Here is a 57671-nt window from a genome sequence, read left to right as displayed (position 1 = left end):
GTCCAATACTTGCCTCAACATGCTGCTGTAGCACATCAAGCTGCTTCAAAATCAAAATAGCCTGTAAAGGAACTTTTCCATGACGCTCCAAACGCTGGCAACGCTCTTCGACCTCACTAATGCTCATTAACTCTTGTGCTAACTTGCTGGCCCCAACGTCACCAATACCATCCCATAAGGTTAAAAAGCGCATCCAAGCCAAGTCATCCTGCGGGTTACTCACAATACGTAATAAACTGAGCACATCCTTTACATGCGCTGATTCAAGTAACTTTACGCCCCCAATAAAACGATACGGAATTTCAGCAGCGATAAATGCCCCTTCCAAATAACGAGCACTGTAGCCAGAGCGGACTAACACCATATGGTCGTACCAATTTGCGCCCTGTTGATGTCGCTCTATTAAGTCTTGTGCAATCCAGTTGGCTTCTTCAAATTCATTACCAAACAAATGGAGTTGTGGCTTTTGTCCTTTGCCACGATGTGCCTGTAACTGTTTTTGATAATCGATTGGACTGTGGGCGAGTAACCAATTTGATAAATCTAATATTTCTTGAGTCGAGCGATAATTTAAATCTAAAGTATGAATGACCGCATCAGGAATACGTTCTTTAAAAGAATGAATGTTTTCAAAGTCGGCACCACGGAAACCGTAAATTGACTGGGCATCATCTCCCACACAAAATAATTTCACCTTACCAATCAGTGGCTGCAAAAGAGCCCACTGTAAAGGGTTGGTATCTTGCATCTCATCAACCAGTAAAGCTTGGCAAAAGCCTGCAACCCAGTTCGTCAGTGCTTCCGAGTTTTGTAAATGAACAGCGACGATCGACAAAATATCATCATAGTCTAAAAAATTACGCTCTCTTTTACGCTGTTCATAGGTTTTCATTAACTCAGCAATTTGTGATTTATATTCATATGCTTCAGGTAATTGCTTGAGTAACGCTTCAGACAGCTTAGATTGCGTATTTCGGGCATAAGAATATAAATCACACAGCTCTGCCGCTTTAGGCAAAACATTATCTTTGTCTTTGCCTCTCAATAAGCGAAACATGAGTAACTGATCATCACGATCAATAATACTAAATTGGGTTAAACCAAACGCTTGCGGATTACGACGCAATAAATACATGCAAAAGGTATGGAAAGTGGATGCGCGAAGGCCTTTGGCTTGTGTTCCAACATGCTGTTCAACCCTTGCAACAATTTCACTCGCAGCACGGCGCGTGAACGTTAAAATCTGAATTTGATTGGCTGACAAACCCTGATCAATTAAATAAGCTGCGCGAGCAACAATGGTTTTAGTCTTGCCACAGCCCGCTCCAGCCAAAACCAAACAGTTTTGTGCTGTAGTAGTTGCTGCTTTTTTTTGCTGAGCATTTAATTCATTAATTAACTTTGCAAGACTCATAACACATATCGCTAAAACACCAAGGCTTAGTTTAACAGACCCATGCCATGAGATGGACCTTCACTCACTAAAAACAAAAAAGGACACCCTAGGTGTCCTTTTGTTCGTTATTTATATTAAGAAACCGTTTTTGAGCTAGAAGGTAAATGTTTAATTGCAGAAGCAAGTCCTAAAAAGTTGATTCCCTGAAATAAAATATCTACTGCTAAAAACATTCCCAACACCCAAAAGGGTGAGTCTTTAGAAACTAAAATTAAAATACCGGTAGCGAGTGTTAGTAACCCGGAAAATAAGGTCCAGCCCCATCCAGCGATGGGTCTCAATAAAAATGCATTTATAGTACGAATTACCCCGGCAATAATCAGGGCAATTGATAATAAGCTAGTTAAAACCACAGCCGTAGTCACAGGCGTAGAAAATGCGTAATAGCCCGCCATTAAATACAGCACACCAAAAAGTGCCCACAGCCATCGGCTACCGCCCTTAAATACACTTATGGCAGCAATCAAGTGCAGCACACCACCTATCATCATTAAAATACCAAATAGGAAAACAACCGAAAACGTTGCAAATGGCAGTGAGCTAAATAACACCAAACCGAAAATAATGAGCACAAAGCCTAATATTAGATACCATTTACGATCAGCATGCAGCTGATTACGAACTAAATCATTACCTACAGTTTTCATCATGGCTACTCTTATTATCAGGTATTAGAAAGTTTATATAATGTCATTATAGTGATGCACTTCACATTTATTGTCTGTATAAGATCTGCATCGTTTATTAACAATTGATGGGGATAAAACAGTATTTATCCACAATTTTATTTCAACCATCCAATTTCTTGAGCAGTCGGTAAACCAATTACAGTTTCTTGTAAATCACTTGGCATTTTATTGGTCTGTTCAGATAATGGTGTTCGACCACCCATGATTTCTGCTCGTGTTTGTGGATAAAGAGGGACCTTTTCAGGTTGTGCGTAGCCTAATGGATAAATCGGCTGACCTGTTTTTAAATCATATTTATCTTTTGCGCCAAAGCCGTGTAATAGCTCGTGAACGATAACAACCTGATTTTGTGGGGCTTGCTCTCGTGTAGCAAACAAATTAACGCTACCAATACGGCCTTTTTCTAAAGCAGTCGAATGCACCAAAACTTTTTGATAACTTGGATCATAATAATTTAAATAAAGTTTGAGTGATGCACCACTATCTTCAGGCTGTTGTTGTCGCCATGCATAAAAACGAAACTTTAAGCTCCACCAAATGACATTCAGGATATTGGCATTTTGAGGAACTACAGGCGGCCTCTGCTGTAGTTGCTGCCCTAAACGAAGTTCAAAGTTACTAGATTGCCCACGATAATGCTGTGACCATTCACTTAGATAGCTTTTAAGCGTTTGGAAGTCAGCGTTTTGTAGCTGATGAATATAAGCTTGCGTGGTTTGTAAACCATCCGCATTTATTGGGTGCAATACCACAACAATAGGCTGATTCCAGTCTTGGTTTTGGTCACGCCACGCTTGAACTGCAACGATTAATAAAACAATCAATAGACACAAAATCCGAATGTTTTTCCACATTCTTGTTCCCCATAAAAATTAAATTTTCTTTTCTTGTTCTAGATATAAAAAATGCTAGCTGAGCTAGCATTTTTCATTTGTCTTATTTAGCCTTCAATCCATTTACCGTCTTGGTAAATCAGGCTCCATTTAGTTTGTTTACCTTCTGGTGTTTCAGATCCCACATACTGTGATTGGTTCTTACGACTAAACTTCACAATCGTTGGGTTACCTTCAGGGTCTACATCCGGAGCTTGTAAAATAAACTGGTATTTTGGATCAAGTTGGTCAGCAACACTACGAAGCTCAGCAACTTTTGGTGCACGTGTTTCACGAATTTTCGGGAACTTACTTGCAGCCAAGAACAGACCAGCCGCACCATCACGTAACACAAAATAGTCATCATGTTTGGTCGAGCGCAAATGTTCCATCTTAATTGGTTCTACGCGTGGTGGTGCAGGTTGTCCATTTTTCAAGACTTTACGGGTATTATCACAGCTTGTACAAGCGAAATACGGACCAAAACGGCCAGTTTTAAGCTGCATTTCACCATCACATTTATCACATGGAATGGTTGGGCCATCATAACCTTTGATCTTGAACTCACCTTCTTCAAGCTCATAACCATCACAGTCTGGGTTGTTACCACAAACATGTAACTTACGGCCACCATCAATGACATAACTGTCCATTGCTGTACCACATTTCGGACAACGATGTTTAGACATCAAGTCTGCGGTTTCAGCACTGTCATCATCAGATAACGCTGCTAATGACTCAACTGGTGTTAAGTTCAAAGTTCCTTTACAGCGTTCTTTAGGCGGCAAGTTATAACCTGAACAACCTAAGAATACGCCTGTAGTACCCGTACGAATCTGCATTGGTCGTGAACATTCAGGACAATGTACTGCTGGTACTTCAACTGGTTGATTACGGCGCATTCCCTGCTCACCTTGAGCATTGGTCAGACGCTTTTTAAAATCACCGTAGAATGTATCGAGTAATTCTTTCCAATTACGCTCACCCGTTGCCACACGGTCCAACTGACCTTCTAAATCTGCGGTAAAAGCATAATTCATCAGGTTATTAAAACTTTCATCAAGACGATCTGTTACGATCTCACCCATTTTCTCGGCAAAGAGACGGCGATTTTCTAACTTAACGTAGCCACGTTCTTGAATTGTAGAAATAATGGCAGCATAAGTTGACGGACGACCAATACCACGTTTTTCAAGTTCTTTTACTAAAGATGCTTCAGTAAAACGAGCTGGTGGTTTAGTAAAGTGCTGACTTGGATCTAGCTTTTCTAATTTTAAAATTTCACCCACTTTAATTGCAGGTAAAATGATATCGTCATCAGATTTGTTAGCACCACGAACTTTAGTGAAGCCATCAAATACAAGCGTACGGCCTTTTGCCTTTAACTCCACATTGCCAGCTTCAACGGTTAAAGTTGAAGATAAATATTCTGCCGGAGTCATTTGGCAAGCAACAAATTGACGCCAAATTAAATCATATAAACGCTGCGCATCACGCTCTACACCTGCAAGTTGATCACCTGTAAGTGTAACATTTGACGGACGAATTGCTTCATGGGCTTCTTGAGCACCCGCTTTGTTACCATAGCGGTTTGGCTTTGCTGGTAAATATTTCTCACCAAACTGGCTTTCAATATGAGCACGGACCATACTTACAGCGTCATCACTCAAGAATGTTGAGTCCGTACGCATATAGGTAATAAAACCAGCTTCATACAAACGCTGCGCTAACATCATGGTTTTCTTTACAGAGAAACCTAAACGTGTACTTGCAGCCTGTTGCAAAGTCGACGTGATATATGGTGCACTCGGATTCACCTTAGTCGGCTTATCTTCACGCTGTGCAACTTTATATTCAGCGCCCTTTAATACATCCAACAGAGCATCTGTTTCAGCTTTGTTCTTTAATTTAAGTGTCTTACCAGCCTGTTTCACAGCCTCAAGACGAATATCATCTTTTTTAGCCTTAGTGTCTGCAAACACTTGCCAATATTCTTCTGGAATAAAAGCACGAATTTCACGTTCACGTTCAACAACAAGCTTTACCGCTACAGACTGTACACGACCTGCTGACAAACCACGGGCAATCTTTTCCCATAGTAATGGCGAAACCATGAAGCCTACTACACGGTCCAAGAAACGACGCGCTTGCTGTGCATTAACACGGTTTAAGTCTAGGCGAGTTGGCTGTTTAAATGCTTCTTGAATGGCATTTTTAGTAATTTCGTTAAATACCACACGATGATAACGGCTATCGTCACCACCAATCACTTCGCGTAAGTGCCAAGCGATTGCTTCCCCTTCTCTATCCAAGTCCGTTGCGAGATAGATTGCATCTGCATCTTTGGCAAGTTTCTTGAGTTCAGCAACAACATTTTCTTTGCCAGGTAGAACCTCGTAGTGTGCTTTCCAGTCATGTTCCGGATCGACACCCATACGATTAATCAGCGCAGATTGGGCTTTTTGTTCTTTTTCAGCTTCAGTGAGTTTTGTCCGGGCAGCCGGCTTTTTCTCTGTTGATTTGCTGCCGCCTGTTGGCAAGTCACGTACGTGACCTACAGAAGACTTAACAATGTACTGCGAACCTAAATATTTGTTGATGGTTTTCGCTTTGGCAGGCGACTCCACAATCACTAAGGCACGTTTATGTGCAGCAGAGGCAGTAGATGCTGTGCTTTGAGATGCAGAGCGCGAGGTATTCGCCATATAAAATGTTATTCCTATACCAATAAATTTAAAAATCAGGCTTCAGCCAAGGCCAACAGATAAGCCTTCATCTCATCTAATTGCGTGGCTTTTAGGTCCGATTCCTCATCCCAATAAAGGCCTACACAGTTTGCCTGCATATCAATAGCATAAATCCCTTTTAATGCAATGGGAGAATCATTAAATTTCTCATCACCCTGCACTACTTTTAATTTTCCGTCTATAACACGAGCACGCATGAGCGTTAAACGAGCATCGGGGATCAATACACTATAATAAGCAACCATGCTGGCACGCTTTTCAGTTGCCATCGGGACATGTGTCCATTCAGGTGCGGCAATTATGCGTGGATGTAGTCCCATTTTACGGGCTTTGTCTCGCATAATACCGAGTGCCTTTTCACGCGGACTCACTCTTAAACCAAAAATGGAGCCCAGCACAAAAAGAACAATGATAACGGTAACCCAAATTCCGATATTGTCCATAGCAAAACCTATTAATCTCTTTTATTAGAGTTGCATAAGCTGACCAGAAAACGCAAGTTACATCATAAAAATAATGTCCAATTAACCGACGAGGTTAAAAACTACAACATTTCCTCATAGATATTCTTAGCAATCTAGGCACAATATTTAGGCGCTCTTTTCAGTTTCAAGAGTAGCTAACTTACCAAACTGATCCAGATGCGCATCTCCCCACGTTTTTAGAGCAAGAAGTATCTGCTCAAGCCCACGTCCTAAATCAGTCAGGCTATATTCCACTTTAGGAGGAACTTGAGGATAAACCTCCCGATGAATAATGCCATCTTGTTCTAACTCACGAAGCTGATTGGTGAGCATTCTTTGCGTAATGCTTGGAACTCGTTTACGGATTTCATTAAATCGTAAAGTTCCTTCATTTAATAAATGCCAAAGAATGACGCATTTCCATTTGCCATCAATCAAACTGATCGCGGCTTCAACTGAACAACCCGGTGAGCAGTCAAAACTTGAATGTCGAGCTTTTGCCATTTTACAGTATCCTTTTTGACACTATGAGCGTTATTTGTCTGTAGTCACTATTTTAAAGCTTACGTTATGATCAAACTCTCAACAAGAGGAATCACAATTATGAAAGCTGTCGCATATCAAAAAGCAGGTCCCATTACATCGCCAGAATCACTCGTTGATATTGAACTCGATACACCTGTTGCGAAGGGGCACGATTTACTAGTTCGCGTGCAAGCTATTTCAGTAAATCCAGTCGATACCAAAATACGTAAAAATATAAGTGCGGAATCCGGCTGGAAAGTGCTTGGCTGGGATGCTGTAGGCACGGTAGAAGCGATTGGCGATAAAGTCACTCAATTCAGAGTAGGCGATGTTGTTTGGTATGCAGGTGCTTTAAATCGCCAAGGCAGTAATAGTGAATTGCAATTGGTTGATGAACGTATTGTTGGTCATAAACCAAAAATTTTAGGAGCAACAGAGGCAGCTGCTCTCCCTTTAACTGCAATCACAGCTTGGGAAATGCTATTTGATCGTCTGCAAGTTCCAAAGACTGCACCTGCTAATACAACTATTTTAGTGATTGGTGGAGCTGGCGGTGTAGGTTCAATTACCATTCAGCTTCTTAAGCAATTAACTAATCTAACAATTATTACTACAGCTTCACGTCCCGAAACAAAAGAATGGGTAGAACAACTAGGTGCCGACTATGTATTAGATCATCGCGAGCCTTTAGCCCCACAAATCAAGCAATTAGGCTTAAATGCACCTTCATATGTGTTCTCGACCACTCAAACGGATCAACATTTATCAGATATTGTAGAGTTGATTGCACCACAAGGGCATTTTGGCTTAATTGATGACCCTGAACAGTTAGATATTAAACCGTTTAAATCAAAGTCTGTATCTGTACATTGGGAATTTATGTTTACACGTTCAATGTTTCAGACTGAAGATATGCAAAAACAAAGTGATCTATTAAATGAAGTCAGCAAGCTGGTTGATGAAGGGAAAATTAAAACAACCGTGACTGAAGTTTTAAGTCCAATTAATGCTGAAAACTTAAAACGGGTTCATCAGCAAATTGAAAGTGGAACAACAAAAGGGAAGATTGTTTTACAAGGTTTTTAAGTAAAATTCAAAATACCTCCTAATAAAAAGGCAAGTATTGAACTTGCCTTTTTATTAATAGTGAGGAGGTTTATTCGTTAAAGGGTCAAAAGGTGCAATGCCTTCTGATAAATCTGAAGATTCCACACGTTGATAAAGTAATTGCATTTGTTTTTTCAAATCAGCTATTTCCTGAGTTTGAATAGCGAGTTGTTGATTTAATTGTTCAACTAAATCATCCAAAAATGTAATTCGCACTTGCAAATCTTCAATGGGTGCGGAAAATGACGCTTGATCATCATGATATGGTGGTTTAGTCATTTAAATCCTCATTTGAGATTCTGGAAAACATTATGGCCTATATTACCCTAAGGGATGTCCAACTTGCTTTTGGCGGACCTGCCCTGCTCGATGGCGCGAACTTTAATCTAGAACGTGGCGAACGAGTCTGTTTAATTGGGCGTAATGGTGAAGGTAAGTCTACTTTACTTAAACTCATCGAGGGAAGCTTATTACCGGATTCTGGTGAAGTTTCTATCCAAAATGGTTTAACGGTTTCCATGTTAGCCCAAGACGTTCCAATGGATTCAGGTAAGGTTGCTGATATTGTAGCAGACGGCGCAGGAGAAGCGGCTGAAGTACTCAAAGCGTATCACCAAGCAACCGATGCTTGTATGCTTGGCGATATGGAAGCTTGCGACCGTATGGGTAACCTTCAGCACAAGCTAGACCAACTAGACGGTTGGGCACTTGAAAATAAGGTGAATGCTCTATTAAGTAAAATGGGTCTCGACCCAAATGCAGATTTGGCAGACTTATCTGGTGGACGTAAACGTCGTGTTTTACTCGCTCGTGCTCTTTTAACGCAGCCAGACGTATTGCTTCTAGACGAACCAACCAACCATTTAGATGTTGAAAGTATTGAGTGGCTAGAAAAATTCCTACTCGATCAAAATAATTTAACACTTCTATTTATTTCGCATGACCGCTCTTTTGTAGATAGCATTGCGACTCGAATTGTTGAACTTGACCGCGGCATCTTACGTGGCTACGAAGGTAACTATTCACGCTATTTGGAGCTTAAAGCTCAGCAAATGGAAGCCGAAGAGAAACAAAATGCTTTATTTGATAAAAAATTAGCTGAAGAAGAGGCTTGGATTCGTCAAGGCATTAAAGCACGTCGTACACGTAACGAAGGCCGTGTTCGTGCATTAAAAGCTTTACGCGAAGAATCGAAAGCACGCCGTTCACAACAAGGCAAAGTGAGCATGGCGACTCAAGAAGCAAATCGCTCTGGTAAATTAGTATTTGATATTGAGCACTTGAGCGTATCTTATGATGGCAAACCACTCATCAAAGACTTCTCTACACTTGTCATGCGTGGTGATCGTATTGGCTTAGTCGGTGATAACGGTGTCGGTAAAACGACTTTAATTAAAGCCATTCTAGGTGAAATCGAACATGGCGGTTCTGTTAAGACAGGTACTCAATTAGAAGTTGCTTATTTTGATCAATTACGTAATGCCTTAGACCTTGAAAAAACAGTCATGGCAAACGTTTCAGAAGGCTCTGACTTTGTGGATGTAAATGGTAACCGTCGTCATATCTACAGTTATTTACAAGATTTCTTGTTCTCACCTGAACGCGCACGTACACCAGTAAAAGCCCTTTCGGGTGGTGAGCGTAACCGTATTTTGCTTGCTAAATTATTGCTTAAACCATCGAACCTGATTGTGATGGACGAACCAACCAATGACTTGGATATGGTGACTCTTGAGCTACTTGAAGAGATGCTTTCTGAATATAAAGGCACTTTATTACTTATTTCGCATGACCGTGCATTTATGGACAATGTTGTCACTTCTACTTGGGTCTTTGATGGTAAAGGTGGTATTGCAGAGTACATTGGTGGTTACCAAGACTACTTACTACAACGCCCAGATGAAAAAGTGGTAGACCAGAAGTCTGATGTTAAGAAAGCTCAGGCAAAAGCTGAAGCTGAAAAAGCTGCTGCTCAAAGTAGCGTAAAAAAGGTGAAATTGAGCTATAAAGACCAACGTGAACTTGAGCAACTTCCTGCTGAAATTGAAAAGCTGGAAGTTGAACAAGCCGAGCTTTCTGACAAACTTGCAGATGGTTCATGGTTTGTGTCTGATGCAGATGCTGCGACTCAAGCAAGTCAACGCCTAGCAGAAATTGAAGAATTATTGCTTGAAAAATTAGAGCGTTGGGATGAACTTGAGCAAATGAGTAAAGGCAGTTAATCAATAAAAAAGGGCTTTAATTAAAGCCCTTTTTTGGTTTTAAAAATTCTAATAGTTTTATAAAAGGTCTGTAAATAAATAAGGAAATTAAACCAATTAAACGTTCAAATAGCTGTAACTGCAAAATCATACAAGTGAGGGCAGCCAAAACAAGACTAATGAAAATATTGATCTCGACCGAATATTTAAAACTTAGTTGATGAGTCAAAACAATAATTACAAAACCATGCAATATATAAACTGGTAGCGTTTTTTGGCCTAAATCAATCCAAGGTTGTTTAAAATTTTGAGTGAGTACAAATAAACTCAAAACACCCATAGCCGATAGCAACATAATTACACTGCGAATCCGCATTCCCTGCCGTAGATCTACATGTAGTTGAAAATATGATAAACTACCAAATAACCAGTAATAACTATAATGACTTATAGCCGCTACAGCAGTAATGATTAATAATGTGATAACAGCAAATAACTTTGCATAAGACAACTGCGGTATATACTGAAAAATGGTTTTACCATAAATCGACCCAGCTATAAAAAAAGGTAGAAATACGAAAATTCGACCCATCGAATAGCTGTAATTATTGATGGGTGAGCATCCAACCAGTAAAGCTAAAACTATTGAAAACAGAACTGGATATGCCGTCTTTTTTAAGAAAAAAGCGAGAACCGTCCAAGCCACCATGCTAAATAAATACCATAGCACCCAATAAGGCTTAGTAAACCATAACAAATGAAACGACCAATTCCATAAACTTCCGCTATAAAAGGCATCAAGCAATTGAAATAAAAACTGAAATGGCAAATATAAAGATAGAAAGTAAATTAATTTTTCTAGTATTTTCTCTTCTTTAAAAAACATGCCCGATATAAAAATAAAAGCTGGCATATGAACAAAGTAAATACTCCCTAAAATCGCTTGATTTAGAGGCTCGTTCCAGCCAATTAACCTTTCAAGGTAATGACCTAATACAACCAGAAAAATTAAGATGCCTTTTGTGGCATCGATATGGAGATTTCTCATAAATTTCTATGAAATCAGGATATTCATATCATACTGAATTATTCTTATTTTTTAATTTAAAAAGACAATGAATAATGTTTCGCTGTATATAAAATAATTATGATATACCTATCAGTATAATAATATTTAAGGATAATTCCGTGCTAGATCTCTCTCAAATTTTGGCATTCGGACTCATTTGCTTGGCGATGGTACTCACCCCGGGTCCGAACATGATTTATCTTATCTCTCGCTCCATTAGTCAAGGCAAAATAGCAGGTTTTATTTCCCTCGGTGGGGTTGCTGTTGGTTTTGTATTTTATATGCTCTGCGCTTCTTTCGGGATCACAGCGCTTGTTGTGGCAGTTCCATATGCCTATGACACGATTCGTATTGCCGGTGCCATATATTTACTCTGGCTTGCATGGAAAGCATTACGTCCAAATGCAGCGCCTATTTTCAGTGTAAAAGACTTATCTATTGACTCACCATTAAAATTATTTTTAATGGGCTTTTTGACAAATTTACTTAATCCTAAAATTGCAATTATGTATTTGTCTTTATTGCCACAGTTTATACATCCACAACAAGGCAGTATTTTAGCGCAGTCCATTCAACTCGGAACCATACAAATTTTTGTAAGTGTTTCAGTCAATGCATTGATTGTATTTTCTGCAGGTAGTATTGCGCTCTTTCTACAGCAAAAACCGCTTTGGGCGAGCATTCAACGCTGGATTATGGGGACGGTATTAGCTGGACTCGCTGTTCGTATTCTTTTAGAACACCGCCGATAACCACTTTGTTTTCCTCCCCCTGCTCTAAAACTTCAATTTACTCCTGTGTATTACGACGATAAATTCAGTTCGTGATACACTTTTGCTAGTTTTAACTTTTTAAATTCTTTATATCGTTATGAGCCAAAAGCAGCCTTATACGCCCGGTGAGTTTCAATGGTCCTTTTTATTACCTAAATATTGGGGTGTATGGATTGCGATTACTTTCCTCATGCTTTTGGCTATTTTACCATGGGCGATCCAATGGCGTTTGGCTCACGGGTTAGCAAACCTTGCTTGGAAATATTTAAAATCTCGTCGCAAAACTACTATTCGTAATTTAGAAGTTTGCTTCCCTGAATGGTCACCTGAAAAAGTACAGCAACAAGCAAAACAAGTTTTTGTAGATATGATGCTTGGTATTTTTGAGACCTTAAACGCATGGTATAAGCCTTACTGGTTTAAAAACCGCGTCACAATTGAAGGTTTAGAACACATTACTGATGCTCAAGCTCAGGGCAAAGGTGTTTTATTACTGGGAACTCATAGTACTTTGCTTGATGCCGGTGGTTATGTATGCGCTCAATATTTTGAACCTGATGTTGTTTATCGTCCTCAAAATAATCCACTACTCGATATGCTGATTTATCGCTGCCGCGGCACAATCTACAAAGCACAAATTGATCATGATGATATGCGCGGCTTAATTCGTCACCTTAAAGATGGTGATGCCATTTGGTATAGTCCCGATCAAGACTTCGGGCTTAAACAAGGCGTTATGGCACCATTTTTTGGAGTGCCAGCTGCGACAGTAACGGCTCACCGTCGTTTATTAAAAATTTCCAAAGCGGTTGCTGTTCCTTTATATTTTTATCGTCATGGCGATGTACATGACCCTAAATATCATATCTTGATTGAACCTGCAGTCGACAATATGCCAAGCGAAGATGAAGTCGATGATGCAACCCGCGTGAATAAGATTATTGAGAATCAGCTTCGCATCGCACCAACTCAATATATGTGGTTTCATCGTCGATTTAAGACACGTCCTAAGGGATATGAAGAGATCTATTAAATAATCTTCAGTAACGGCCGCACCGTAGTAATAAACATCTAAATAAACACCAGCATGTACTATCGTGCGAAGGCGACAAGGATGTCGCCCGTTGGACTACCTTGCGCTGATTCCTAAAACAGTGCTTTGGGAATCGCTCAGGATGTGTCGTTAGTCCAACAAATGGTTTTGTTACTTTTGCCAAAACAAAAGTAAGGAGTAAACTCCACCTATTAAATGAATAAACGGTAAAACACCGCTTTGCTACAACCTAAAGGCAAAAACAATGAAAGTGATGCAACTTCTCCCAGAACTCAATAGCGGTGGCGTAGAACGCGGCACACTGGAAATTGCACGTGCACTAGTTGCACAAGGCCACCAATCTTTAGTTGTATCAAACGGCGGACGATTAGTGTCTCAACTTGAAGCTGAAGGTTCTAAACACTTAACCCTACCTATTCATAAAAAATCTTTATCGAGCTTGTGGCAAATCCGCCCTTTACGTCGACTTATTGAAGAGCATCAGCCCGATATTGTTCATGTACGCTCACGTGTGCCAGCTTGGCTTACCCATTTTGCCTTAAAAGGAATACCAACACATAAGCGCCCTCACCTCATCAGCACAGTACATGGTTTCTACTCAGTCAATCGTTATAGTGCGATTATGACTCAGGCCGAGAAAGTAATTGCCGTTTCTGACAGCGTAGTTAAATACATCACTGACCATTATAAAAACTGCCCACCACAAGATATTGTCCGGATTTATCGAGGGATTGATCCAGCTGCTTTCCCGCATAACTACCAACCCTCAGCACAGTGGTTTAATCAAGTTTTTAATGACTTTCCTGAACTCGAAAATAAATTTTTACTATGCTTGCCTGGCCGTATTACACGTTTAAAAGGACATGAAAGCTTAATTGAATTGATGCAACAGCTTCAGTCGCAATATCCGCAACTACATGCTGTTGTTGTGGGTGGTGCCGATGCTAAAAAACAAGCCTATTTAAGTGAGTTGCAAAACACCATTCAAAGCAAAGGGCTTGCAGATAAGATCACCTTTGTAGGACATCGCTCAGATATACGCGAATGGCTCGCTTTTAGCGATATAGTACTCTCTCTATCTAATCAAGCAGAAACATTCGGTAGAACAGCATTAGAAGCACTGTCAGTCGGTACGCCAGTTATTGGCTGGAACCGTGGAGGTGTTGCAGAGATTTTATCTCATGTATATCCACAAGGTCTTGTTGAAGCAGAAAATGAAAAAGCTTTAGTAGAAACAGTAAAGCATCATATTGAACAACCGCAAACAGTCGCACCTGTGACAATGTTCAGTTTAAAAGATATGTGCGACCAGACGCTTGAGCTATATCAAAGTGTATTGAAATAACGTAATAAAAAACCCGCGATCATCGCGGGTTTTTTATTAACTAAAAGAAAGCAGTCTTATTTAAATGTTGCTTCATAAGCAGCAGCTTTTTCATAGTCATATTGTTTTTCCCACTTACTAATAACAAGTACAGCAAGCGCGTTACCAACAACGTTCAACGCAGTACGTGCCATATCCATAATACGGTCAACACCAGCAATAAACGCTAAGCCTTCCACAGGAATACCAACACTACCTAATGTCGCTAATAACACCACAAACGATACGCCAGGAACACCCGCAATACCTTTCGAAGTAATCATTAATGTTACAACCAAAATAACTTGTTGGCTGATCGACATTTCAATACCGTAAAGCTGTGCAATAAAGATTGCTGCAATACTTTGATAAAGCGTAGAACCGTCAAGGTTAAATGAATAACCAGTTGGGATTACAAAACTAGAAATCGCTTTTGGCGCACCATAAGCTTCCATTTTTTGCATAATACGCGGTAAAACTGTTTCAGAACTAGCAGTTGAATATGCCAAGATTAATTCATCTTTCAAAATCTTAAACAAAGTAAAGATATTGATGCTGAACATTTTTGCAGTTAAACCAAGTACCACTAAAGCAAAGAACAAGATTGCACCGTAAACCAATACAACCAATTTACCTAATGGAATAAGTGAAGCAAAACCAAAGTTTGCAACAGTTACAGCGATTAAACCAAATACACCCACTGGCGCATATTTCATGATGATGTGTGTCACACGGAACATTGTTTCCGATACAGCATGAAATACATTTAATAATGGGTCTTTTGTTGTAGCTGGCAATGAAGATAAGCCAATACCAAAAAGCACAGCAAAGAAAATCACTGGTAACATTTCGCCATGTGCCATTGAACTAATAATGTTCGTTGGGATAAGCGATAATATCGTCTGGATAATACCATGAGACTGTGACTGTACTTCTTCAGTTGTATGCTTATATTGAGAAATATCAGTTTGAACCAGTTGAGACATATCAATGCCTGAACCTGGATGGAAGATATTTGCTGCAACCAAGCCGACCAAAATAGCAATAGTAGTAATAATTTCGAAATAGAGAATGGTTTTAAAACCAAGACGCCCAAGACTTTTTGTACTGCCAACACCCGCAATACCTAAAATCAATGTAGAGAAAACGATTGGAATAACAATCATTTTAATCAGGCTAATAAAGATCTTACCTAACGGCGTAAGAACGTTATTTACAATACTATCTTTGATTTCAGGCTGATTATGTAAAACAGCCCCGACAACTATCCCTAGGATTAAAGCAATTAAAATTTGCCACGCAAGGCTAAATTTAAAATTCTTCATAAGACAATCCTTATGCACCGCAAAGTATCAAATATGAGAGGGAGAAGACCACTATCTTAGAGTGAAACCTCAATATGTACACTAATTTCCAAACAGAAATTTAAATGCACAAGCAAATCACAACCCGCCGATCCGGCGAAGTAAACAACAATGCCTGTTGACGATCCAACATGTCAACGATCGGCACATTCTATTGAGATTTGCCAATTAAACAAGTCCAATTTATGTCTAAATAGACCAAAGCCTATATTTATTCTTCAATAATCTATAAAAACAAAAACTTATCAAAAAAAATTTTTGTATCTATTTTCATCGAAAAAGGCTCGGATATATAAAAAACTTATGGACAACTACCTATAATTAAATAGATTTTAAAATTAAGATAATCTTAAAAATATTTCTTTAATTTACAAATAATTAAATGGTATTTATATAAAATATCAACCCGAGTTCTGCGTCCTGCAAAACTCGGGTAAATGAGGTTGTGCTTTCAGGGTATATAATTCTTTTTATTGCTTCCATTCTAACATCTTATCCATGATGTCGTTCCATATCAGCTTAGTGCATCCTTACTTGGGATTATCCATTCCCGCTTCCGTGTGCCGATGAATGTAGAATACGGGTTTTAGTTCCCCCTGCCTATTGGACCTAGACTCAAATCTTTGTACGATATTGCTTACAACCTGCTTTTATATACTTTTCTCTTTATAAGGCTCTGCAATTTCATCAGTCACTATTTTTTCTTCTTTTTCAGCTTTAGCAATACCTTCTTGTATTGCAGCTTGAGCTTCTTCTTCATCATCTTGAGTTTCTTCAACTTCTTCTTGAATCTCTTCAAATATTCGACCTGTTTGTAAAACAACGTAGACAGGAAAATGATCTGATCCAATATGAGATAAACGCTGCATTTTTACTAAACCAAAATCTGTACTATGAAAGATATGATCAAGTGACCAACGCAATAAAGAGTAATCTGCATGAAAAGTATTAATAAAGTGTCGGCCAACTCGCGGGTCGAGTAATCCACTAATACGCTGAAATAAACGTGTTGTGCGTGACCATGCGACATCATTTAGATCTCCCATCACGATACAACTCTCATCCAGATCTTTAATTTGATCTCCAACAATTAAAAGCTCTGCATCTCGTAGTGTTGAATCTTTTGCTTCAGTTGGACTAGGCGGCTTAGGATGTAAACAGTAGAGCTGAACAGGCATCCCAGAACGTAAGATTACAGTGGTATGAATAGAAGGAATTTCATTACTTAAAATGAACTTGACCTCAGTATTTCTAAGCGGTAGTCGACTATATAAATGCATGCCATACAAATTATCTAATGGTACAGGCACACGGTAAGGGTACTCCTCTTCAATTTCTTTTAGAGCATTTTCCCATGTCTTGTCACTTTCTAACGTCAACAATAAATCAGGTTTTAATGTCCGTACATGCTCAAGTAATAAATGATATTTATCATTGGGTGTAAGCACATTAGAAACAATTAGTGAAATCTGCTTTTTAGGATCTACTTGATGTTGCTTTACCTTTTTAACCTGTTTTTTCCAAAACAAGGTATAAGGCAAAACCATTTTAAGTTGATAAGCAATTGCTGCAATGAGTACTGCAAGTAAAAGCTCACGCCATATGTTCCATTCAGACGGCCAAAACAACATGCCAATTAAAGCAATAAAGCCCACAAACAGAATTTGTAAACGTGGAAAATCAGCCCCTCTAAACCACCACTCATCACGAGGGATAAGTGACCAGAAAGTCAACCAAATCACCACCACAGACACAACTTCGATATAAATCATTGAAATTACTCTTTTAAGATGATTTGTTTTTTAATGTTTTTGTCATCTTTATCAATTTTGTATGTAACATAAACAAGATATTCTACTCAATAAAATTGCTGTTTTGATTCTGTAACGCTTGCAGTTGTGAGCACTTTTGATACACTCAACTCCCCCTAACAATTTTAACGCACCGAGGCAAAATGACATGAAAGTAGGTCTGGTCGGTTGGCGCGGGATGGTCGGTTCCGTCCTTATGCAACGTATGGTTGAAGAGAATGATTTTGCTCATATTGAGCCATTCTACTTCTCTACCAGTAATGCAGGTGGTGAAGCTCCTTCATTTGGTGGTAAGACTGCCCCAGCACTTATGGAAGCTACAGACATTACCAGTCTGAAGCAAATGGATGTCATTATTACCTGCCAAGGTGGTGACTACACGTCTGAAGTTTTCCCACAGTTAAAAGCAACTGGTTGGGATGGCTACTGGATTGATGCTGCATCTACTTTACGTATGTCTGATGATGCAATCATCGTTCTTGATCCAGTTAACCTTAACGTAATTAAAGACGGTTTAGCGAAAGGTACTAAAACTTTCGTTGGTGGTAACTGTACAGTATCACTTATGTTGATGGGCGTAGGCGCACTTTTCCAAAATAATTTGGTTGAGTGGATGACTGCTATGACTTATCAAGCAGCATCAGGTGCTGGCGCACAAAACATGCGTGAGTTGTTAACAGGTATGGGTTATTTGTACAACAATACCAAGACTTTGTTAGATGATCCTAAATCTGCAATTCTTGATATTGACCGTCAAGTTGCTGAGTTACAACGTGGTGAAGGCTTCCCTTCTGCGAACTTTGGTGTGCCACTTGCTGGTTCATTGATTCCTTACATTGATAAACAGCTTGAAAGCGGTCAATCTAAAGAAGAGTGGAAAGGTCAAGTTGAAACCAACAAGATTTTAGGTAACTCTCAAATTGTTCCTATTGATGGTCACTGTGTGCGTATCGGTGCAATGCGTTGCCACTCTCAAGCATTAACCATCAAACTGAAAAAAGATGTTCCGCTTGATGAGATCGAAGATATGATTCGTAACTCAAACCAGTGGGCTAAAGTTGTACCAAATACACGTGAAGCATCAATGACTGATCTTACACCTGTAGCTGTGACTGGTACCTTAACTGTACCTGTAGGCCGTTTACGCAAACTCAATATGGGTAAAGAGTATCTCGGTGCATTCACAGTAGGCGATCAGCTACTTTGGGGTGCTGCTGAACCTTTACGTCGTATGTTACGTATTTTAGTAGAATACAAAAGCTCATAATTTGACCTGAATTATTCAGTCAAAATAAAAAGCCGATCACATTTGATCGGCTTTTCCGTAACTGGTTTGTGAAAAATTAACAATTTATTTACATTTCATTATTGTATAATTTTGAACGACTTTACGACTGATCAGGTCATGGATTGAGATGACTGCATATAACAAATTAAAAATTGCCATTTTCACCATTATGTCTTCGCCTTGTGTTTATGCGATTACATTAGATCCTATTCAAATTCAATCTGCACCTGGGGAATTACTTTATGCAGAAATGAATTTTCAGCAAGCGGATCCAAATACCCCATTACAAGTCAGTTTAGCCACTCAAGAAGATCTTAATAGTTTGGGAGTCACTCACCAACCTCCTGGTAATCTGAACTTTTATACACGCCAAAATGGCCAAGGTTCTGGCGTTATTGTGATTACCTCATCCCGCCCTATTATTGATCCCGAACTAAATATTGTCGTAAAAGTCAGTGAAGGTAATGCAACTCGTCTTCAACATATTAAAACCGTTTTAAAGCCATCGCCTATAAAAAAGGTTGCTGCTAATGAAAGTCCACTTTCACCGCAATTTATCGTAAATGAAAAAGACATCGCGTTAAACTTACCGGAAAGTACTCGATACACACCTGCTGAGACAGCAACAACCGTAGCAGAAACTCCAGCTAATGAACGTAATCTAAGTATTAGCACTGGAGCTGCTCCAACTTTAAATAGCTCTGCTCCTATGGCTTCTGTTACAGACCAATCTTCAGCTCAAGCACCACAGCAAACAATAGCAGCAATGAGTACAGAACCATCTGCTGTAGACAAACAACCAGTTGCTCCTCTCAAAACGAACAATGACAATCAAGCCACTACAGTCAAAAAAATAGCTCGATCTAAACCTGCTCAACAAAAAAATCTATTAAGTAAAAATACACAAACAAAGCAAAAAATAAGCACCTATAAAGGTCCAGCACCTACCGGTAAATATGTTGTACAACGTAATGAGTCTTTATGGTCTATTGCCAATCGTATTGCAGCACAAACTAAACAACCTGTGGCTAAAGTCATGCGAGATATCCAAGCTCAAAATCGACATGCTTTTATCCAAGGCGATGTAAACCGTTTACGTCAGGGAATTTCACTAAATTTAACAGCAGCAAATACAGCCAAAGCGCCTCATACAAAACCTAAATCAACTGAAGCTAACTTAGCAAAACCTACTTCTGGCCGAGCTAAATATCGTTTGCAACAAGCTGAAATGAGCATTGTGGCAGAGAACAGCCCAAATTCTAATCATGGAAGTGCAAAAAAGAGCACACAACAAGGTCAAAACAATACTGAGTTAGCAGTAAAAGTTATGACAACTCGAGAAAAAACCGTTACATTACAAAGGAATGTAACCAAACTAAATCAAACTTTAAGTTTAAAAGACCAACGTATTCAACTTCTGAATGCGCGTTTGGCAGAGTTACAGCAGCAATTAAAAGCACAGCAACAAACTCACAAGCAAAAACACTAAGTTAAAACCAGAGTTAGCTCGCTTTATATTGCAAAATTTTATTTTTTAAGGGGAAAGTAATGTTATATGTGATTCCGTTTATCATATTACTCGTGGTCGCCGTTGTTTTAAAAAAGCGCGAGAATGGCCAAAAACAAGAGACCACCTCCCCAAAAAGTATAAGTAAAAAATCGGGCAAAAAAGCAGGTGCCAAATCGAGTAAAAGCTCGCGTGAAAAAAGTAAAGCCAATGTAGTTGAAGAAATCACTCCTGCTCTTCCACAAAGTAGTCCTGTTCCTGAGGCTGTTCGTCAAAATATTCAACAGCTCATTCAAGAAAAACAGTTTTCAGCGGCTGAAGCTCAAGTCAATCAGGCACTAAAAAAAGACAATACCCAGCACGAATTGTATTTATTACTTCTTGAAGTTCATATTGCTCAAAAAGATGAATTCGCGATTCAACAACTTATTAGCCATATTCGCAGCTTGGCATTAAATGAAATCGCAATTAAAGCAGAAGCAAGACAAAAAGAATATGAGTCTTCAAGACAACCTGATGCTATTGATTTTCCTCAGGCTCAAACGTATGAAGAGCCAAAAAATACACCTGATACAACAGCTCAGTTTGACCAGTTAACAACAAGTTCTTCTGAAGCTTCTTTTGATGACTTGCAGAAAGACTATACACCTGTAAAACAAGAACCTGCTGTTGAAGTTGAACCTTTAGAGTTTAACTTTTCATTCGAAAAAACTGCGACCACAGAAAATAGCAGCCAACCTGTACAGGAACCAGAACAATCAACATCTCAGCAAATACCAGAAGTTTCGTCATCTCAAGAAACAAATGAACTAGCTGATTTAGAGTTTTCTTTTGACTTGGCACCTCTGCATGAAAATGAAGAAAAAACTCAAGCAGTAGAAGTAAAAGCAAATCAAGAAAATAGCGTCAATGCATTAGATTTTAACCTTGACTTAAATCCTTCAATTTCAGAAAAGAAATCTGATGAACAAGTTCCATCATTAGATGAACTTACACTCATAGAACAAGCACCATTAGAAGCGACTTCTATCGCACCTCTTGAGTTTTCGCTAGATGAACCTGCACTAGTTACAGCACCAGAAATTGAAACTCAAAACCATCTAGATGTAGTAACTAAAGAGGCTACTCAAACTCAAATAGAGGATCCACTACTAGAGGTATTTCCAGAATTAAAACAAGTAAATGAAAGTGAGCTCGACTTAAAACTGGCTGAGCAATATATCAAGTTTGGTGAGAACCAAGCAGCGCGCAATTTACTACAGGCTAATGAGCAAAAATTCAACACAGAACAACAACAACATGCGAAAAACCTACTTAATCGCATAGCTTCTTAGAACTGTTCGATTTACCATAAGCAGTCAGAGATGACTGCTTTTTTATGCCTGCAAAAATATGAAAAAAATAGCCTTATTTTACATGGGTGGTACTTTTGGCTGCGTCGGTGAGCCGTTAGCACCTATGCCTTATGACCAATTCTTACCTCAACTTGAGAAAGTGATACCTCCACACTTAACAGTTGACTGCTTTGCAGCACCCAATATTGTCGATAGCAGTGCATGTACGGCACCTGATTGGTTACGCCTAATTCAACGCATACAACAACTACAACTTGAAGGCTATCAGCATTTCGTTGTTATTCACGGTACAGACACACTCAGTTATGCGGCTGCGACCCTAGCTCGCTTTTTAGGCCAAAGCTGTCATATTGTGATTACTGGTAGCCAATACCCGTTACTCAATGTTCAAGGTGATAATACTCGTGAATTCACTGATGCAATTGAGAACTTATATCTTGCATTAGAACAAGTGATTAGCTTACCTGTAGGTGCTTATCTTGCATTCCATCATCAAGTATTCCATGCACAAACTGCATTAAAAACTCATACAACTGAACTCGATGCATTTTCAGGTTTAAGTAGTGAAGTTGAATTTACGCCTCAACAAAATGAATTGATCGTACAAGATGCTCAAATTGAACGAGCTGCTTCATTTCAGATTTTAAACTGGATGATGCAACCGATTTCAACACAGCACTTGGTACAACAGTTACGTCACTTACTTCCTGCTCCACCGCACTTTTTAGTGTTACAAGGCTTTGGTACAGGCAATATCGCAGTTAACCCTGAACTATTGGCAACCTTAGATGAACTCTATGCTCATGGATGTGTACCAATCTTGGCAACACAAGTGACATTTGGTGGCATTGACCAACGTTATGCAATTAGTGCGTGGGCCAAAACTGCAAAAATTGTCATTAATGATGCACATAGTCATGCAGATCTTTATGCAAAAGCACTTCAAATCTATTTAAAATACCCAACCCCAGAACAATGGCTCAGCCATTGGAATGAAAATTTGCATTAAATAGAGGTAAAGCTATGCAACGTTATGCGGTCGGTATTGAGTTTAGCGGAGTTCAATATCGAGGATGGCAAACACAACAGCCAGGCGTTGCCAGCGTTCAGGAAACTATTGAGCGTGTACTCAGCAAAATCGCAGATGAACCTATTGCACTTCACGGTGCGGGCCGAACAGATGCGGGAGTACATGCAACGAATATGGTGGCACACTTCGATACGAACGCCATTCGTCCAGAAATGGGATGGTTGAGAGGAGCAAATAGCCAGTTAGCTAAAGATATTTCCATTCAGTGGATAAAATTGATGGATGAAAATTTTCATGCACGCTTTAAAGCAACGGCTCGACGTTACCGCTATGTTATTTATAACGCTCCTTGTCGACCAGCCCTCTTACATAAACAGGTCACGCACATTTACCAACAGCTAGATGTGCAAAAGATGATTAAAGCTGCTAGTAAATTTGAAGGTACACATAACTTTGAAACCTTTCGCGCAGCAGCATGCCAGTCCAATAAACCTGTTCGACATGTAACGCATTGTCGTCTATTTGAACATGGCCGCTATTTAGTGTTAGATATTCAAGCAGATGGTTTTTTACACCATATGGTGCGTAATATTGTTGGATGCTTACTCGAAATTGGTCAAGGTATGTATGAAATAGACCATATCGATACAATGTTTGCAGCACAAGATCGTAAAGCGGCAGGAGTCACTGCTCCACCTGACGGTCTCTACTTTATTCAATGTTACTATCCCGAGCAGTTTGACTTACCACAACCACCACTTGGGCCACATTGGTTAAACCTACCTGAGTAGGCTTAACCCATTTTTATTAGCGGTGCTGTTTACGCTTACGGTACTCAACTGGTGTTTCATTGGTCCAACGTTTAAACGCACGATAGAACGTACTTGGTTCGGAGAAACCCGTTAAATACACAATACGCTCCACACTCTCACTGGTATTTGCCAAAAGTTTTTTAGCTAAACGACAACGGTAGTCAGAAAGTATTTGTTGGAAACTGGTATTCGCTTCACTCAACTGAGTGCGTAAACGACGTGGCGTAATATTTAATTGTGCTGCTACAGTTTCTAGCGTGGTTTCTCCACTTTCTAGTGTTGAACCAATCGCTCGACGAACCTCACCGACCAAATCATAACGTGCCAATTCTTGTAGCTTTTCAATTGCGAGCTGTTCATGGAGTTGCAATAGTTCAGGTTCCGCCTGCCAAAGCTGGAAGTCTAAAATAGCAGGGTCAAAATATAGCCTTGTTTCTTTTTGCCCTAAACTTACCGGACAGCCATAAACTCGGAAATATTCATCTTCCGAAGCACCTTCACTAAAGTTAAAATCGATGAAGATAGGATGAAACTGACCTTCGGTAATAAATTTGAAGAATCGAAGCACACCAGAAATCGCACATTCTGAAAAATGACGATTCACAAGGTTATCAGCCCCCACTTGCTCACCATTGGTTAAATAGCAACGCCCATCTTCGACAACCAGCTTTGCATCAAATGCATCACTAATTAGACGTTGATACGCTAAAGCTCTTTTAAGGCCTTCACCAAAGGTTTCACTACTAATAAATAAATGTTCAATCACCTGACCACGGTACAAAGGCAAATGCTCACCTAAATGCAAACCGATGTCTGGATCTTTACTGACTTCCTGAGCTGCAGTCCAAAAGGCATACTGTGCACTTAACGGAGTACGTGCATTTGTATCGACCTGATTTAAAGCGACTCCCGCTTTAGTTAATATTTCTTCTGTTGGCAATCCTGCACGACGAATTGCTTGATAGCCAAAACGTAATACAACTGATGCATCTGTTAGCTGACCCACGCAGTGCCCTTCCATGTAGATACTTCATTGATACTTAGGAGCTGTTGACTCTTTATGCATGAACAGTCCCTAATAACTATGATTTTAGATTAGCGTTGATTGACCAAACTGACAACAGAATTAGAGTTGTTTTGTGAAAAAAATTACATCTTTTTTTACTAGTCATAGTTTAACCAGATGCTTTAACAAGAAGATGTCTATCTTGTTTTTTTTAAATAAATTGACTATAATTTGCGCCTTTCCAATTTGATCATCAGGTAGGCTATGGCCAATAAAGAGGAACTCATTGAGTTCGAAGGCGTTGTCACCGAAACGCTTCCTAATACGATGTTCCGTGTACGTCTTGAAAACGGTCACGAAGTTATTGCACACATTTCTGGTAAAATGCGTAAACACTATATCCGTATTCTTACTGGCGACAGTGTAAAAGTCGAAATGACTCCATATGACTTAACTAAAGGTCGTATTACGTACCGTGCTCGCTAATTAGTGAATGCAAAAAAGCCACTTCATGATGTGGCTTTTTTATTGCTTTATTTATTCACTTAATCGACTAGACTTACATCCAACTGTTTGGCATTCACGCAATCTTTCTTGTAGCCAATGGTTTCTTTCCTGCGTTGTCTGTAAACGACACTGCACGTCTACACTATTTCTATTTGAATCTGTACATTCAGCATCACGTTGACGTATCCACGCAAGCTGAGACTTCTTAAGCGTATTTCTTTGCGCCGCATTCAATTTTGCTCTTAATGCCTGATAATTTTTATTTAGATCCGCATCAGCACTCGCATAGATTTTATTTGTACAGTAAATATCATCATAGGTATTACGAGTAGTGTCGCAATTATCGGCATATGCCGCTGTTACTCCAAAGCTGCATAAAAGTGCTAAAAGTATTTTTTTCATCATGTTTTCCTTAAGTTTTTTGCAAAATAATTATAAAGCCTTTCAGATATGAGTATGAATTGCTAGATAAACTCATCCTCCATTTATCATAAACTTCCTTTTTTTCTTTACAAGCTAGGCAATCCAACCTACCGTTATCTAACAATAAATATAATTTGATAGAGAGAAAAATGAATATATCGAACCTATGCCGAATAACCTTGCTCTCAGTGATGTCTATTTATTTGAACGGTTGCGCAACTCAACCACGCCAATCTGTCGACTTACAAGAATATTTAAAAGGCTTTCTGGGCAAATCATCGACCACCATTCAACAAGAACTAAACTTACGCGGTCTTGGCTTTCAAATTGCGCATGTTCCACAAAAAACATCAAATCAACTCATCTACACGATTTTACGGCCATTAAGTATTCCCATTCCTATGGTGAGTAATGTAGAGATGGGTGGTAATCCAGTTCCTATTCAATCGGGGACAATAGGGAGCAACTCTTACGATGTTAATTTTAATTGCAAAGTTATTTTTCAGCTTAAAAATGACATTGCTGAATCTATTCAATACGAAGGTAAAGCTTGCTAAACACAACCATAAAAAAACGCAGCTTGAAGCTGCGTTTTTTAGCAAAGTAGCGATTAAGCAAGAGCAGCAACGACTGCTTCACCCATCTCGGCTGTACCTACTTTAGTCATGCCTTCAGACATAATATCGGCTGTACGGAAACCTTGATCAAGTACTTGCCCTACCGCATCTTCAATTGCTTTAGCAGCAGCTTCTTCACGGAAGGTATAACGAAGCATCATTGCAACAGAAAGAATGGTTGCTAAAGGGTTTGCCACATTTTGACCCGCAATATCAGGCGCCGAACCATGACAAGGTTCATACATGCCTTTGCCATTTTCATCTAAAGAAGCTGACGGCAACATACCAATTGAGCCTGTAAGCATTGCTGCTTCGTCAGACAAGATATCGCCAAACAAGTTACCTGTAACGATTACGTCAAACTGTTTAGGTGCACGTACAAGTTGCATAGCAGCATTATCCACATACATATGTGAAAGCTGAATATTTGGATAGTTCGCTTGCTGTAAGTCAGTAACCGTTTGCTTCCAAAGCTCTGTCACTTCTAAAACGTTTGCTTTATCTACAGAACACACTTTACCGCCACGTAATCCTGCAAGTTCAAAAGCAACTTTTGCAATACGCTTAATTTCGCTCTCAGAATAAACGTCAGTGTTATAGCCCTGTTTTTCACCATTTTCGAGTTCACGAATACCTCGTGGCTGACCAAAGTAGATACCACCAGTTAATTCACGAACAATTAAAATATCTAAACCAGCAACAATCTCAGGCTTTAAGCTAGAAGCATCGGCTAATTGTGGGTATAAAATCGCTGGGCGCAAGTTAGCAAACAAGTTAAGTTCACTACGAATTTTTAAAAGACCGCGTTCAGGGCGAATAGAGCGTTCAATAGTGTCCCATTTTGGTCCACCAACGGCGCCTAATAAAATGGCATCAGCTTTTTTGGCTTGCTCACTTGTTACAGCTGGATATGGTTCTCCATAAGCATCAATCGCAGCTCCACCTAACAAGCCATGTTCCCAAGTCAAAGACAAATTAAATTTTTCATTTACTTTATTTAATACTTTTTCTGCTGCCCCAACAATTTCAGGACCAATCCCATCGCCAGCCAAAATTAAAATCTGTTTAGACATGAAGTTTTCCATTTTCAAAGACAAGACAGTGTTATGACTGCCGTGGTGTTAGTTTTTTCTGTTCGAGAAATTCACCGAGTCCTGTGGTTACATCAAATGGTCGACAAAAACGGCGAATTACACGCCCATCCTGCTCTAAGTCAACACATAATGGATCTGGTACAGAAACATTCAGCAAACTACCCGAACGATTAGATTTGTCTCGGTACATTTTAAACATATAGCGATGGTTGGCTTTGAATTGGTGAATAACATGGATGGTTTCTGCCCGATCTGGAGAAATCGGATAGTAACGAATCACCACTTCATATTGTTTGGCAGGCACAGATAAATACAAACTATTGCTTTGACTTAACACCGAACCATTTAATCTCACAATTCCTTGATGAATTGCCTGATTACTAATACGACGTGTCTGTGCATCAACAACAGTAATATCATTTAGCCGTTCAAATTCGCAACTTTTTGCGCCCGAACAATATATTGCTGCATTCTGTCCCAAATTTTCTTGTTCAGCCTGCTTAATACGAACAGTATCCACTACATTGTAAGTGCTCTGACAAGCACTTAGTGTTATTGCGCACAGGCCCAACAAAAAGCTATGAGTAACGTTCCTCTTCATTGTTCAAGCCCAATCCTCATCTAGTGCATAATTTTAAGCTGTTGTTATGCTTTAGCATGTTAGCAAGAGTTTGAACACGACGCCATGACTATGTTTAAAATGTACCAAAAGGTTAATTTATCTCTTGGAATACCCAAGGACGAACCTGTTTGGTTTTTTCTTCATAAGCGCGAATTGCGTCCGCATTTTGAAGAGTTAAGCCAATATCATCCAAGCCATTTAACAAGCAATGCTTACGAAATGGATCCACTTCGAATTTAAATGCTTCACCTGTTGGTGTACGAACTTCTTGCGCAGCCAAATCAATTGTTAATTGATATCCTTCATTCGCAGCACATTCTTTGAATAACTGATCAACAATATTCTCAGATAAAATAACTGGTAACATGCCGTTTTTAAAACAGTTATTAAAGAAAATATCAGCAAAGCTTGGCGCAATAACGGTACGGAAACCATATTCGTTTAATGCCCAAGGTGCATGCTCACGACTTGAACCACAACCAAAGTTCGTACGAGCAATTAAAACTGTTGCCCCTTGATAACGTGGTTGATTCAAAACAAAGTCCGGATTTTTTGGACGTACCGAGTTATCTTGACCTGGGTAACCTTCATCCAAATAACGAAGTTCATCAAATAAGTTGTCGCCAAACCCAGTGCGTTTAATCGATTTTAAAAACTGTTTTGGAATAATTAAATCTGTATCAACATTGGCACGATCTAATGGTGCAACGATACCTTGTTCAACTGTATAAGCTTTCATGGTTTGCTCCAGACCGAATTAAAATGAACGAACGTCAACAAAATGACCTGCAATCGCAGCCGCTGCTGCCATTGCCGGACTTACCAAGTGAGTACGGCCACCATTCCCTTGACGACCTTCAAAGTTACGGTTTGATGTCGATGCACAGTGTTCGCCGGGTTGTAACTTGTCTGCATTCATGGCTAAACACATTGAACAACCCGGTTCACGCCACTCGAAACCAGCTTCTAAGAAAATTTTATCCAAACCTTCTTTTTCTGCCTGCTGTTTCACTAAACCAGAACCCGGAACAATCATCGCTTGCTTAATGCTAGAAGCCACTTTACGGCCTTTAACCACCTCAGCAGCAGCACGGATATCTTCAATACGTGAGTTAGTGCAAGAACCAATAAATACACGGTCAAGTTGAATCTCAGCCAATGCCTGACCTGCGTTTAACCCCATATATTGATACGCACGTGTCCAGTCACTACGTTGTACATCATCTTTCGCTTGTTCTAAAGTAGGTACAGCTTTAGATACTGGAATTACCATCTCAGGTGAAGTACCCCAAGATACCTGTGGTTCAATCTCTGCGCCATTTAACTCAACAACTGCATCAAAAACAGCATCATCGTCTGAATGTAAAGTGTTCCAATAAGTAACCGCTTGTTCCCACTGCTCGCCTTTTGGTGCGTAGCTACGGCCTTTTACATATTCAATGGTTTTGTCATCAACTGCAACCATACCAACACGTGCACCCGCTTCAATCGCCATGTTACATACCGTCATACGTCCTTCAATCGACATATCTCGGAAAACTTGACCACCGAACTCAATTGCGTAACCCGTACCGCCTGCGGTACCGATTTTACCGATAATCGCCAACACCACATCTTTTGGTGTTACGCCCTTACCTAAAACGCCATCAACACGAACCAACATATTTTTTGATTTTTTCTGAATCAAACATTGTGTCGCTAAAACGTGTTCAACTTCAGATGTCCCGATACCATGTGCCAAACAACCAAAGGCACCGTGAGTTGCTGTATGCGAGTCACCGCATACCACCGTCATACCCGGTAAAGTTAAGCCTTGTTCAGGACCAACAACATGTACAATACCTTGGCGAATATCATTAATACCAAATTCAACGATATTAAATGCTTTACAGTTATCATCTAAGGTTTGAACCTGAATACGCGATGTATCATCTTCAATACCTGCAATGCCCTGATCACGCTCTTTTTTAGATGTTGGAACGTTGTGGTCTGGTGTAGCTACGTTTGCGCTTAAACGCCACGGTTGACGACCCGCAAGTTGCAAACCTTCAAATGCTTGTGGACTTGTTACTTCATGCAATAAATGACGGTCGATATAAAGTAAGCACGAACCATCATCACGCTCTGTAACTACGTGGTCATCCCACAATTTGTCATATAAAGTTTTGCCTGCCATGTCGTCTTGCTCCATTGGACTGGGTAATTCTAATCTTTCTTCGATTATAGCCAGAGTTTCACATAAATCTAATTTATCATTTTTATAAATTAGAAAACTTTTAGGAATCATTCCCGTGTTTATTTATATTGTTCAAAAATATTTAAATCGGTTTTGTTAATGATTATCATTTGCATAATCCATTTTTAATCTTATACTCTCATCTCTATACTAAAAATATCAAATATAGGTAGAGAGAATGATGATGGCTAATATTCAAAAATTCGTTTTAAAAAACCAACGTACATTAAAGAAAACCTTAAGTTACTACATTATGCATATTACGGTAGCAATGCTAGTCGCGTACTTTGTAACAGGTAACATTTGGATGGCTTTAACCTTAAGTATGTTAGAACCAACCGTACAAGCATTTGCTTTTTTCTTTCATGAAAAAGTATGGGCAGCAAAAGACCGTCGTATTTCAGCTTTAAACGAAAAAGAGACAACTGCTTAGGTTAAGATTAATACGCCAAATCACAAGTTTATAGAACGTTTGGCTGCAAGCATGATACGATTTTGGCTTGGCGACTTTAGCCTCTCTCGATTTTTCTATCCCAAGTAGAGTTGTATTATGAATCTTGCAGCCTTTGAAGCTTTTGTAAAAGTTATGGAAACAGGGTCTATCTCTGTGGCTGCAGATCAACTCTTTATTACCCAACCTGCTGTTACCAAACGTATTCATAGCCTAGAAGAATACTTTGGCGTAAAACTATTTGAGTCGGCAGGACGTGGGGTTCAAGCCACTCATGCTGCGCATTCATTATTACCAAAAGTCAAAAGCTGGTTAAATGAACTTAAAGATATTCACCACACGCTAAGTCATGAACAAACACAAATACAAGGCCGTTTAAAAATTGGCACGAGTCATCACATCGGTTTGCACCACTTACCTGCTCCACTTAAACACTTTGTTCAGCAGTTTCCACAAGTCACTTTAGACGTACATTTTGTTGACTCAGAACAAGCCCATGAACAGGTCCTTGCTGGTGATTTAGAGCTTGCATTTTTAACACTTCCACCTTCAGGTGATGAACGTCTTAACTACATTACCATCTGGAATGATCCTTTAGTTTTTGTAGCTGCGCCATTTCATCCGTTGGCACAGCAAAAGAATCTCACTTTGCAAGATTTAATCGAATATCCAAGTTTGCTGCCTGCCGCACAGACTTATACAGCCCAAATCACCTTGGCCGAGTTTGAAAAACAGGGGCTTAAACCGAAAATTACTATGAGTAATAACCCTCTAGAGTCAATTCGTATGTTGGTCTCTATTGGTTTAGGTTGGTCAGTTTTACCAAAAACTTTATTGAATCAAGATATGCAGCAGCTCGATTTAAATGTCGAGATGAACCGTCAGCTAGGTATGGTATGGCACCCTGCACGTACGCAATCTAGAGCCATGCAAGAGTTGATTAAAATGATGCAAGAATAACGGTATTAATGGCTATATTTTTTAACAAGGATATAAATCAAAGCCGCGAAAGGTAGTAGTAAAAATAGAACGCCCCAACTGAAACATATGGCAGCGAAAATAATTCCGCCAAGTGCACTCATAAACAGTAAAGCAATGATATAAATAAGTAACTCACCAAAAATAGCGGTAATGAGCTGATCTATAAATTCTTGAAAGAAACCATGCTACCTTTACTTTTAGTGCGCTTATTTTTAGTCATGCTATTTTAATTAATAAAGTTATATATTGATTAGAAATAATACTGTAAATATATACCCTTTACTCTACTATCCTTATACTTTTCGCTTAAGATTCATGATCGTGAAGAATCCATATTCAAATATAATTAAAGTCGGTTTATATATATTTATAACTTTAGCTATCTTAGTTCTAGTTACATTTATTTGGTTTAAACCGATACGTGTTATTTTCGCCCATCACCTTTCATTGTTACATTGTGATGGTCAAGTCTGTGTAGATGATCCAAAGACACAACCTCTTGCGAACACACTTTATAATCAGGCATTACAAGAAACCCAAGATAAAGTAGGTGCTTTTCATCAACAACCCACTATGGTTTTTTGCTCAACTCCACAATGTGCAAATACCTTTGGTATGGAAAAAGCAGCCGCTAAAGCGGTTGGTAATTTGGGGTTATTGGTTGCACCGCGAGGCTGGAAAGATTTCTATATCACTCATGAGCTTATTCATCATCGACAAGCAGAAGAATGGGGAAATATAGCAATGCTAACTAAACCTAAATGGCTGGTAGAAGGCATGGCTTATAGCTTAAGTGATGACCCACGACCTACTTTATCGGTTCCTTTTCAACAATGGCGAGCTCAATTCAAGCTTTGGCATCAACAAAATCCTGATTCAAATATTTGGCCTGCCACAGAGAAAGTTAAATAATTTATTAAAGCGCATCATCTCCGGCGAGCTGAATCTTACTATCAGCAATTTCATTCATAAATTGCTGATGGTCGTTTAGATTACGCTCTGCATATTCTTCTGCATAGGTTTGTAATACGTCTACAATCGTATCGCCCTCTCCAAGATATCCTATAAGTACATCTGCATTTCCCGATTTTGCATGGGCATGCGCTAAAGCCAAGCCACAATCTTCAGCATACTTATAGAAATACTCTTCATCCATATCCTTAAGATTAAAAGAGATTTTCATATCACGTAACTGACGTACATGAAAATGTTGAGTTGATATTGAGGAAAACCCAAGAAATATATCACTTGCGGCCTGCATCAGTTGCTGGCCATGTATTACACGTTCACCTTCGTGATTTACTTGTTCTACAAATAACGGACTAAGAATTGATGGATTCGCTTCTTTCATTTGTAAAATTAATGGTTCCCGATCTGCATCCTGAAATAATGCTATGGCTGATCGTGTACCAACACTTCCAATACCAACCACTTTAAAAGCCACATCTGTACATTGATAACGATCAAAAAGGACTTGGCGATCATATTTCAAAGAGTCACGGTATTGTTTAAAGAATACGTCAACATCTTTACTAAATGGTTCATCTGCATTTGGGTGCCATAATAACGGCGCATCATCTACAAAATGACGCAAGCCTGTATCTTGGTCTTGCTGTGTAAGCTTCGGCAATACAGAGTACACCGTTTTTTTCTGCGCAGAATCAAGATCCTTTTCGCTTTTCTTTCTTAGTTTTCGGCATTCAGTATTTTCTAATAAGGTAACGGCATCAATTTTTTCATACCAAACTTGTAGGGGCGAAAGTTTTGCATTTTCTAATAAGTGCTGACGATAACTATTCAGCATTATTTTAACTGCCTTTAAACCCACTTTATCTGCAAGATTAATATCGCGTGCTGCAATCACAAAACTGGTTGCTAAACGCTTTACATCCCACTCAAACGGGGCAACTAAAGTTTCATCAAAATCATTAATTCCGAATAACAGGTTACGTTCTGGACTTGCAAAACCACCAAAGTTACTTAAATGACAATCACCACAAATCTGTTGAAATAAACCTGAATTTAGTGGCTCCCACACTTGGTCAAATAGCATCAAAGAAGGCATGCCACGATAAAATGTAAATGGTGAAACGCTCATCCGTTTTGCACGAATCGGTTTGAGTTTTTCTAAACGTCCTTGGTTACTCCAATCATAGATCGTTAAAGCAGTTGTTCCTTCTGGCCTTTCGGAAAGTTTTGAAAGTTGTTCAAGCGGTACTTTTTTCCGTTGAGTCTTACCTAATTTAAAACCCTCACTTTTACTCAGTAATTTTCCTTGATAACTATGACGTGTTAAATCAATGCTTTGATTATTCCAAAGTTGTTCTGGTAATTTAATCTGTGGTGTTTTTGACATTATTACCTCCTTTTTTAAATTTATTTTTATTGAACTTATCAATATTTATTTTTGGATTAGGATTTTCATAGGATATAAAAAGAATGATTTAAACCTAATGAATGAAGAGTTGGAAAACCTTAAATACCGTATGGGTCTTCCAACTCTACAATCTTAAATCGACCAGTCCTGAATTTCCCAATTGTGCTCTTGAGCTAACTTTTCAAGGCGATCATCAGGATTTACCGCAATCGCATGTGTTGCATATTCAAGTAAAAAGCGGTCATTGATTGAATCTGAATATGCCCAAGACTCAGAGACGCTACGTCCTGCTAACCAGTCGTCAAGACGTGCAAGTTTACCTTTTTGATAACATGCCAAGCCCGCAACTTTACCAGTATATTTGCCGTCAGCCACTTCGGCATTGGTCGCTAAAATTTCAGTAATACCAAATTCACGGAAAATTGGCGCGGTAATAAAATCACTTGTTGCCGTAATACCCACAATGGTATGACCTAAGTCTTGATGTTTCTTAATCGCATCGAAACCTTTAGGGCGCATTTGTGGACGAATCACTTTTTGCATGAACAATTGGTGAAGCTCTGTTAAGTAGCTATTGTCATGCTTTGTTAAGAAACCGAAAACGAATTCATTATAAGCATATGGGTCAAGTTGGCCTGCTTTGTAATCTTCATAAAATTTATCATTCATCTGACGATGATGAACCGGATCAACCAAACCTTCGTTGACTAAAAATTCACCCCACGAGTGGTCTGAATCGGTATTTAACAAGGTATGGTCTAAATCAAACAACGCCAGTTTCATGAAAATTCTCGTTTAAACTGAAATTTAAGAAAAAAAATGTAAATCTATCTCCGCTAGTCGATAGAAATTCGTTAAGATCGTAGCAATTTAAACATTTTACTTTGATCTTTTCGAGCTGGACATAAAAAAGTGTTTGTCCCCGCGATTAAAGTCAACGATATAGATAAATATTTAGGTAGCCAAATGATCGACTCAGAAGGTTTCCGACCCAATGTCGGGATCATTTTGGCAAACGATGATGGACAGGTTTTATGGGCAAAGCGCATTGGTCACAATGCTTGGCAATTTCCACAAGGAGGCATCCAGTTTGGAGAAACACCTGAACAGGCACTTTTTCGAGAACTGAGAGAAGAAATCGGCTTATTGCCCGAACATGTCCAGATTATTGCGCAAACCAAGGGATGGCTGCGTTATCGTTTGCCACATCGGTACATTCGGTCAGACTCTGACCCCGTATGTATTGGACAGAAACAAAAATGGTTTTTACTGAAGTTAACTGCGCCTGCAAAAAATATTCAGTTAAACCTCTCTGACCCACCCGAATTCGATGAATGGCAGTGGGTTAGCTATTGGTATCCTCTTGGTCAAGTGGTGAACTTCAAGCGTGATGTTTACCGGAAAGCCATGGTGGAGTTGTGTACACAGTTGCCGTTGCAACAATTACCCTAAAAATCATTTATCTAGCAAATGATTTTTATTAAAAGTGCTGTTATAAATACATTCATAGTCTAAAAAATACTGGAGTATACATCCATGTCAAACATGCAACTCGACACTCTAAGACGCATTGTCCAAGAGATTAATGCGTCCGTGAGTTTGCATGAATCGTTAGACATTATGGTCAATCAGGTTGCTGAGGCCATGAAAGTGGATGTTTGCTCTATTTATTTACTCGATGAACGCAACCAGCGCTATGTCTTGATGGCCTCAAAAGGTTTAAATCCAGAATCTGTTGGCCATGTCTCATTGCAGTTAGGTGAAGGCTTGGTCGGTTTGGTTGGGCAACGTGAAGAAATTGTTAACCTTGACAATGCACCAAAGCATGAGCGCTTCTTGTATTTACCTGAAACGGGTGAAGAAATTTATAACTCATTCCTCGGCGTACCTGTCATGTACCGTCGTAAGGTTATGGGTGTTTTAGTCGTCCAAAATAGACTTCCTCAAGATTTTAGCGAAGCAGCCGAGTCCTTTTTAGTTACGCTATGTGCACAGCTTTCCGGGGTAATTGCACATGCTCACGCGGTTGGTAACATCGATGTATTTCGTAAACCAAGCAATGGACCTGCCTATAAAACCTTCCAAGGCGCTTCAGGTGCAGGCGGTGTTGCTTTAGGCCGCGCTATCATTTTATATCCACCTGCCGATTTGGGTGCTGTCCCTGACCGTGAAGCAGAAGATATTAGCCATGAACTTCGCCTTTTAGATCAAGCGATCTCATCAGTTCGTTCAGAAATTCGTTCTTTAGACGAAAAAATGCATGATTCACTCATGGCAGAAGAACGCGCTTTATTTAGTGTTTTCTTAAGAATGCTAGATGAAAATGCATTACCCGCAGAAATTAAAGATCTGATTCGTGATGGTCATTGGGCACAAGGTGCTGTACGTCGTGTAATTGAAAAGCACACTGCCCTATTTGCGCAAATGGAAGATGACTATCTTCGCGAACGCGTTTCCGATCTTAAAGATTTAGGCCGACGTATTTTAGCGTGTTTACAAGAAGAAGATTCTAGCCACCGTGAACTCAGTCCAGACAGTATTTTAATTGGTGAAGAAATTAGTACTGCTGCGCTCGTCGAGTTACCGGTCGATAATATCGCTGCTATTGTAACCTCAGAAGGTGCAGCTAATTCACATATGGTGATTGTGGCACGCGCATTAGGTATTCCAACTGTAGTTGGTGTAACCGAACTGCCTGTAAATACGCTTGATGACGCGGAAATGATTGTGGATGCCTATCAGGGTCGTGTTTTTGTGAACCCTCCACGTCGTTTACGCCAACGCTATAAAGAAATTCAAAAAGAAGACGAGCAAATCGCAAAAGATCTCAAACAATACGAGACCAAAGAAGCGATTACTCCTGATGGGGTTTCTGTTCAGCTTTTTGTAAACACGGGTCTCATGATTGATGTTGTTCGCGGCGTACAACGCGGCGCGCAAGGTGTAGGTCTATACCGAAGTGAAATTCCATTCATGTTACGGGAACGTTTCCCGGGTGAAGAAGAACAACGTGCAATCTACCGCCAACAGTTGAGTCACTTTGCCAATAAACCAGTGGTAATGCGAACCCTCGATATTGGTGCCGATAAAGATTTACCGTACTTCAGTATCGAAGAAGAAAACTCGGCATTAGGATGGCGCGGTATTCGTTTTACACTCGATCATCCAGAGATTTTCTCAGCACAAATCCGGGCAATGCTCAAAGCCAGTATTGGTTTAAATAACTTGCATATTCTATTGCCAATGGTGACAACAGTAAGTGAAGTCGAAGAAGTACTTTATTTACTTGAGCGAGACTGGATAGCCGTGCAAGAAGAAGAGCAAGTTAAAATTACTAAACCAAAAATCGGGATTATGGTAGAGGTACCAAGTGTACTGCTACAAATTGATGAGTTTGCTGAACTTGTCGATTTCTTCTCGGTTGGTTCAAATGACTTAACTCAATACTTACTTGCGGTAGACCGTAATAATCCGCATGTGGCTAGCGTATATTCACACTTCCATCCATCTATTTTGCGTGCGTTGACTCGACTGGTGAAGGAATGTCACAAATACCAAAAACCGGTAAGTATTTGTGGTGAGATGGCGGGTGACCCATTATCAGCAATCTTACTAATGGCAATGGGCTTTAATACCCTTTCTATGAGTTCAAGCAATATCTTGCGTGTGCGTAAAGCAATATGCCATGTACCAATGACAGATGCGCAAAAGTTACTTGATGATGTCATGAAAATGAATAACCCGCTTATTGTAAAAAGCTGGCTTGAGTATTACTTTAAAACGCATGGTTTGGCGGATATGGTTAAATCTAATCGCCTTGTCACCGTATAAATACTTAAAAAAGGAGAGTTTTAACTCTCCTTTTTAATTGAACTAGTTTTAGTTTTTTCTTTTTTCAAATCCTCATTTACCGTACTCAACAATTTTGCTTAACCCTTAAAATCGATTTTACCTATTAATATAGACAATTTAATCCATTTGAAAAATAAACAATCAAATTTTAGTATATTTAAAGAACGAAATTGAAAGATATTGCGATGTTTCAATGATTAAGGAGCTCATGCCATGCATCATTATTTGCAAAAGTCGAACCATTTTCCCTCTTGTTTTTTAGCCTTCATGCAGTAAATTGAAGGAATAATAAACAAAGGAAACTCATGTATTGTTGAATAAAAATGATGAGCTGACATAACAGTGAAAAATTTTTTAAACGGTTTATCTCACCACTTGTTTCCTCATTTCTTTATTCGATAAGCATCATTTTTTAACCCAGAAGTCCAGGAAAATGAGCTTTCGGTTCCATTAAGAGCTCAAATAAATATTACCCAGAGAGAATATAATCATGTCAAACGAATCAAAATGTCCTTTTTCAGGTCATAACTCAAAACCGCAAGTAACAGTCGGTGGTGGCACGACTAATTTGCACTGGTGGCCAAATCAATTACGCGTCGACTTACTCAATCAACATTCAGAACGCTCTAATCCATTTGGTAAAGATTTTAATTACCGTGAAGAATTTAAAAAAATTGACTACTACGCACTTAAAGCGGATATCAAAAATGTCTTAACCGATTCCCAAGATTGGTGGCCAGCCGATTGGGGAAATTACACAGGCTTATTTATTCGTTTAGCATGGCATGCTGCCGGCACCTACCGTATGGGTGATGGCCGTGGTGGTGCGGGTCGTGGTCAACAACGTTTTGCGCCTTTAAATAGCTGGCCTGACAACGCAAGTTTAGATAAAGCACGCCGTTTACTATGGCCTGTTAAACAAAAATACGGTCAAAAAATATCATGGGCTGACTTATTTATTCTTGCCGGGAATATTGCACTTGAGTCTTCTGGCTTCCGTACCTTTGGTTTTGGTGCAGGCCGTGAAGATGTTTGGGAACCAGACAACGATGTAAACTGGGGCGATGAAAAAGAATGGTTAGCTCACCGTAACTCTGAAGCTTTAGCTGGCAGTAATCTTGCGGCAACCGAGATGGGACTAATTTATGTAAACCCTGAAGGCCCAGAAGCTAGCGGTGACCCAAGATCAGCTGCGCCGTTTATTCGCGCGACTTTCGGCAACATGGCAATGGACGATGAAGAAATTGTTGCTTTGATTGCAGGCGGTCATACTTTAGGTAAAACTCACGGTGCAGCCTCTGCTGACCATGTTCATGCCGATCCAGAAGGCGCTCCAATTGAGCAAATGGGCTTTGGCTGGGCAAATAGCTATGGCACAGGTGTCGGTAAAGATGCGATCACGTCAGGTTTAGAAGTAATTTGGTCACAGACACCAACACAATGGAGCAATTACTTCTTTGAAAACCTATTCAAATACGAGTGGGTACAAGAACGTTCACCTGCTGGTGCAATTCAATGGGTAGCAGCAGATGCTGAGGCAATTATTCCTGATCCTTTCGACCCGTCAATTAAACGTAAGCCAACAATGTTGACTACAGATTTGACTTTACGTTTTGATCCTGAATTTGAAAAGATCTCTCGTCGCTTCCATAACGACCCTCAAGCCTTTGCAAATGCTTTTGCCCGCGCATGGTTCAAATTAACTCACCGTGATATGGGTCCAAAAGCACGTTATTTAGGTCCCGAAGTTCCTGCTGAAGATTTAATTTGGCAAGACCCATTACCGGCCGCTAACGCTATTCCATCTGCTGCAAGTATTGCTGATGCAAAAGCAAAAATTGTTGCATTAGGATTATCTGCCGGTGAGTTGATTTCTCTTGGTTGGGCATCAGCATCAACATTCCGTGGTGGAGACAAACGCGGTGGAGCAAACGGTGCACGCATTGCTTTAGCTCCTCAACGTGGTTGGGAAGTCAATAAAAAAGCTGTTGAGACTTTAACTAAAATTGAAGAACTCAAAGCATCAACCCAATTATCATTGGCTGACTTAATTGTGCTTGCAGGGAACATCGGTGTAGAACAAGCTGCTCAGGCGGCAGGTTTCAACGTTAGCGTACCATTCGCTCCTGGTCGTGTAGATGCATTACAAAGTCAAACTGATATTGAAACTTTCCAATTATTACTCGGCGCTGCTGATGGCTTTAGAAACTGGAAGAAAGAAGGTATCAGCACACCAGCTGAAATCTTATTGATTGATAAAGCTCAGCAACTGACTTTGACTGCACCAGAGTTAACTGCATTAATTGGTGGTTTACGTGTACTGGGCACCAATTGGGATGGTTCACAGCATGGTGTATTCACTCAGCAAGTCGGTGTACTTAGCACAGATTTCTTTACAAACTTACTCGACATGTCGAATGTATGGGCACCTGTTGATTCAACAAGTGAAGTATTTGAAGGCAAAGATCGTAAAACAGGTGCAGTTAAATTTACTGCAACACGCAATGATTTAGTCTTTGGTTCTAATTCAATCTTACGTGCATTGGCAGAGGTTTATGCTCAAGCCGACGGTAAAGAAAAATTTGTTAAAGACTTTGTTGCAGCATGGACAAAAGTCATGAATCTTGACCGTTTTGACTTAGCTTAATTTAAGTCGAAATAATAAAAAGCCAGTTCAATTTGAACTGGCTTTTTTAATATAAAAACCATAGGCTTTTAGACAGTCAATTTATGCCCTTCTCGAATACAATAAAAGGGATTAGCAAGTTTTGATGAAGCTTTAATAGCTTGAGCTAAAGCATGTTCAGGGTCTTCCCGATCTTCATCTGTTAACTGAAAAGTTCGATAGTGAATCGCAACAGAACGATGCGCTTGTAAATCCAAATGTGCATGAACTGCATCTTGAGGGTTCATGTGAACGTAGCTCATTAGTTTACGAGGTTCATAAGCTCCAATTGGAAGTAAAGCAACACGTGGTGCGCCATAACGTGCATGTATCTGTTTGAAGTGTGCTGCATAGCCAGTGTCACCAGCGAAAAAACAATGACCTGTTTTTGCTAAAACCGAAAAACCACCCCAAAGTGCTTTATTTTGATCACGTAAGCCCCGCCCCGAACCGTGCTGAGCAGGTGTATAAACAATTCTTAACTCGTGATAAGGAATTTCCTGCCACCAATCCATTTCAATTACATGGAACTCTTTAGGTAAGTAAAACCCGTTGCCAAGCCCTGTATAAATCGGCATCGCAAATTTCTTGTGCAACCATTCAAGCGTTGCCAAATCCATATGATCATAATGATTATGGCTCAGTAAGACTCCATGAATAGTGGGCAACTGTTCCAAAGCAAAACCGGCCGGGCATACACGGCGTGGCCCACGCCCATGCAACGGACTCGCATAATCACACCAAACCGGGTCGGTAATAAAGTTATATGGTCCAATTTGAATGAGTACAGTAGCGTGACCTACAAACCATACTTGCCAATCATCTAAATCCGCATGAGGACGGTTCTGTGGTAAGGCAATTGGTGTATTCACACGAGTTTCGTATTCACCTTGAATATCAACATTCCATGTATAAGATTCACGAGTGACTAACCAACGCAATAATTCTTTCGATCCTCGTGCAGGCGATCTAGGCTGCTGATTATAAAAACGGGTGTCGTTTTCATGGCCCAATTCAGGATGACAAAAAGGCGGTTTTATCCATGTATGCGTCCAACAGGACTGAGTCGGCAATTGATAAGTTAATGTCGGCTTGTCTTTCATGGGCTTATTCTATGGTTGTAGCATCAGGAGGATGATTCATTCAATTTTCTATCTTAGCGATTTAAATAAATTAAGCTATGACACTTACACTTATTTATCATATAAATATCCCTTTATTTTTGTCGCCGCCGACATACACCAATCTAAAGTGCCACAAAAAAATGTTTAGATGTGTTGAGTTTGTGATTCGTTACTTACAGTTCTTATTAAAAGCTATTGTATAACATAACAATAGTATATAATAAGTAATCTAAAGCTAAAGGATGAACTACTTTTATCTTAGTTATTCAATAAATCTTTTAAATTGCTTAATTTTATCAACTTTTATCGATGCTTGATAAACTAAAAAAATAGAGCAATATAAGAGTGATACATTTACTATAAAAATACTTTCCAAAGTTTTTCGCTAAAAAAATCAACACCTAAATCTCTGCATTAATAATAGATTTTTTCATAATATGAGAAAACTTTAAGTGATTTTTAAAAAAGAAATTAAAATTTCCTATGAAAATTTAAAAAAAACAGTTAATAATCGGCAATTAATATATTTTATAAATTAATAATTAAGAAAAATTTCATATTAATTTAATAATGATTTATAAATTTTCATTTATTTTATAAATATCTAAAGCATCTTCACGCTATATAGTTTTATGCTTTATACTTTACTTAAATCATAGTAAGACATTTTTTGGATTAGTCTTATGGAATTACGCCATCTTCGATATTTCATCACTGTTGCTGAAGAATTAAATTTTAGTAAGGCCGCTCTAAAACTCTATACTGCTCAACCCTCCCTTAGCCAACAAATTAAAGATTTAGAAGAAGATGTCGGTGTACGACTTTTAAACCGTACAAAACGTAAAGTCGAGTTAACTGAAGAAGGTGAAGTATTTTTAGAACATGCCCGTTTAACACTTGCTCAAGCAGATAAAGCTGTAGCGATGGCACGTCAAGTCTCAAAGGCCAAACAACAATTATTACGTATTGGTTTTGTCCCCATTGCAGAAATGAAAATTTTCCCGTACGTACTTCCAAATCTACGATTACAGCATCCTGACCTGACCATTGAACTATCAAGCTTAAATAATACAGAACAACTCAAAGCATTAAAAAGAGGTGAACTCGACATCACCTTCACTCGTGATAATACCGAAACCGATGAAATCCAAAGCCAATTTGTTTTAACAGAACCATTAATTTTTTTATTACCTAGAAACCATCCTTTGGCTAAATATGAACGCATTCCTGTAAAAGCTTTACACGGTATAGATTTTATTATTCCTGCCGCCGAACAATCGAATACGCTGCACAATACTATTTTAGAATTTACTAAAACTCATGGTATTGATCTGAATATCGTACAAAAGGCCGATAGTATTTTACTCAATATTAATTCGATTGGGTCAGGTCTAGGTTGTACGATTTTACCAGCCTATGTTGCACCTCTAGGTGTATCAAATACAGTAGTTCGCCCTTTGGATGTGGATTTACCTTCTTTAGATTTATTTGTCAGTTATCGTAAAAATACAGAATCTGTAGGTGTTAAAAGATTTATTGACCAGCTCAATAAAGTGTTTCATCTTGATAAGAATCTCGATTAAATACGACAAATTAAAGTTAACTTTATTTGGCAATAATAAATTAGTTAGAAAATCTAAATTAAAGTATAAAATAAATGAGCTTAAGATTTATTTTATACTTTTGATCCATTATTTAAATTGCGATAATTTTTTATATTTTAGCTTATCAAAAATATTATTTAAAAAGACAATCAAAAGTATAAACAATATATAAAACTTAATGTTAAATTAACCAAATAGTAAAAAAATAGTTTTTACGGCATAAGGAGAGTCGAGTAAATGTTGGGACTATTAAAGCATTTGGGGCGTAGCGTAAAAAACCGACCTCACTTCTTTATTGCTTTATTCGTTGGCGTTATTGCCGGAATTCTATTGACTTGGTTCACCTCATGGAAATGGTCTACTATTTTATTAGTAAGCTGGAATGGGTCGATTGGCTTATATTTATTGAATGTTTTCAAACTTATGAAAAATGCTGATCACTCTCAAATGCAGCAGCAAGCTAAAAAACAAGATGAAAGCAAATGGGTCATTATGCTGATTGTTTTACTTGCAATTTCTATGTGTCTAGTTGCTATATTAGTACAGCTGTCTCAGCTTCCTTCTGACCATTATGCAAAATTAGGACATGTTGCTTTAGCTTTACTTACCATTGTTTCAGCATGGCTTTTTATGCACACCGTTTTCGCCTTGCACTATGCACATGACTTTTACATGGCTTTATCCAGAAATGAAGAAAGTGGTGGATTAGATTTTCCAGGGACCAAAAATCCAACATATCCTGATTTCTTATATTTTAGTTATATTATTGGTACTTCAGCACAAACAGCAGATGTATCGGTTACCACTAGGCATATGCGTTTGCTAAACTTATTTCATTTCGTTTTGGCATTTGGCTTTAACACGACTATTTTAGCAATTTGTATTAACGTAGCTGCGGGTTTTATTAGCAATTAAAGCTTTTGATTAAAAAACAAAAAGCCACCTTAAAAGGTGGCTCGAAGTAGCATAGGTTTACAATAATCCGCCCATACTGCTTTGTTTTAATCCTTCACGTTGTTTAATCGTTTCAACATAACGTGTAATGGTAGGATGTGATTCAATCGTGTTCATTTTCAATTGCCATAACAACATCGCGCCCACGCTTACATCTGCTGCCGTAAACTGTTCACCACATAAGTATGGATCAGCCTCACTCAGCCCTTGAATCAAAGCTTGGTAAGCATCGTTGTAATCACCATAACTCACAAACATTTTTTGCTCAGGAGATACTTTTATTCCTAGAGCTTTATCAACGCCAGCAGCTTCCCAAGGACCTGCCATCATAAATAACCAACGATAGTACAAACCACGCTTTGGATCATTCAAGGCTGGTGCCAAGCCTTTGTCACTAAACTTGTCCGCAAGATATGCGCAAATTGCCCCTAACTCATAAATAACAACATCGCCATCTACCAATACAGGTACTTTTCCAAAAGGATTAATTTTTAAATATTCTGGTGACTTCATCTCGGTTCGGTATGCAACTTCAATACGTTCACATTCAACACCAAGCTCGACTAAAAGCCAGTCAATCACTACACCACGCGATTCTTTGTTAGTATAAAGTTTAAGGCTCATTTTTATGGCTCCTTGTTTATCGTGGTTCTAGTCTACAAATATCTTTTGTCAGTTTTTGTCAGTAGTCTGCGATTCTTGTGCCCACCACTGCTGGAAGAGTTGCTGCTTAAATGATGGATATAATTCTTGGGTTAAACTTAAGTGTTGAATACGATCCATTCTAAAATGTCGAAAGTCCTGTCTTAATTCACACCATGCGGCCAACACAATTTTGTCATTAAAGTATCCCAAGGCAAATGGCCACAAGGTTCGAACGCTACTTCGTTGTTGTTCATCATGATAATGCATTGTAATTTTGACTTGCTGCCGAATGGCTAAACGTACTTGTTCAACCTGATTTTTATCTACAGGCAGCCATGTGTTAAACGCTCTTAAGGTTGTTTGCTGTAATAAATATTGGCGATGTTCAGGCAGCACAGAATTTAATTTAGCTAAGATTGATGTAGAAGCCGATTGTAAAGATTGATCGGGTACACTCTTCAACCAATACAACGCCAGAAAAATAGCTTCAACTTCATTTTCATTGAGCGTCATTGGTGGCAATACTATGTCTTCTTTAAGCTGAAATCCTAAACCCGCTGATGCATCGATTCTCACACCTTGGGCACGTAGACTATCAATATCGCGGTAAATACTACGAACACTAATTCCCATACGCTCAGCCAAGACTTGTGCAGTCACTGGATAACGGGATTCACGAAGTTGCTGTAAAAGATTTAATAAACGAATAGAACGGCTCATTTTTCTCGTCTTATTGTTATTGGACATACAATAAGAGGGAATAAATTCCCCCTTCTTATATCATTCTAAATTACGCTACATCTGCATTAGATAACTTTGCATACTCTCTTAAAAAGTTGTGCAGCTCAGGTACATCTTTAGCAATTGTTAAAGGCTGGAACTGTTGTAGAACTTCGATCGAATGCACACCATAGCCAACACCAATACGTGGCATACCTAAACGCTGTGCCATCTCAAGATCATAACTACTATCACCAATCATTATGGCGCGCTCGACGCTTACCCCTGTTACATTCAAAATTTCCTGCAACATGAGTGGATCTGGTTTTGAACGGGTTTCATTGGCTGCTCGAGTAGCATCAAACAGATGAGTACTTTGTGTTTTTGCAATCACACGGTCTAACCCACGGCGGTTTTTACCTGTTGCTACCGCAAGTTTTAAACCTTGAGCTTTTAAGTCATGAAGTAACTCAGAAATACCTTCGAACCATGCATCATTTGTCGAGTTGGCAATATAGTGATCGCCATATGCTTTTAAAATCGATTCATGTAGCTCTGGAGTTTCCGGAAATAAAGTTTGCATCACTTCCGGTAAACCTAAACCAATAATACTTTTTGCGGCTTCATCCGTTAGCGTTAACTCATGCTGCTCTGCCGCATGCTGTAAACTTGCAACAATCTGACCGACAGAATTATATAAAGTACCATCCCAGTCAAAAATCACTAATTCGGTTTTCAGACTCATTTTGCTACTCTCAAAGCCTCTAATAACTGGGTCATGTCTTCTGGTAACGGTGCTTCAATCGTTGGATAACCCGGAATATCTAAACGCATGGCATGCAAACACAAACGGCGTGCTTCAGGCCCCGCATAAGCAGTGTTGTGACCATATTTATCGTCACCCAGCAAAGGATGTCCAATACTTAAACCATGTACACGAATTTGATGGGTACGACCTGATAAAGGCGAAGCATGAACCAGTGTGGCATTTTTAAAGCGCTCTGCAACCACCCATTCGGTTTTACTTGGCTTACCTTCTTTAGATACACGTACGCGACGCTCGCCATTTGCTAACTCATAGCGAAATAGAGGAGCATCAATGAGTTGTTTATCAAGACTTACCTGACCTTTTACAATAGCGGCATAGGTCTTACGAATTTTGTGTTCACGCAACATATCTTGTAGCAACTTTAAAGTGCTACGCTTTTTACTAATCATGACCAGACCAGATGTGTCACGGTCAATACGGTGGATCAATTCTAAATATTTTTTACCTGTCGCCGCGCGTAGTGCCTCAATCAAACCATACGCCACGCCACTACCGCCATGTACGGCAATACCTGAAGGTTTATTTACAACTAATAGGCCTTCATCTTCGTAAACCACACGGCTTAATAAACCTTGAGCTACACTGTCGCTTACAGGAACAGCAGTTTCATCTTTTTGTTCATAACGAATAGGCGCAACGCGAATCTGGTCCCCAATTGCAAGTTTGGTCTCAGCTTTAATACGTTTTTTATTCACGCGAACCTGACCTTCACGAATCAAACGATAAATTCGACTCTTTGGTACACCCTTCAAACGTGAAAACAGGAAATTATCGATTCGTTGTCCTGCTTGATGCTCATCCACCTCAAACCAAGTGACACTTTGCCATTGCTGTGTAGAATTCATACTAATATTTAAACCTGAAATTTTACGAAATTTGATTAATAAATGACCGATTAGCTTAGTTTTTTCACAAGAAATCTAAGCTTAGCCCATAGGCAGATGCTGCAAGGTTTGATATAGTCAGCGCACGGATACCACCGTAAGTGAACATCTAAAGGGAAATTTCCCTGATTGAAACCTCAATCAAAATGATGCTTTCATCACCAGCTCGGACAGGTCCTAAAGAATTATGCCGACGCCGAAGGCTTATTATATCGGCAAAATGACAAACTGTTGCGTTTAATTCAGTTTGTTCAAAAAAATATGTTACCAACTCTAGTTGGTTATGGAACGTAAACTGATACACATCAGACAAATCGATCCTTAATGTTGCCTTCAGGCTAAAGCGTTGATGCATTGGAACTGCCGAAAGCACCGATACGATGAGCATTCCGTATCAAACTTCCAATAAAGAAGTCACTTCGCGCCCAATGACAGTGAAAGTCATTAACCAATGCACCGCTCACCCGCCAGTGAAGCAAAAGGGAATTCCGATTTAAAGGTTGAAGCAGTATTGCCTACATCACAGACGAGAATCGAAGCTAAGGCTAAATGTAGCCGGTAACAGATGACTCAGACCACAAGTATTTTGAGATCTGGGAAATGATCCGTCATGTTCGATGTTCGTTCAGAACCTTTAAGTTTGTTTGGTTTGTTTGTGTGAGTCACTATTAGGTGTCACACCCATGAAACGTATGTTGATTAATGCAACTCATGCCGAAGAAGTTCGCGTTGCACTTATCACTGGTAATCGTCTTTACGATTTTGATTTAGAGAATCGTACCCGAGAACAGAAAAAATCCAATATCTATAAAGGCCATGTCACCCGCGTAGAACCTTCATTAGAAGCTGTTTTTGTTGAATACGGCGCAGGTCGTCAAGGCTTCTTATCTATGCGTGAAATTGCGAACAGCTATTTTCAGGCAGACCCACGTCAAACTTCAAACATTCGTGAACTTATTACTGAAGGCACAGAGCTTTTAGTTCAGGTTGAAAAAGAAGAACGTGGTAATAAAGGTGCAGCCCTTTCTACTTTTATTTCTCTTGCAGGCCGTTATTTGGTTCTTATGCCAAACAACCCGAAAGGTGGTGGTATTAGCCGTCAAATTTCAGGTTCAGTGCGTGAAGAGTTAAAAGAAATTTTAGCGTCTTTAAATGTACCTCGTGGTATGAGCGTTATTGTACGTACCGCTGGTATTGGCCGTACTCAAGAAGAATTACAACTCGACTTACAACACTTGCTTGACCTTTGGACACAAATTCAAAGTACAGCAAGCTCAGGTCCTTCTCCGATGCTTGTTCATCAGGAAGCTGGCGTTGTAACACGTGCGATTCGTGATTACTTACGTGATGACGTTGCTGAAATCTTAATTGATAGTGAACAGGCTTATAACGAAGCATATAACTTTGTTAAAGCAGTAATGCCACGTCAATTAGACAAATTAAAAACTTATACTTTAAACGAGCCATTATTCGCTCATTTTGGTATTGAAAGCCAAATTCAAACTGCTTACGAACGTGAAGTAAAACTTCCTTCTGGCGGTTCAATCGTAATTGACCAGACTGAAGCTTTAGTTTCAATCGACATTAACTCTGCGAAATCAACTCGCGGACATGATGTTGAAGAAACTGCACTGAATACAAACCTTGAAGCAGCAGAAGAAATTGCTCGTCAACTTCGTCTTCGTGACATTGGCGGTTTAGTTGTCATCGACTTCATCGATATGACTAAAGAACGCAATCAACGTATGGTTGAAGCAAAACTTCGTGAAGCAACCCAAAGTGATCGCGCCCGTATTCAGTTCGGTCAGTTGTCTCGTTTTGGCTTAATGGAAATGAGCCGTCAACGCTTACGTCCATCGCTTGAAGAAGCAACAGGTTATGTATGCCCTCGCTGTCATGGTACAGGCATGGTTCGTGACTTACGTTCACTTTCTCTTTCAATCATGCGTAAAGTTGAAGAGATTGCTCTTCGTGAACGTCATGGTGAAGTTCAGGTTGAAGTTCCAGTTGAAATTGCAGCCTTCTTGCTTAATGAAAAACGCCATAGTTTGGTGTATTTAGAGCAAACTTCTGGTGTACGTGTAACTGTATTACCTCACCCGCACTTAGAAACTCCACATTACGAAATTGCTTATAACCCAGATGGTTTTGCTCCATCTAGCTATGAACGTACTGAAGCAACTCGCTCTAGTGAGAAAGAGTTAGGTTATGAGTCTTCTGAATGGCATTTAGAAGAAGCAGATCATGCTCATGTAACAGCTCCTGCTTCAAAAAATGGTTCTGCTCAGAAAAAGACAAGCCATACAACTCAACCTGTAGTACAGCAACCTGCAGCTCAAAAAGCAGCAAGTCCTTGTGCATGGTTAGAAAACTTATTTGTTCAAAAACAAGCGCAAACTGTTGATCAATCTCGTTCAGCACAAAACGCTGCTGCTGCGATTGAGCAAATGGTAAATACGGGTGCTGTTAGCCGTGGTCAGTTCGGTCAAGTAGCCGTACCTGCTGTTGCAGAAGTTGCGCCAGTTCAAACAAATAACGCTTATATTTCACAGTCACCTGTGAAACAAGAAGTTCGTGAACATGTTGAAAAAGACGATAAATCTCAGCAACAACGTCAGAACAACAAAAAGCGTAAACATAAAGAGCAACGTGAGCAGCATCACCAATCTCATGAACAGCAACATCAAGTGCATGAAGAAGTGGTTCAGTTGTCACGCCAAGAGCAACGTGAGTTAAAACGTCAGCAAAAACGTCAACAACAGCAAGATCAGCAACATCAAAATAATGATGTACAACAAACTGAAAATGTTGTTCCACGTCGTGATCGCAATAATCAACAGCGTCCGAACCGTCCAAATCGCCACCGCGATCCAAGCGTATTAAATGAAAATCAAAATACGCCGGCACCAGTTGTTGTTGATGAAAAACAAGTTAAAGTTGATGTGATTGATGCACCTAAGCATGATGTCATGAACACTGCTTTAATTATTAATGTTGATCAAGGTCAAAGCGAGATTGTGGCGCTTACACCTGAACGCCAAGTTGAGCGTGTTGAGTCTGCTCCTGCTGAAGTTGCTCCAGAGTCAACACCAGCTCCTGTTGCAGAAGAGAAAGCCGTTGTTGCTGAAGCAAAAAATGAAGCTCAGCCAACTGAACAAGCTGCTCAGCCACAAATCCAACGTGCTAGCAATGACCCACGTATGCGTCGTCGTCAGCAACGTGAGGCTAAACAAGCCAAAGCTGCTGTGCCATCTATTGCGCCATCGCAAATTCCAACTTTGGCACAACACACGATCGGTAGCTTAATTCGTCATGTATATGGCGAAGACTGTACAGTATTGATTGAACAATTTGGTTTGGTACCAACGTTTAATCGTGCATTGCAAAAGTTTGCAGAACAGTATGCAAGCACTTTAGTGGTTGAAGTAACTTCTGAAACAGAAGAGAAAAAGCCTGTAACTCGTGATGCAGAACTTCCAAGCCATAAACCGGCTGAAGAAGCAGAACCAGCACCAGTACTTCCACTTACTCCATCGCAAGCACCGACTCCACGTGTTGCAAATGATCCGCGTGAACGTCGCCGTTTAGCAAAATTAGCTGCGGAGCAAGCATTTGAGCAAGTGAAACAACAACATTCTGCTCAAGAAGAAGTTGTAACTCCTGCTCCTGTAGCAGAAGAAACTGTTGCTACTGCACCAGCTGAAACACAAGCTACTGCTGAACCAGAACAGCAACCGCTTGAACTTAATCAGTCAACTGAAGTTGCACAGCTTGAAGCTGCCCCTGTAGAAGAAAAAACTACAGAAAAAGTAGCTGAAGCTCCTGTAGCAAAAGAACCTGCGCCATCAAAAGCAGCAAGCAAAGCGAAAGCAGCTCCTGAAGAAACAGCGGCTCCGACTGAAGCGGCAGCTGATGCTGAAACAGAAGACGCTAAAGCCGACAAGGATAAACCAAGTCGTCCTCGCCGTCCTCGTGGCCGTCCGCCAAAAAAAGCTAATCCTGTAGCTGAGTAAGCCATTTGCTCAATTGCAGCTAATTTAAACAAACCTAGTCATTTCGATGACTAGGTTTTTTTTGTTATTTTTAACCAATTAGGTTGATTGCACTAGAAGAAAAGTTTTAAAAGCATGGTGAACCATGAAAACTATTGGACTTTTTGCCCCACAACCTTTTTTGGATTGATCGAAAAATAAATAGGATTGATATGAGCCAGACAACACAGACCGATATCATTACGCTTGGTGATGTTGCCACAAGACTTCCTAGCTTCATTCCCAAAGTACCCCATATCCTAAATGGTCTTAGACAGGCTTATTTAAGAACATCACATACTCCAACAGGTTTGGGTATTGCTTTTGAAAAAGCTGTTAAGCGAAATCCTAAAGGCGCGGCATTATTATTTGAAGATCAAAGTTATTCTTATGAAGCTTTAAATGAATGGGCAAACCAGATTTCCCATTACTATCTCTCCTTGGGAGCACATAAGGGTGACGTCATTGCTGTAATGATTGAAAACCGCTCGGAGCTGATTGCAACAATTGTTGGTTTAGCCAAGATTGGAGTCACGATTGCACTTGTGAATACATCACAAGTCGGTAAGGTTCTTGCTCATAGCATCAATCTGGTAAAGCCAATTGCTGTTATTGCGGGTGAAGAAGTTCGTGCTGCTATTGACGAAATTCGTCAGGATTTAAATGTTCCTAAAGATCGTTTCCACTGGTTCGCAGATCAGGCAACCCGTCAAAATTCGGGTACAGCACCTCAAGGTTATATCAATCTAGCTGACCAAATTGATCAATTTCCAAAATTTAACCCATCCACTACCCATTCTGTGACTGGTAATGATGGCCTGTTTTATATTTACACCTCTGGTACAACAGGTTTACCAAAGGCAGTTATTTTCAAACACAGTCGCTGGACATTAGCGTATGGTACTTATGGCCATATCTTAAACTTAGGCCCAGATGACGTTATGTACGTCACCTTACCGCTTTACCATGCAACAGGTGTGGTGGTTTGCTGGTGTGGTGTAATTGCTGGAAGTGCAACCCTTGCAATTCGTCGTAAATATTCGACTAGCGCATTCTGGAAAGACGTTCAAAAATTTAATGCGTCTGCAATTGGATATGTCGGTGAACTTTGTCGCTACTTAATGGATGCCCCTGTTACGGAACTTGACCGTAACCATCGTGTCACAAAAATGATCGGTAACGGCATGCGCCCAAATATCTGGGACAAGTTCAAACAACGCTTCGGCGTTAAAGAAGTTCTTGAACTTTATGCATCGAGCGAAGGTAACGTTGGATTTAGCAATATTTTCAACTTCGACAACACAGTTGGCTTCTCTCCTACACCATATGCCATTGTTCAGTTCGATAAAGAGAAAAATGAGCCTATCCGCGACAAAAACGGCTGGTGTCAAAAAGTTAAAGCAGGTGAGGTTGGCCTGCTAGTTGGAAAAATTACTAGCCGCTCTCCATTTGACGGTTATACAGACCCTGAAAAGAACAAATCAGTGATCTGGAAAGATGTTTTCAAAAAAGGTGACTCTTATTTCAACACCGGTGATTTAGTTCGTGACATCGGTTTCCGACATGCACAGTTTGTGGACCGTCTAGGCGACACTTTCCGCTGGAAAGGTGAAAACGTATCGACCACTGAAGTGGAAAACATGGTATGTGAATACGAAAAAATCGCTGAAGCTGTTGTTTATGGTGTAGAAATTCCAAATACCAATGGTCGTGCTGGTATGGCAGCCATCACGCTGGCAGATGGTGAAGAGTTAAATGATGCAGATTTAACCGAAATGGTGTCTGTCTTTAAGAAGTGTTTGCCGGCTTATGCTGTACCGGTGTTTTTACGTGTACAAAAAAAGGTCGAAACAACAGGTACTTTTAAATATCAGAAGAATAAACTTAAAGAAGATGCATTTAATCCGAGCAAAACTTCTGAACGTTTACTCGCTTTATTGCCTGGTGCAAACAGTTACTGTGACATCACAACTGAAATTTTTGACAACATTCAGGCATATAAATACCGTTTTTAGTTCATTTTTTAGCTAAACAAGAGGAAATCGTGCTTTTTATAGGCAATCATGCAAATGTTTTTAAATTTCCTCTTGTGTTAGTTGAATAACTTGCTAAAATACGCGACATCAAAACGATACGGGTCGTTAGCTCAGTTGGTAGAGCAGCGGACTTTTAATCCGTTGGTCCCGCGTTCGAGTCGCGGACGACCCACCACTTATCTGTTTTGAACCCATTTGGGTCGTTAGCTCAGTTGGTAGAGCAGCGGACTTTTAATCCGTTGGTCCCGCGTTCGAGTCGCGGACGACCCACCAAATTCTAAAAAGCCTCTCACAATTTGAGAGGCTTTTTTATTGTTATCTTATTTTCTTTTTATGACTAAAAGATGACGATGCATTTGCGATTTAAAACCTCTCCCACCCAATTCATAAAAACTTCTAATCGCTTTGGAATATAACTTCGGTTCGGATATAAAATATTGAGTGGAAGTGATGGTGCACTATAAGCACTAAGCACCTCAACCAAGATTCCCTGCTCAATCTTATCTTGAACATCATAGTATGGAAGTTGAATAATTCCCAAACCCGCATTAGCTGCCGCAATATAAGCTTCAGTATTATTTACACTTAAAGCGCTATCCATCATGACGGTTCCACCCGAATATACAAATACGCCCTGCTTTTCCCCTACGGCTCCTGCGTAGTTAATCAGTTTGTGCTGTGATAGATCTTCTAATTGTTTAGGAATGCCGTACTGTTCTAAATAGTCAGCACTTGCACAGTTCACCATGACCAAATGACCAATAAATTTTGCAATTAAACTGCTGCTATCTAACTCGCCTACCCGAACAACACAGTCAATCCCCTTTTCAATTAAGTCAGTCATATCATCAGAACTATTGAGCTGCAAATGAATATCTGGATAGCGATGATAAAAATCTGACAGCTCAGGAATAATCACTTGATGCACAATCCGACTGGGCATTGAAATTTTTAATGTGCCGCGATAATGCTGTTTTTGCGTCTGGATCAGTTGTTCTAATTGTTCATAATCAAACAACAGGTTTTGGCACTCTGGCAATATTCGCTGTCCATCTTGGGTAAGACTGACTTTACGCGTAGTTCGATGAAATAAACGTACGCCATAATGAGTTTCAAGTTGTTGAATGGCACTGGTTACCGTTGAGCGAGGTAGATCGAGTCGATGTGCCACTTCACTAAAGCTTTGCCGTTTAGCGACTTCTGTAAAAATAAAAAATTGCTGCAACCGATCCATTTTAATTGTTCGTATTTTCTGAATAGTTAAACCAAACTAGCATAATTGATCAAAAATTACCGCCAATCTAGACTAAAAACACATTAAAACAAGTCATCATAGGAATAACCATCATGGCAACTCATACGCTTAAAGATAAAGTTGTACTGATTACTGGCGGTGCAAAAAACTTAGGTGGACTCATTAGCCGTAAATTTGCAGAACAAGGCGCAAAAATCGCAATTCACTACAATAGTTCAGAGACACAAGCGGATGCCGAACAAACACTCGCAGACGTAAAAGCCTTGGGTGCAGATGCAATTCTAATTCAGGCAGATCTAACAGATATCGATAACATCGAGAAGCTATTCTTAGACACTAAGCAGCATTTTGGTGGAATAGATATTGCGATTAATACAGTTGGAAAGGTCTTAAAGAAGTCATTTTTAGAAACGACAGAACAAGAGTTTGATAGCATGAGCGATATCAACTCAAAAATTGCCTATTTCTTTATTCAATCGGCGGGTCGTCATTTAAATAACGGCGGAAAAATCTGTTCAATCGTGACTTCTCTTCTTGCAGCTTACACTGGGCTCTATTCAACCTATGAGGGTTTAAAAGCTCCTGTTGAACACTACACCCGTGCTGCATCAAAAGAATTTGGTAATCGCCAGATTTCTGTGACTGCGGTTGCCCCTGGCCCAATGGATACACCATTCTTTTATGGACAGGAATCTGCCGAGGCAGTGGCTTACCACAAATCAGCTTCAGCTCTAGGTGGACTTACTAAAATTGAAGATATCGAGCCTCTAGTTCGTTTTTTGGTCACCGACGGCTGGTGGATTACAGGCCAAACCATTTTTGCAAATGGCGGTTATACCACCCGCTAACATCAAAAAAGCCGCATCTCATCGTGCGGCTTTTTCTTTAGGACTATTGGATTATAAGAACTCTTCGAGTACTGAATTTAAGAAAATATGCCCCTGCTCTGTACAAGCCAAACGAGAACTATCCTCTACTAGTAGCTTTCTAGCTCGTAGTGAAGTGAGTACCTCGTTTAAATGATCTAAGCTTAAGCCTGTACGCTGTTCATATAACTCAGCGTTCACACCATCATTTAGACGTAAAGCATTCATCATAAACTCAAAAGGTAGCTCTTCTGCCTCAATCTTTTTCATTTGCAAATGTTCTGCTGGAACTTTAGCTAAATAGTCTTTCGGCAAACGAGTCTTTTGGAAACGATAGACGCCATCTGGCTGTGTTACTTTGCCATGTGCACCTGCACCAATTGCAAGATAATCACCAAACTCCCAATAATTTAAATTATGAGCTGAAGGCTGCTCTTTACGCCAAGCTGACACTTCATAATTGATAAAGCCATTTGCTTTTAGATATGCTTCGCCTTGCTCTTGAATATCTTCTAACACTTCATCTTGAGGTAGAACAGGCTGCGTTCGGAAAAACACGGTATTTGGCTCAATAGTAAGTTGATACCAACTGATATGTGTAGCACCATGCTCTACAGCCATCTTTAAATCATAAAGTGCTTGCTCTAGTGTTTGCTCAGGCAGCCCATGCATTAAATCGACATTAACTCGCTTAAAGCCTGCTTGTCTTGCTTGCTCTATTGCATCCATAGCATTATTTGCTGAATGAATACGTCCAAGCTTTTGCAAGTGATCTGTATTAAAAGTCTGTACACCAATCGACAAACGATTAATACCCGCCTCTAAATAGCCTGCAAACGGGTCATGTTCTAGTGTTCCCGGATTAGCTTCTAAAGTAATTTCACAGTCATCTTCAAAGTTAAGTAATGACTTAAGCTGCTCAAACAGCCATGCATAACCTTTAGCAGAAATAAGTGAAGGTGTTCCCCCACCAATAAATACACTGTGAATTGAACGCCCTTGTGCCATCTCGACTTGAGTTTCAAAGTCGGCCACTAAGGCTTTTAAATAGATTTGCTCGAGTTCTGACGAAAGCGCACCATCAGGCACCGCATGCGAGTTAAAGTCACAATATGGACATTTACGCACGCACCAAGGCATGTGGATATATAAAGATAACGGAACAGAAGCAGGGTTTAATACAGCCAAGGAACAGGGTCCAATTTACACAATATTTCTATTTTAACATGACTGCATCAATGGGCTTATGAAAACATACCTTAATTGCTTTAGACTGTTTTTAAACATACTTAAATATTGATAAAAATGATGAAATTCTCTAGTCAACTTTTCCTGATCTTACCCTTAGCTATGGGAATCGGTGTTGCCATGGCTTTTCAGACCGCAATCAATGCTCAGCTTCGTGAGCAATTACACTCACCATTACAAGCGGCATTGTTATCATTTTTCATAGGCACTATTGTCTTGGCCATTATGGTGTTCTTCCAAAGTGCTGAAAAACCCTCTTTAAGTGAAATATCTAATATTCCTTGGCTTCTTTGGACGGGAGGATTCCTTGGGGTTTATGCAATTAGCATGAGCATTTATACTGCACCTAAGCTTGGTTTTTTAACCTTTACAGGGTTAGTCGTTTTTGGACAATTGGTCATTTCTATGTTACTTGATCATTTTGGCTGGTTAGGTACCGAAAAGACACCTGTTACATGGCAACGGTTTCTTGGTGGAGTAGTCATCTTTGTTGGTGTGTTACTCACCTTGCAGCGCTAGTTTCATTTTTATATTTATAAAGAGTACCTTTTGTGTCGAATGTCACGTCGTTTCGGGCTGAATTAAAACAACTCTTCCATTTAATGTTACCTATTTTAATTACGCAGTTTGCTCAAGCAGGGTTCGGGTTAATTGATACCATTATGGCTGGGCATTTATCTGCCGCAGACTTAGCCGCTATTGCGGTAGGTGTAGGTTTATGGGTTCCCATTATGCTTCTGTTTAGTGGAATCATGATTGCAACTACGCCGTTAGTTGCAGAGGCAAAAGGCGCTAGAAATACAGAACAAATTCCTGTGATTGTTCGTCAGTCATTATGGGTTGCCATCATTTTAGGTGTAATGGCTATGCTCATTTTGCAGCTTATGCCTTTTTTCTTACACGTATTCGGTGTTCCAGAAAGCTTAAGACCTAAAGCAAGTTTATTCTTGCATGCTATTGGTTTAGGTATGCCTGCTGTAACTATGTACGCAGCGCTACGTGGCTATTCAGAAGCTTTAGGCCACCCACGTCCTGTAACCGCGATTAGCTTATTGGCCTTAGTGGTTTTAATCCCGCTTAACATGATTTTTATGCATGGCTTAGGACCAATTCCAGCCTTAGGTAGTGCAGGCTGTGGCTTTGCAACCTCCATTTTA

49 protein-coding genes, 2 tRNA genes and 2 pseudogenes (1 of these 53 running past the window's edge) are annotated in these 57671 nt (G+C 39.6%); 27 read left to right on the top strand and 26 right to left on the bottom strand.

Annotated elements, in window-relative coordinates:
- The 6 genes from J582_RS14300 to J582_RS14275 all read right to left on the bottom strand — a co-directional run.
- Positions 1–1414 carry the 5' portion of an ATP-dependent helicase gene (locus J582_RS14300; protein ID WP_032048136.1) on the bottom strand. 566 nt of this gene lie to the left of the window's left edge, so the window shows 1414 of its 1980 coding nt (coding positions 1–1414); it begins with the start codon at positions 1412–1414; its stop codon lies off the left edge, out of view.
- 116 nt (positions 1415–1530) lie between these two features.
- Positions 1531–2103 (bottom strand): HdeD family acid-resistance protein, encoded by a 573-nt coding sequence (locus J582_RS14295; protein WP_006580460.1) that lies wholly within the window; start codon positions 2101–2103, stop codon positions 1531–1533.
- A 137-nt stretch (positions 2104–2240) separates the two neighbouring features.
- A complete protein-coding gene (locus J582_RS14290; protein WP_002053211.1) occupies positions 2241–2999 on the bottom strand; it encodes a hypothetical protein in 759 nt (252 codons plus the stop codon).
- Positions 3000–3085: 86 nt separating this feature from the next.
- The gene (gene topA / locus J582_RS14285) at positions 3086–5722 is read right to left on the bottom strand and encodes a type I DNA topoisomerase (RefSeq protein WP_032048135.1); all 2637 of its coding nucleotides are present in this window, start codon (positions 5720–5722) and stop codon (positions 3086–3088) included.
- A 35-nt stretch (positions 5723–5757) separates the two neighbouring features.
- Positions 5758–6207: a hypothetical protein gene (locus J582_RS14280; RefSeq protein WP_002053270.1), complete on the bottom strand. Its 450-nt coding sequence runs from the start codon at positions 6205–6207 to the stop codon at positions 5758–5760.
- Between the two features lie 147 nt (positions 6208–6354).
- Positions 6355–6732, bottom strand: a complete 378-nt coding sequence (locus tag J582_RS14275) for a winged helix-turn-helix transcriptional regulator (protein WP_002053421.1) — start codon at positions 6730–6732, stop codon at positions 6355–6357.
- Positions 6733–6831: 99 nt separating this feature from the next.
- Here J582_RS14275 and J582_RS14270 point away from each other — a divergent pair, with 99 nt between their 5' ends.
- Entirely contained in the window at positions 6832–7839 is a 1008-nt protein-coding gene (locus tag J582_RS14270; protein ID WP_032048134.1) for a zinc-binding alcohol dehydrogenase family protein, read from the top strand.
- Positions 7840–7893: 54 nt separating this feature from the next.
- Here J582_RS14270 and J582_RS14265 read toward each other — a convergent pair whose 3' ends face one another.
- Positions 7894–8139 carry a SlyX family protein gene (locus tag J582_RS14265; protein ID WP_002053395.1) on the bottom strand — a complete coding sequence of 82 codons (246 nt, stop codon included), beginning with the start codon at positions 8137–8139 and terminating at the stop codon, positions 7894–7896.
- Positions 8140–8171: 32 nt separating this feature from the next.
- Between J582_RS14265 and J582_RS14260 the strand changes: the two genes are divergently transcribed.
- Positions 8172–10082 (top strand): ATP-binding cassette domain-containing protein, encoded by a 1911-nt coding sequence (locus J582_RS14260; protein WP_032048133.1) that lies wholly within the window; start codon positions 8172–8174, stop codon positions 10080–10082.
- Positions 10083–10098: 16 nt separating this feature from the next.
- Here the strand turns inward: J582_RS14260 and J582_RS14255 are convergent, their stop codons facing one another.
- A complete protein-coding gene (locus J582_RS14255; RefSeq protein WP_032048132.1) occupies positions 10099–11109 on the bottom strand; it encodes an acyltransferase family protein in 1011 nt (336 codons plus the stop codon).
- 140 nt (positions 11110–11249) lie between these two features.
- Here J582_RS14255 and J582_RS14250 point away from each other — a divergent pair, with 140 nt between their 5' ends.
- The 3 genes from J582_RS14250 to J582_RS14240 all read left to right on the top strand — a co-directional run bounded on the left by J582_RS14250 (position 11250) and on the right by J582_RS14240 (position 14302).
- Positions 11250–11882, top strand: coding sequence for a LysE family translocator (locus J582_RS14250; RefSeq protein ID WP_004710695.1), 633 nt, complete (start codon positions 11250–11252; stop codon positions 11880–11882).
- 118 nt (positions 11883–12000) lie between these two features.
- On the top strand, positions 12001–12936 hold the full coding sequence (gene lpxL / locus J582_RS14245; protein WP_032048131.1) for an LpxL/LpxP family Kdo(2)-lipid IV(A) lauroyl/palmitoleoyl acyltransferase: 936 nt from the start codon (positions 12001–12003) through the stop codon (positions 12934–12936).
- Between the two features lie 265 nt (positions 12937–13201).
- Positions 13202–14302: a glycosyltransferase family 4 protein gene (locus tag J582_RS14240; RefSeq protein ID WP_032048130.1), complete on the top strand. Its 1101-nt coding sequence runs from the start codon at positions 13202–13204 to the stop codon at positions 14300–14302.
- A gap of 56 nt (positions 14303–14358) precedes the next feature.
- Here J582_RS14240 and gltP read toward each other — a convergent pair whose 3' ends face one another.
- On the bottom strand, positions 14359–15645 hold the full coding sequence (gene gltP, locus J582_RS14235) for a glutamate/aspartate:proton symporter GltP (RefSeq protein WP_002053256.1): 1287 nt from the start codon (positions 15643–15645) through the stop codon (positions 14359–14361).
- A gap of 689 nt (positions 15646–16334) precedes the next feature.
- Positions 16335–17456 (bottom strand): endonuclease/exonuclease/phosphatase family protein, encoded by a 1122-nt coding sequence (locus J582_RS14230; RefSeq protein WP_002053517.1) that lies wholly within the window; start codon positions 17454–17456, stop codon positions 16335–16337.
- 187 nt (positions 17457–17643) lie between these two features.
- On the opposite strand from J582_RS14230, the gene asd reads away from it, so the two are divergent.
- The 5 genes from asd (at position 17644) to truA (ending at position 23466) form a co-directional block, all read left to right on the top strand.
- Positions 17644–18762 (top strand): aspartate-semialdehyde dehydrogenase, encoded by a 1119-nt coding sequence (gene asd, locus J582_RS14225; RefSeq protein WP_002053322.1) that lies wholly within the window; start codon positions 17644–17646, stop codon positions 18760–18762.
- 148 nt (positions 18763–18910) lie between these two features.
- Positions 18911–20272 carry a FimV family protein gene (locus tag J582_RS14220; RefSeq protein ID WP_032048129.1) on the top strand — a complete coding sequence of 454 codons (1362 nt, stop codon included), beginning with the start codon at positions 18911–18913 and terminating at the stop codon, positions 20270–20272.
- 59 nt (positions 20273–20331) lie between these two features.
- Positions 20332–21624, top strand: coding sequence for a hypothetical protein (locus tag J582_RS14215; protein ID WP_032048128.1), 1293 nt, complete (start codon positions 20332–20334; stop codon positions 21622–21624).
- 58 nt (positions 21625–21682) lie between these two features.
- The gene (locus J582_RS14210) at positions 21683–22654 is read left to right on the top strand and encodes an asparaginase (protein ID WP_022575806.1); all 972 of its coding nucleotides are present in this window, start codon (positions 21683–21685) and stop codon (positions 22652–22654) included.
- Between the two features lie 14 nt (positions 22655–22668).
- Entirely contained in the window at positions 22669–23466 is a 798-nt protein-coding gene (truA, locus tag J582_RS14205; protein WP_016803637.1) for a tRNA pseudouridine(38-40) synthase TruA, read from the top strand.
- A 16-nt stretch (positions 23467–23482) separates the two neighbouring features.
- Here truA and J582_RS14200 read toward each other — a convergent pair whose 3' ends face one another.
- Positions 23483–24493, bottom strand: coding sequence for an AraC family transcriptional regulator (locus J582_RS14200; RefSeq protein WP_004710706.1), 1011 nt, complete (start codon positions 24491–24493; stop codon positions 23483–23485).
- 264 nt (positions 24494–24757) lie between these two features.
- On the opposite strand from J582_RS14200, the gene infA reads away from it, so the two are divergent.
- A complete protein-coding gene (gene infA, locus J582_RS14195) occupies positions 24758–24979 on the top strand; it encodes a translation initiation factor IF-1 (protein ID WP_001284370.1) in 222 nt (73 codons plus the stop codon).
- 51 nt (positions 24980–25030) lie between these two features.
- On the opposite strand, the gene J582_RS14190 is transcribed toward infA, so the two are convergent.
- Entirely contained in the window at positions 25031–25405 is a 375-nt protein-coding gene (locus tag J582_RS14190) for a lysozyme inhibitor LprI family protein (protein WP_080593590.1), read from the bottom strand.
- A 167-nt stretch (positions 25406–25572) separates the two neighbouring features.
- Between J582_RS14190 and J582_RS14185 the strand changes: the two genes are divergently transcribed.
- Positions 25573–25980 carry a hypothetical protein gene (locus J582_RS14185; protein WP_032048127.1) on the top strand — a complete coding sequence of 136 codons (408 nt, stop codon included), beginning with the start codon at positions 25573–25575 and terminating at the stop codon, positions 25978–25980.
- Between the two features lie 53 nt (positions 25981–26033).
- Here J582_RS14185 and leuB read toward each other — a convergent pair whose 3' ends face one another.
- The 4 genes from leuB to leuC form a co-directional block, all read right to left on the bottom strand.
- Entirely contained in the window at positions 26034–27113 is a 1080-nt protein-coding gene (gene leuB / locus J582_RS14180) for a 3-isopropylmalate dehydrogenase (RefSeq protein ID WP_032048126.1), read from the bottom strand.
- Between the two features lie 31 nt (positions 27114–27144).
- Complete coding sequence (locus J582_RS14175) at positions 27145–27735, bottom strand: hypothetical protein (protein WP_004710709.1); 591 nt, start codon at positions 27733–27735, stop codon at positions 27145–27147.
- Positions 27736–27847: 112 nt separating this feature from the next.
- Positions 27848–28495: a 3-isopropylmalate dehydratase small subunit gene (gene leuD / locus J582_RS14170; protein ID WP_004883413.1), complete on the bottom strand. Its 648-nt coding sequence runs from the start codon at positions 28493–28495 to the stop codon at positions 27848–27850.
- An 18-nt stretch (positions 28496–28513) separates the two neighbouring features.
- The gene (leuC, locus tag J582_RS14165) at positions 28514–29932 is read right to left on the bottom strand and encodes a 3-isopropylmalate dehydratase large subunit (RefSeq protein WP_004883416.1); all 1419 of its coding nucleotides are present in this window, start codon (positions 29930–29932) and stop codon (positions 28514–28516) included.
- 238 nt (positions 29933–30170) lie between these two features.
- On the opposite strand from leuC, the gene J582_RS14160 reads away from it, so the two are divergent.
- A complete protein-coding gene (locus J582_RS14160) occupies positions 30171–30425 on the top strand; it encodes a DUF2061 domain-containing protein (protein ID WP_171073048.1) in 255 nt (84 codons plus the stop codon).
- Positions 30426–30542: 117 nt separating this feature from the next.
- Complete coding sequence (locus tag J582_RS14155; protein WP_002053310.1) at positions 30543–31403, top strand: LysR family transcriptional regulator; 861 nt, start codon at positions 30543–30545, stop codon at positions 31401–31403.
- A gap of 5 nt (positions 31404–31408) precedes the next feature.
- Here J582_RS14155 and J582_RS25985 read toward each other — a convergent pair.
- Positions 31409–31644, bottom strand: a pseudogene (locus J582_RS25985) (hypothetical protein).
- Positions 31645–31739: 95 nt separating this feature from the next.
- Here J582_RS25985 and J582_RS0104735 point away from each other — a divergent pair.
- Positions 31740–32336 carry a hypothetical protein gene (locus J582_RS0104735; protein WP_032048124.1) on the top strand — a complete coding sequence of 199 codons (597 nt, stop codon included), beginning with the start codon at positions 31740–31742 and terminating at the stop codon, positions 32334–32336.
- Between the two features lie 4 nt (positions 32337–32340).
- Here J582_RS0104735 and J582_RS14150 read toward each other — a convergent pair whose 3' ends face one another.
- Positions 32341–33780, bottom strand: a complete 1440-nt coding sequence (locus J582_RS14150) for a DUF2252 domain-containing protein (RefSeq protein WP_032048123.1) — start codon at positions 33778–33780, stop codon at positions 32341–32343.
- A 153-nt stretch (positions 33781–33933) separates the two neighbouring features.
- Positions 33934–34584: an HAD family hydrolase gene (locus J582_RS14145; RefSeq protein ID WP_032048122.1), complete on the bottom strand. Its 651-nt coding sequence runs from the start codon at positions 34582–34584 to the stop codon at positions 33934–33936.
- Between the two features lie 183 nt (positions 34585–34767).
- Between J582_RS14145 and J582_RS14140 the strand changes: the two genes are divergently transcribed.
- From J582_RS14140 to katG, 3 genes are all read left to right on the top strand, one after another.
- On the top strand, positions 34768–35253 hold the full coding sequence (locus J582_RS14140; protein WP_019458019.1) for an RNA pyrophosphohydrolase: 486 nt from the start codon (positions 34768–34770) through the stop codon (positions 35251–35253).
- An 84-nt stretch (positions 35254–35337) separates the two neighbouring features.
- On the top strand, positions 35338–37632 hold the full coding sequence (gene ptsP / locus J582_RS14135) for a phosphoenolpyruvate--protein phosphotransferase (protein WP_004710729.1): 2295 nt from the start codon (positions 35338–35340) through the stop codon (positions 37630–37632).
- A gap of 511 nt (positions 37633–38143) precedes the next feature.
- Entirely contained in the window at positions 38144–40300 is a 2157-nt protein-coding gene (gene katG / locus J582_RS14130; protein WP_032048121.1) for a catalase/peroxidase HPI, read from the top strand.
- Between the two features lie 68 nt (positions 40301–40368).
- On the opposite strand, the gene J582_RS14125 is transcribed toward katG, so the two are convergent.
- Positions 40369–41421, bottom strand: coding sequence for an MBL fold metallo-hydrolase (locus J582_RS14125; RefSeq protein WP_006582243.1), 1053 nt, complete (start codon positions 41419–41421; stop codon positions 40369–40371).
- 704 nt (positions 41422–42125) lie between these two features.
- Between J582_RS14125 and hcaR the strand changes: the two genes are divergently transcribed.
- Positions 42126–43025 carry a DNA-binding transcriptional regulator HcaR gene (hcaR, locus tag J582_RS14120; RefSeq protein WP_002053339.1) on the top strand — a complete coding sequence of 300 codons (900 nt, stop codon included), beginning with the start codon at positions 42126–42128 and terminating at the stop codon, positions 43023–43025.
- Positions 43026–43283: 258 nt separating this feature from the next.
- Positions 43284–43961: a DUF1345 domain-containing protein gene (locus tag J582_RS14115; RefSeq protein ID WP_004710735.1), complete on the top strand. Its 678-nt coding sequence runs from the start codon at positions 43284–43286 to the stop codon at positions 43959–43961.
- 57 nt (positions 43962–44018) lie between these two features.
- On the opposite strand, the gene J582_RS14110 is transcribed toward J582_RS14115, so the two are convergent.
- From J582_RS14110 to J582_RS14095, 4 genes are all read right to left on the bottom strand, one after another.
- Entirely contained in the window at positions 44019–44624 is a 606-nt protein-coding gene (locus tag J582_RS14110; protein WP_032048120.1) for a glutathione S-transferase family protein, read from the bottom strand.
- Between the two features lie 48 nt (positions 44625–44672).
- Positions 44673–45365, bottom strand: a complete 693-nt coding sequence (locus J582_RS14105) for a helix-turn-helix transcriptional regulator (RefSeq protein WP_004883440.1) — start codon at positions 45363–45365, stop codon at positions 44673–44675.
- A 70-nt stretch (positions 45366–45435) separates the two neighbouring features.
- The gene (locus J582_RS14100; RefSeq protein ID WP_032048119.1) at positions 45436–46110 is read right to left on the bottom strand and encodes an HAD-IA family hydrolase; all 675 of its coding nucleotides are present in this window, start codon (positions 46108–46110) and stop codon (positions 45436–45438) included.
- A complete protein-coding gene (locus tag J582_RS14095; protein ID WP_001089411.1) occupies positions 46107–47039 on the bottom strand; it encodes an RluA family pseudouridine synthase in 933 nt (310 codons plus the stop codon). The genes J582_RS14100 and J582_RS14095 overlap by 4 nt, the downstream gene beginning before the upstream one ends.
- Positions 47040–47761: 722 nt before the next feature.
- Between J582_RS14095 and J582_RS14090 the strand changes: the two genes are divergently transcribed.
- From J582_RS14090 to J582_RS14075, 4 genes are all read left to right on the top strand, one after another.
- The gene (locus tag J582_RS14090; protein WP_032048118.1) at positions 47762–51091 is read left to right on the top strand and encodes an Rne/Rng family ribonuclease; all 3330 of its coding nucleotides are present in this window, start codon (positions 47762–47764) and stop codon (positions 51089–51091) included.
- Positions 51092–51282: 191 nt separating this feature from the next.
- The gene (locus J582_RS14085; protein ID WP_032048117.1) at positions 51283–53124 is read left to right on the top strand and encodes a long-chain-acyl-CoA synthetase; all 1842 of its coding nucleotides are present in this window, start codon (positions 51283–51285) and stop codon (positions 53122–53124) included.
- Positions 53125–53244: 120 nt separating this feature from the next.
- Positions 53245–53320: transfer RNA gene (locus J582_RS14080), tRNA-Lys, on the top strand.
- Between the two features lie 22 nt (positions 53321–53342).
- Positions 53343–53418, top strand: a tRNA-Lys gene (locus tag J582_RS14075).
- Between the two features lie 64 nt (positions 53419–53482).
- Here the strand turns inward: J582_RS14075 and J582_RS14070 are convergent.
- The gene (locus tag J582_RS14070) at positions 53483–54379 is read right to left on the bottom strand and encodes a LysR family transcriptional regulator (protein ID WP_032048116.1); all 897 of its coding nucleotides are present in this window, start codon (positions 54377–54379) and stop codon (positions 53483–53485) included.
- Positions 54380–54492: 113 nt separating this feature from the next.
- Here J582_RS14070 and J582_RS14065 point away from each other — a divergent pair, with 113 nt between their 5' ends.
- Positions 54493–55248 carry an SDR family oxidoreductase gene (locus J582_RS14065; RefSeq protein WP_032048115.1) on the top strand — a complete coding sequence of 252 codons (756 nt, stop codon included), beginning with the start codon at positions 54493–54495 and terminating at the stop codon, positions 55246–55248.
- 51 nt (positions 55249–55299) lie between these two features.
- Here the strand turns inward: J582_RS14065 and hemW are convergent, their stop codons facing one another.
- Positions 55300–56454: a radical SAM family heme chaperone HemW gene (hemW, locus tag J582_RS14060; protein ID WP_032048114.1), complete on the bottom strand. Its 1155-nt coding sequence runs from the start codon at positions 56452–56454 to the stop codon at positions 55300–55302.
- A 117-nt stretch (positions 56455–56571) separates the two neighbouring features.
- Here hemW and J582_RS14055 point away from each other — a divergent pair, with 117 nt between their 5' ends.
- Both J582_RS14055 and abeM read left to right on the top strand, forming a co-directional pair.
- Positions 56572–57033, top strand: a complete 462-nt coding sequence (locus J582_RS14055; RefSeq protein WP_001984522.1) for a DMT family transporter — start codon at positions 56572–56574, stop codon at positions 57031–57033.
- Between the two features lie 32 nt (positions 57034–57065).
- A pseudogene (gene abeM / locus J582_RS14050) lies at positions 57066–57671 on the top strand (multidrug efflux MATE transporter AbeM); the annotation flags it as partial.

It is taken from the genome of Acinetobacter sp. 1566109 (genome assembly GCF_000582255.1).
In the GTDB taxonomy this organism is placed as follows: Bacteria; Pseudomonadota; Gammaproteobacteria; order Pseudomonadales; family Moraxellaceae; genus Acinetobacter; species Acinetobacter nosocomialis.
This window is presented reverse-complemented; position numbering and strand designations above follow the sequence as displayed.

Bases quoted from the DNA above. Each gene is read 5' to 3' on its own strand.
- J582_RS14295 (WP_006580460.1), bottom strand. From the start codon at position 2,103: ATGAAAACTGTAGGTAATGATTTAGTTCGTAATCAGCTGCATGCTGAT.
- J582_RS14290 (WP_002053211.1), bottom strand. From the start codon at position 2,999: ATGTGGAAAAACATTCGGATTTTGTGTCTATTGATTGTTTTATTAATC.
- topA (WP_032048135.1), bottom strand. From the start codon at position 5,722: ATGGCGAATACCTCGCGCTCTGCATCTCAAAGCACAGCATCTACTGCC.
- J582_RS14280 (WP_002053270.1), bottom strand. From the start codon at position 6,207: ATGGACAATATCGGAATTTGGGTTACCGTTATCATTGTTCTTTTTGTG.
- J582_RS14275 (WP_002053421.1), bottom strand. From the start codon at position 6,732: ATGGCAAAAGCTCGACATTCAAGTTTTGACTGCTCACCGGGTTGTTCA.
- J582_RS14270 (WP_032048134.1), top strand. From the start codon at position 6,832: ATGAAAGCTGTCGCATATCAAAAAGCAGGTCCCATTACATCGCCAGAA.
- J582_RS14265 (WP_002053395.1), bottom strand. From the start codon at position 8,139: ATGACTAAACCACCATATCATGATGATCAAGCGTCATTTTCCGCACCC.
- J582_RS14260 (WP_032048133.1), top strand. From the start codon at position 8,172: ATGGCCTATATTACCCTAAGGGATGTCCAACTTGCTTTTGGCGGACCT.
- J582_RS14255 (WP_032048132.1), bottom strand. From the start codon at position 11,109: ATGAGAAATCTCCATATCGATGCCACAAAAGGCATCTTAATTTTTCTG.
- lpxL (WP_032048131.1), top strand. From the start codon at position 12,001: ATGAGCCAAAAGCAGCCTTATACGCCCGGTGAGTTTCAATGGTCCTTT.
- J582_RS14240 (WP_032048130.1), top strand. From the start codon at position 13,202: ATGAAAGTGATGCAACTTCTCCCAGAACTCAATAGCGGTGGCGTAGAA.
- gltP (WP_002053256.1), bottom strand. From the start codon at position 15,645: ATGAAGAATTTTAAATTTAGCCTTGCGTGGCAAATTTTAATTGCTTTA.
- J582_RS14230 (WP_002053517.1), bottom strand. From the start codon at position 17,456: ATGATTTATATCGAAGTTGTGTCTGTGGTGGTGATTTGGTTGACTTTC.
- asd (WP_002053322.1), top strand. From the start codon at position 17,644: ATGAAAGTAGGTCTGGTCGGTTGGCGCGGGATGGTCGGTTCCGTCCTT.
- J582_RS14220 (WP_032048129.1), top strand. From the start codon at position 18,911: ATGACTGCATATAACAAATTAAAAATTGCCATTTTCACCATTATGTCT.
- J582_RS14215 (WP_032048128.1), top strand. From the start codon at position 20,332: ATGTTATATGTGATTCCGTTTATCATATTACTCGTGGTCGCCGTTGTT.
- J582_RS14210 (WP_022575806.1), top strand. From the start codon at position 21,683: ATGAAAAAAATAGCCTTATTTTACATGGGTGGTACTTTTGGCTGCGTC.
- truA (WP_016803637.1), top strand. From the start codon at position 22,669: ATGCAACGTTATGCGGTCGGTATTGAGTTTAGCGGAGTTCAATATCGA.
- infA (WP_001284370.1), top strand. From the start codon at position 24,758: ATGGCCAATAAAGAGGAACTCATTGAGTTCGAAGGCGTTGTCACCGAA.
- J582_RS14190 (WP_080593590.1), bottom strand. From the start codon at position 25,405: ATGATGAAAAAAATACTTTTAGCACTTTTATGCAGCTTTGGAGTAACA.
- J582_RS14185 (WP_032048127.1), top strand. From the start codon at position 25,573: ATGAATATATCGAACCTATGCCGAATAACCTTGCTCTCAGTGATGTCT.
- leuB (WP_032048126.1), bottom strand. From the start codon at position 27,113: ATGTCTAAACAGATTTTAATTTTGGCTGGCGATGGGATTGGTCCTGAA.
- J582_RS14175 (WP_004710709.1), bottom strand. From the start codon at position 27,735: ATGAAGAGGAACGTTACTCATAGCTTTTTGTTGGGCCTGTGCGCAATA.
- leuD (WP_004883413.1), bottom strand. From the start codon at position 28,495: ATGAAAGCTTATACAGTTGAACAAGGTATCGTTGCACCATTAGATCGT.
- leuC (WP_004883416.1), bottom strand. From the start codon at position 29,932: ATGGCAGGCAAAACTTTATATGACAAATTGTGGGATGACCACGTAGTT.
- J582_RS14160 (WP_171073048.1), top strand. From the start codon at position 30,171: ATGATGATGGCTAATATTCAAAAATTCGTTTTAAAAAACCAACGTACA.
- J582_RS14155 (WP_002053310.1), top strand. From the start codon at position 30,543: ATGAATCTTGCAGCCTTTGAAGCTTTTGTAAAAGTTATGGAAACAGGG.
- J582_RS0104735 (WP_032048124.1), top strand. From the start codon at position 31,740: ATGATCGTGAAGAATCCATATTCAAATATAATTAAAGTCGGTTTATAT.
- J582_RS14150 (WP_032048123.1), bottom strand. From the start codon at position 33,780: ATGTCAAAAACACCACAGATTAAATTACCAGAACAACTTTGGAATAAT.
- J582_RS14145 (WP_032048122.1), bottom strand. From the start codon at position 34,584: ATGAAACTGGCGTTGTTTGATTTAGACCATACCTTGTTAAATACCGAT.
- J582_RS14140 (WP_019458019.1), top strand. From the start codon at position 34,768: ATGATCGACTCAGAAGGTTTCCGACCCAATGTCGGGATCATTTTGGCA.
- ptsP (WP_004710729.1), top strand. From the start codon at position 35,338: ATGTCAAACATGCAACTCGACACTCTAAGACGCATTGTCCAAGAGATT.
- katG (WP_032048121.1), top strand. From the start codon at position 38,144: ATGTCAAACGAATCAAAATGTCCTTTTTCAGGTCATAACTCAAAACCG.
- J582_RS14125 (WP_006582243.1), bottom strand. From the start codon at position 41,421: ATGAAAGACAAGCCGACATTAACTTATCAATTGCCGACTCAGTCCTGT.
- hcaR (WP_002053339.1), top strand. From the start codon at position 42,126: ATGGAATTACGCCATCTTCGATATTTCATCACTGTTGCTGAAGAATTA.
- J582_RS14115 (WP_004710735.1), top strand. From the start codon at position 43,284: ATGTTGGGACTATTAAAGCATTTGGGGCGTAGCGTAAAAAACCGACCT.
- J582_RS14110 (WP_032048120.1), bottom strand. From the start codon at position 44,624: ATGAGCCTTAAACTTTATACTAACAAAGAATCGCGTGGTGTAGTGATT.
- J582_RS14105 (WP_004883440.1), bottom strand. From the start codon at position 45,365: ATGAGCCGTTCTATTCGTTTATTAAATCTTTTACAGCAACTTCGTGAA.
- J582_RS14100 (WP_032048119.1), bottom strand. From the start codon at position 46,110: ATGAGTCTGAAAACCGAATTAGTGATTTTTGACTGGGATGGTACTTTA.
- J582_RS14095 (WP_001089411.1), bottom strand. From the start codon at position 47,039: ATGAATTCTACACAGCAATGGCAAAGTGTCACTTGGTTTGAGGTGGAT.
- J582_RS14090 (WP_032048118.1), top strand. From the start codon at position 47,762: ATGAAACGTATGTTGATTAATGCAACTCATGCCGAAGAAGTTCGCGTT.
- J582_RS14085 (WP_032048117.1), top strand. From the start codon at position 51,283: ATGAGCCAGACAACACAGACCGATATCATTACGCTTGGTGATGTTGCC.
- J582_RS14070 (WP_032048116.1), bottom strand. From the start codon at position 54,379: ATGGATCGGTTGCAGCAATTTTTTATTTTTACAGAAGTCGCTAAACGG.
- J582_RS14065 (WP_032048115.1), top strand. From the start codon at position 54,493: ATGGCAACTCATACGCTTAAAGATAAAGTTGTACTGATTACTGGCGGT.
- J582_RS14055 (WP_001984522.1), top strand. From the start codon at position 56,572: ATGATGAAATTCTCTAGTCAACTTTTCCTGATCTTACCCTTAGCTATG.